The organism is Gemmobacter caeni, assembly GCF_003054195.1.
In the GTDB taxonomy this organism is placed as follows: domain Bacteria; phylum Pseudomonadota; class Alphaproteobacteria; order Rhodobacterales; family Rhodobacteraceae; genus Gemmobacter; species Gemmobacter caeni.
Genome location: NZ_QBKP01000011.1, coordinates 55824 through 113494 on the forward strand (window position 1 = coordinate 55824; position 57671 = coordinate 113494).

Annotated in this window: 49 protein-coding genes, 2 tRNA genes and 1 riboswitch (1 of these 52 only partly in view); of the genes, 32 read left to right on the forward strand and 19 right to left on the reverse strand. The window is 64.9% G+C overall.

Features of this window, described 5'->3' with window-relative positions:
- Positions 1-75: 75 nt before the first annotated feature.
- From C8N34_RS16450 to zapE, 7 genes are all read left to right on the forward strand, one after another.
- Complete coding sequence (locus C8N34_RS16450) at positions 76-1461, forward strand: hypothetical protein (protein WP_108129703.1); 1386 nt, start codon at positions 76-78, stop codon at positions 1459-1461.
- Positions 1461-2450 (forward strand): glycosyltransferase, encoded by a 990-nt coding sequence (locus C8N34_RS16455; protein ID WP_108129704.1) that lies wholly within the window; start codon positions 1461-1463, stop codon positions 2448-2450. Before C8N34_RS16450 ends, C8N34_RS16455 begins: the two co-directional genes overlap by 1 nt.
- 189 nt (positions 2451-2639) lie before the next feature.
- Positions 2640-9035, forward strand: coding sequence for a type I polyketide synthase (locus C8N34_RS16460; protein WP_108129705.1), 6396 nt, complete (start codon positions 2640-2642; stop codon positions 9033-9035).
- Positions 9036-9039: 4 nt separating this feature from the next.
- A complete protein-coding gene (locus C8N34_RS16465) occupies positions 9040-10005 on the forward strand; it encodes a glycosyltransferase (RefSeq protein WP_108129706.1) in 966 nt (321 codons plus the stop codon).
- Positions 10006-10078: 73 nt separating this feature from the next.
- A complete protein-coding gene (locus C8N34_RS16470; protein ID WP_108129707.1) occupies positions 10079-14593 on the forward strand; it encodes a MupA/Atu3671 family FMN-dependent luciferase-like monooxygenase in 4515 nt (1504 codons plus the stop codon).
- Positions 14586-15212, forward strand: a complete 627-nt coding sequence (locus C8N34_RS16475; protein WP_108129708.1) for a 4'-phosphopantetheinyl transferase family protein — start codon at positions 14586-14588, stop codon at positions 15210-15212. Before C8N34_RS16470 ends, C8N34_RS16475 begins: the two co-directional genes overlap by 8 nt.
- 37 nt (positions 15213-15249) lie before the next feature.
- On the forward strand, positions 15250-16344 hold the full coding sequence (gene zapE, locus C8N34_RS16480; protein ID WP_108129709.1) for a cell division protein ZapE: 1095 nt from the start codon (positions 15250-15252) through the stop codon (positions 16342-16344).
- A 16-nt stretch (positions 16345-16360) separates the two neighbouring features.
- Here zapE and C8N34_RS16485 read toward each other — a convergent pair whose 3' ends face one another.
- Positions 16361-17008 carry a carbonic anhydrase gene (locus tag C8N34_RS16485; RefSeq protein WP_108129710.1) on the reverse strand — a complete coding sequence of 216 codons (648 nt, stop codon included), beginning with the start codon at positions 17006-17008 and terminating at the stop codon, positions 16361-16363.
- A 150-nt stretch (positions 17009-17158) separates the two neighbouring features.
- Between C8N34_RS16485 and C8N34_RS16490 the strand changes: the two genes are divergently transcribed.
- From C8N34_RS16490 to C8N34_RS16500, 3 genes are read left to right on the forward strand one after another with little or no spacing between them, the layout of a single operon-like run.
- A complete protein-coding gene (locus C8N34_RS16490) occupies positions 17159-17542 on the forward strand; it encodes a hypothetical protein (protein WP_054302735.1) in 384 nt (127 codons plus the stop codon).
- 58 nt (positions 17543-17600) lie between these two features.
- Positions 17601-18977 carry a leucyl aminopeptidase family protein gene (locus C8N34_RS16495; protein WP_108129711.1) on the forward strand — a complete coding sequence of 459 codons (1377 nt, stop codon included), beginning with the start codon at positions 17601-17603 and terminating at the stop codon, positions 18975-18977.
- Position 18978: 1 nt separating this feature from the next.
- A complete protein-coding gene (locus C8N34_RS16500; RefSeq protein ID WP_054302737.1) occupies positions 18979-19800 on the forward strand; it encodes a C40 family peptidase in 822 nt (273 codons plus the stop codon).
- A gap of 9 nt (positions 19801-19809) precedes the next feature.
- Here the strand turns inward: C8N34_RS16500 and C8N34_RS16505 are convergent, their stop codons facing one another.
- Both C8N34_RS16505 and C8N34_RS16510 read right to left on the reverse strand, forming a co-directional pair.
- A complete protein-coding gene (locus C8N34_RS16505) occupies positions 19810-20166 on the reverse strand; it encodes a DUF2794 domain-containing protein (protein ID WP_108129712.1) in 357 nt (118 codons plus the stop codon).
- Positions 20167-20443: 277 nt separating this feature from the next.
- On the reverse strand, positions 20444-21445 hold the full coding sequence (locus C8N34_RS16510) for an asparaginase (RefSeq protein WP_108129763.1): 1002 nt from the start codon (positions 21443-21445) through the stop codon (positions 20444-20446).
- Positions 21446-21611: 166 nt separating this feature from the next.
- Here C8N34_RS16510 and C8N34_RS16515 point away from each other — a divergent pair, with 166 nt between their 5' ends.
- A complete protein-coding gene (locus tag C8N34_RS16515) occupies positions 21612-22145 on the forward strand; it encodes an invasion associated locus B family protein (RefSeq protein ID WP_054302739.1) in 534 nt (177 codons plus the stop codon).
- A gap of 141 nt (positions 22146-22286) precedes the next feature.
- On the forward strand, positions 22287-23477 hold the full coding sequence (gene rlmN, locus C8N34_RS16520) for a dual-specificity RNA methyltransferase RlmN (protein WP_108129764.1): 1191 nt from the start codon (positions 22287-22289) through the stop codon (positions 23475-23477).
- A 12-nt stretch (positions 23478-23489) separates the two neighbouring features.
- On the opposite strand, the gene C8N34_RS16525 is transcribed toward rlmN, so the two are convergent.
- Positions 23490-24977, reverse strand: a complete 1488-nt coding sequence (locus tag C8N34_RS16525; RefSeq protein ID WP_054302740.1) for a hypothetical protein — start codon at positions 24975-24977, stop codon at positions 23490-23492.
- 299 nt (positions 24978-25276) lie between these two features.
- Here C8N34_RS16525 and C8N34_RS16530 point away from each other — a divergent pair, with 299 nt between their 5' ends.
- Entirely contained in the window at positions 25277-26497 is a 1221-nt protein-coding gene (locus C8N34_RS16530; RefSeq protein ID WP_108129713.1) for a winged helix-turn-helix domain-containing protein, read from the forward strand.
- Between the two features lie 12 nt (positions 26498-26509).
- On the opposite strand, the gene C8N34_RS16535 is transcribed toward C8N34_RS16530, so the two are convergent.
- A complete protein-coding gene (locus tag C8N34_RS16535; protein WP_054302742.1) occupies positions 26510-27391 on the reverse strand; it encodes an N-formylglutamate amidohydrolase in 882 nt (293 codons plus the stop codon).
- Between the two features lie 135 nt (positions 27392-27526).
- Between C8N34_RS16535 and C8N34_RS16540 the strand changes: the two genes are divergently transcribed.
- Together C8N34_RS16540 and ykgO are read left to right on the forward strand one after the other, a co-directional pair.
- Positions 27527-27601 (forward strand) — tRNA-Val (locus tag C8N34_RS16540).
- A gap of 63 nt (positions 27602-27664) precedes the next feature.
- Positions 27665-27790 (forward strand): type B 50S ribosomal protein L36, encoded by a 126-nt coding sequence (gene ykgO / locus C8N34_RS16545; RefSeq protein ID WP_054302743.1) that lies wholly within the window; start codon positions 27665-27667, stop codon positions 27788-27790.
- 60 nt (positions 27791-27850) lie between these two features.
- On the opposite strand, the gene C8N34_RS16550 is transcribed toward ykgO, so the two are convergent.
- Positions 27851-28417 carry a peroxidase-related enzyme gene (locus C8N34_RS16550; protein WP_108129714.1) on the reverse strand — a complete coding sequence of 189 codons (567 nt, stop codon included), beginning with the start codon at positions 28415-28417 and terminating at the stop codon, positions 27851-27853.
- 108 nt (positions 28418-28525) lie between these two features.
- Here C8N34_RS16550 and C8N34_RS16555 point away from each other — a divergent pair, with 108 nt between their 5' ends.
- Entirely contained in the window at positions 28526-29137 is a 612-nt protein-coding gene (locus C8N34_RS16555) for a glutathione S-transferase (RefSeq protein ID WP_054302745.1), read from the forward strand.
- A 13-nt stretch (positions 29138-29150) separates the two neighbouring features.
- Here the strand turns inward: C8N34_RS16555 and C8N34_RS16560 are convergent, their stop codons facing one another.
- Complete coding sequence (locus C8N34_RS16560) at positions 29151-29726, reverse strand: phosphatase PAP2 family protein (RefSeq protein ID WP_108129715.1); 576 nt, start codon at positions 29724-29726, stop codon at positions 29151-29153.
- Between the two features lie 254 nt (positions 29727-29980).
- Between C8N34_RS16560 and petA the strand changes: the two genes are divergently transcribed.
- The 3 genes from petA to C8N34_RS16575 are packed head-to-tail and all read left to right on the forward strand — an operon-like array spanning position 29981 to position 32674.
- Positions 29981-30541: a ubiquinol-cytochrome c reductase iron-sulfur subunit gene (gene petA, locus C8N34_RS16565; RefSeq protein ID WP_108129716.1), complete on the forward strand. Its 561-nt coding sequence runs from the start codon at positions 29981-29983 to the stop codon at positions 30539-30541.
- Positions 30542-30552: 11 nt separating this feature from the next.
- The gene (gene petB / locus C8N34_RS16570; RefSeq protein WP_054302748.1) at positions 30553-31866 is read left to right on the forward strand and encodes a cytochrome b; all 1314 of its coding nucleotides are present in this window, start codon (positions 30553-30555) and stop codon (positions 31864-31866) included.
- A 19-nt stretch (positions 31867-31885) separates the two neighbouring features.
- Positions 31886-32674, forward strand: a complete 789-nt coding sequence (locus C8N34_RS16575) for a cytochrome c1 (protein ID WP_054302749.1) — start codon at positions 31886-31888, stop codon at positions 32672-32674.
- Between the two features lie 48 nt (positions 32675-32722).
- Here C8N34_RS16575 and C8N34_RS16580 read toward each other — a convergent pair whose 3' ends face one another.
- The 4 genes from C8N34_RS16580 to thyX form a co-directional block, all read right to left on the reverse strand.
- The gene (locus C8N34_RS16580; protein WP_054302750.1) at positions 32723-33406 is read right to left on the reverse strand and encodes a thiamine ABC transporter ATP-binding protein; all 684 of its coding nucleotides are present in this window, start codon (positions 33404-33406) and stop codon (positions 32723-32725) included.
- A complete protein-coding gene (locus tag C8N34_RS16585) occupies positions 33393-34919 on the reverse strand; it encodes an ABC transporter permease family protein (RefSeq protein WP_108129717.1) in 1527 nt (508 codons plus the stop codon). Before C8N34_RS16585 ends, C8N34_RS16580 begins: the two co-directional genes overlap by 14 nt.
- Complete coding sequence (thiB, locus tag C8N34_RS16590) at positions 34895-35875, reverse strand: thiamine ABC transporter substrate binding subunit (RefSeq protein ID WP_054302812.1); 981 nt, start codon at positions 35873-35875, stop codon at positions 34895-34897. Before thiB ends, C8N34_RS16585 begins: the two co-directional genes overlap by 25 nt.
- Before the next feature lie 39 nt (positions 35876-35914).
- Positions 35915-36015: riboswitch (TPP riboswitch) on the reverse strand.
- A 91-nt stretch (positions 36016-36106) separates the two neighbouring features.
- Positions 36107-37012: an FAD-dependent thymidylate synthase gene (gene thyX / locus C8N34_RS16595; RefSeq protein WP_054302752.1), complete on the reverse strand. Its 906-nt coding sequence runs from the start codon at positions 37010-37012 to the stop codon at positions 36107-36109.
- 192 nt (positions 37013-37204) lie between these two features.
- Here thyX and C8N34_RS16600 point away from each other — a divergent pair, with 192 nt between their 5' ends.
- From C8N34_RS16600 to C8N34_RS16625, 6 genes are all read left to right on the forward strand, one after another.
- Positions 37205-38263: a hypothetical protein gene (locus C8N34_RS16600; protein ID WP_108129718.1), complete on the forward strand. Its 1059-nt coding sequence runs from the start codon at positions 37205-37207 to the stop codon at positions 38261-38263.
- 2 nt (positions 38264-38265) lie between these two features.
- The gene (locus C8N34_RS16605) at positions 38266-39651 is read left to right on the forward strand and encodes a surface lipoprotein assembly modifier (RefSeq protein ID WP_108129719.1); all 1386 of its coding nucleotides are present in this window, start codon (positions 38266-38268) and stop codon (positions 39649-39651) included.
- 76 nt (positions 39652-39727) lie between these two features.
- Positions 39728-40156, forward strand: coding sequence for a VOC family protein (locus C8N34_RS16610; RefSeq protein WP_108129720.1), 429 nt, complete (start codon positions 39728-39730; stop codon positions 40154-40156).
- A 48-nt stretch (positions 40157-40204) separates the two neighbouring features.
- Entirely contained in the window at positions 40205-41950 is a 1746-nt protein-coding gene (recJ, locus tag C8N34_RS16615; protein WP_108129721.1) for a single-stranded-DNA-specific exonuclease RecJ, read from the forward strand.
- 68 nt (positions 41951-42018) lie between these two features.
- Positions 42019-42093, forward strand: a tRNA-Glu gene (locus C8N34_RS16620).
- A gap of 107 nt (positions 42094-42200) precedes the next feature.
- On the forward strand, positions 42201-42527 hold the full coding sequence (locus C8N34_RS16625) for an arsenate reductase family protein (protein WP_108129765.1): 327 nt from the start codon (positions 42201-42203) through the stop codon (positions 42525-42527).
- Between the two features lie 72 nt (positions 42528-42599).
- On the opposite strand, the gene C8N34_RS16630 is transcribed toward C8N34_RS16625, so the two are convergent.
- Complete coding sequence (locus C8N34_RS16630; protein WP_054302756.1) at positions 42600-42806, reverse strand: cold-shock protein; 207 nt, start codon at positions 42804-42806, stop codon at positions 42600-42602.
- A 217-nt stretch (positions 42807-43023) separates the two neighbouring features.
- Entirely contained in the window at positions 43024-44961 is a 1938-nt protein-coding gene (gene thrS, locus C8N34_RS16635) for a threonine--tRNA ligase (RefSeq protein ID WP_108129722.1), read from the reverse strand.
- Between the two features lie 162 nt (positions 44962-45123).
- Here thrS and C8N34_RS16640 point away from each other — a divergent pair, with 162 nt between their 5' ends.
- The 3 genes from C8N34_RS16640 to C8N34_RS16650 all read left to right on the forward strand — a co-directional run bounded on the left by C8N34_RS16640 (position 45124) and on the right by C8N34_RS16650 (position 47410).
- Complete coding sequence (locus C8N34_RS16640; RefSeq protein ID WP_108129723.1) at positions 45124-45792, forward strand: DNA-3-methyladenine glycosylase I; 669 nt, start codon at positions 45124-45126, stop codon at positions 45790-45792.
- Positions 45793-45837: 45 nt separating this feature from the next.
- Positions 45838-46581, forward strand: coding sequence for an alpha/beta hydrolase (locus C8N34_RS16645; RefSeq protein WP_108129724.1), 744 nt, complete (start codon positions 45838-45840; stop codon positions 46579-46581).
- Between the two features lie 127 nt (positions 46582-46708).
- Positions 46709-47410 (forward strand): alpha/beta fold hydrolase, encoded by a 702-nt coding sequence (locus C8N34_RS16650; RefSeq protein ID WP_108129725.1) that lies wholly within the window; start codon positions 46709-46711, stop codon positions 47408-47410.
- On the opposite strand, the gene phaZ is transcribed toward C8N34_RS16650, so the two are convergent.
- Positions 47411-48682 (reverse strand): polyhydroxyalkanoate depolymerase, encoded by a 1272-nt coding sequence (gene phaZ / locus C8N34_RS16655; protein WP_108129726.1) that lies wholly within the window; start codon positions 48680-48682, stop codon positions 47411-47413.
- Between the two features lie 99 nt (positions 48683-48781).
- On the opposite strand from phaZ, the gene phaC reads away from it, so the two are divergent.
- The 4 genes from phaC (at position 48782) to C8N34_RS16675 (ending at position 52879) form a co-directional block, all read left to right on the forward strand.
- A complete protein-coding gene (gene phaC / locus C8N34_RS16660) occupies positions 48782-50575 on the forward strand; it encodes a class I poly(R)-hydroxyalkanoic acid synthase (RefSeq protein WP_054302762.1) in 1794 nt (597 codons plus the stop codon).
- Between the two features lie 151 nt (positions 50576-50726).
- Positions 50727-51182: a phasin family protein gene (locus tag C8N34_RS16665; protein WP_054302763.1), complete on the forward strand. Its 456-nt coding sequence runs from the start codon at positions 50727-50729 to the stop codon at positions 51180-51182.
- Between the two features lie 143 nt (positions 51183-51325).
- Positions 51326-51889, forward strand: coding sequence for a polyhydroxyalkanoate synthesis repressor PhaR (gene phaR, locus C8N34_RS16670; RefSeq protein WP_108129727.1), 564 nt, complete (start codon positions 51326-51328; stop codon positions 51887-51889).
- Positions 51890-51910: 21 nt separating this feature from the next.
- Positions 51911-52879 (forward strand): LysR family transcriptional regulator, encoded by a 969-nt coding sequence (locus C8N34_RS16675; protein WP_108129728.1) that lies wholly within the window; start codon positions 51911-51913, stop codon positions 52877-52879.
- Here the strand turns inward: C8N34_RS16675 and C8N34_RS16680 are convergent.
- The 5 genes from C8N34_RS16680 to C8N34_RS16700 all read right to left on the reverse strand — a co-directional run.
- Positions 52876-54063, reverse strand: coding sequence for a DegT/DnrJ/EryC1/StrS family aminotransferase (locus tag C8N34_RS16680; protein WP_108129729.1), 1188 nt, complete (start codon positions 54061-54063; stop codon positions 52876-52878). The genes C8N34_RS16675 and C8N34_RS16680 overlap by 4 nt on opposite strands.
- A gap of 113 nt (positions 54064-54176) precedes the next feature.
- Complete coding sequence (locus C8N34_RS16685; RefSeq protein WP_108129730.1) at positions 54177-55478, reverse strand: NAD(P)/FAD-dependent oxidoreductase; 1302 nt, start codon at positions 55476-55478, stop codon at positions 54177-54179.
- A 7-nt stretch (positions 55479-55485) separates the two neighbouring features.
- Entirely contained in the window at positions 55486-56841 is a 1356-nt protein-coding gene (locus tag C8N34_RS16690) for a glutamine synthetase family protein (RefSeq protein ID WP_054302768.1), read from the reverse strand.
- A gap of 30 nt (positions 56842-56871) precedes the next feature.
- Positions 56872-57558 carry a type 1 glutamine amidotransferase gene (locus tag C8N34_RS16695; protein WP_108129731.1) on the reverse strand — a complete coding sequence of 229 codons (687 nt, stop codon included), beginning with the start codon at positions 57556-57558 and terminating at the stop codon, positions 56872-56874.
- Positions 57559-57627: 69 nt separating this feature from the next.
- Positions 57628-57671, reverse strand: partial view of a glutamine synthetase family protein gene (locus C8N34_RS16700; protein WP_054302814.1) — the 3' end only. It continues 1291 nt past the right edge of the window; the window shows 44 of its 1335 coding nt (coding positions 1292-1335); the start codon falls outside the window, past its right edge; it ends in the stop codon at positions 57628-57630.

The following is a 57671-nucleotide window of genomic DNA, read 5'->3' on the forward strand; positions in this document are numbered from 1 at the left end:
CAGGGCGATGCTAGACTCGCACCGCCGCAATCGAGGAGCCCGCCGCTGATCACCCCCAATCCCCTTGCCTGGCTGATGCTGCTGATCTGGCCGCTGGTCGTGGCGGTGCTCTGGCGCCGCCTGCCGCCGGATCGTGCGCTCATCTGGTCGATCCTCGGGGCTTATCTGATCCTGCCGCCGGTCATCGCGCTGGACCTGCCCGTCGTTCCCGATCTGGGGAAAGACAGCATCCCGCCGCTGATGGCGGCGGTCATGGTGCTGTTCGTGCGCAGGGAAACCATTCCGATCCTGCCGGACTCATGGATCGGGCGCGGCTTGCTGGTGATCTTCGTGCTGTCGCCCTTTGCCACGGTGCTGACCAATGGCGAGCCCTTGCCCAAGGGGGCGGGCGAGATGATCCAGGGCATGCGCATCTACGACAGTGCGGCGGCTGTCATCAATCAGGGCATCGCGGTCCTGCCCTATTTCCTTGCGCGCCGCTATCTGGGCACGCCCGAAGCGATGCGGGCGATCCTTGCCGCACTTGTCGCGGCGGGGTTGGCCTATTCGGTGCCAATGCTCATCGAGACACGGCTCTCGCCGCAGATGAATGTCTGGGTCTACGGATATTTCCAGCACGACTTCTTCCAGACCATCCGCTTTGGCGGCTATCGGCCGGTCGTCTTTCTGCCGCACGGGCTTTGGGTCGCGTTTTTTGCGCTGATGGCCGCGCTCAGCGCCGTGACGCTGTTCCGGGTCGGCCCGTCTGACCGTCGGCCCCGGCAGTTTGCCGTCATGCTGTATCTGCTTGCCGTGCTTGTGTTGTGCAAAAGTGCGGGACCGCTGGTCTATGCGCTGGGCCTGAGCCCGCTGATCCTGTTCGCGCCCCGGCACTGGCAGGTTGTGATGGCGGCTTTGCTGGCGGGGATCGTCATTACCTATCCGCTGCTGCGCGGCGCGCATCTGGTGCCGCTGAACCAGATCATCGCCTTCGCCGAACATCTTTCGCCGGACCGGGCCTATTCCTTCGCCTTCCGCGTCCGGAATGAGGAGGCACTGCTGGACCGGGCGGCGCTGAAGGCGTGGTTCGGCTGGGGCGGCTATGGCCGGAACCTGATCTATGATCCGGTAACAGGGGCAGGCACCTCGATTGCCGATGGCGCCTGGATCATCACGCTGGGGATCTATGGCTGGCTGGGCTATCTGGCGCAGTTCGGGCTTCTGGTGCTGCCGCTTCTGCTGATGGGGCGCGAGATGCTGTCGCGGCGCAGCGCGGTTTCGCCCTGGGTCGCGGCGGTTTGTCTGCTGGTGGCGGCCAATCTGGTGGATATGCTGCCCAATGCCACGCTTGTGCCGCTGACATGGATGATGGCGGGGGCGGTGCTGGGCCATGCCGAGGGGCTGGCCCGTGCCCGGCGGGCCGCGCGCGCGGCGGCAGTTCGTGCGCGCTGGCATCCGAAAGCCGGGCGGACGGTGCTGTGATGCAGGTCGACCTGGGGGTCTTTGCGCATAACGAGGCGGCGGGCATCGCGGCGATGGTCGCGCGGCTGAAGGCGCAGGTGGTGCCGCATATCGACCTGCGTATCCTCGTGCTGGCCAATGGCTGCACCGATGATACGGTCGCCCGCGCCCTTGCGGCCGGAGCCGAGGTGGCCGATCTGCCGGAAGGCGGCAAAAGCCGGACGTGGAACCGTTTCGTCCATGACCTGTCCCGCCCCGGGGCCGGTGTGCTGATCTTTGCCGATGCCGATATCCTGCTGCCCGAGCCTGACGCGCTGGCGCGGCTGGTCAATGCTTTGCAGGCGCGGCCGGGCCTGCATGTGATGAACTCGCGTCCGGTGAAGGATATCGTGGCCGATCCGCAGGGGCTTGGCTGGCAGGACCGGCTGATCGCCATGGCAGGTGGCACGCTGGATGACTGGCAGACCGCGATCTGCGGCCAGCTTTACGCCATGCCCGCCGCCTGCGCCCGCCTGCGCTGGCTGCCTGCGGGTCTGCCGGTGGAAGACGGCTTTCTGCGCGCCATGGTGCTGACCGACGACCTGACCGCGCCCGAAGATCTGTCGCGCATTGGCGGTGCCGATGTCTGGCACATCTACGAAAGCGAACGCAGCCTTGCCGGGCTGATCCGGCATCAGGTGCGGATCGTCATTGGCTCAGCGCTCAACATGGCGGCCTTCGGGGCGCTGCGCGGAATGGCCCCTGTTGCCCGCAGGGCCGCCTTGCAGCAGGCGGCGCGCGATCAGGGCTGGCTGCGCCGCATCGCGCGAAGCCGACTGCCGCGCTGGCCCGACGGATTCGTCCCGCTGCACTTTCTGGTGAAACGCAGCCGGAATCTGCTGGGCCAGCCGCGCCGTTTGCTGCGCCCCAAAGGGGTGTTGCTGTTGATTGCGGGCTTCGGTTTTGACCTGATTGTCTGGCTGATTGCCCAGTTTCGCATGTTCCGGGGCACCGGCGCGGGCCATTGGTAAGGCACTTTCGCCTCAGACCAGCGGAGAATGCGGCGAGAATGTGGCGAAAGCGTGGCATTGTCACCAACTACGGGATGGACCGTTGATCCATCCCCCGTGTCTATCGTCAGGCGGCGGTTTACGTTAAGGTTCACAGGGTTGAGTGGTGTGGCCGCAGCTTTTGGGCGGTTGCCGGATTGGTGAAAGTGGATGTCGGACAAGGGGTTTGAACCGTCGGGGATTTCGGAAACCGACATTGCAATTGTCGGGATGGCGGCGCATCTGCCCGGTGCGCCCTCGGTCGAGGCGTATTGGCAGAACCTGCGCGACGGGATCGAAAGCATCCGCCATCTGACCGAGGCCGAATTGCTGGCCAATGGTGAAAACCCGGCGAAGCTGCGCAACCCGAATTATGTGCCCGCCGCCGCGCCGCTGGACGGCTTTGCCGATTTCGATGCCGATTTCTTCGGCTTCTCTCCGAAAGAGGCTGCGATCCTTGATCCGCAGCACCGGCAGTTCCTGGAGGTGGCGTGGGAGGCGATGGAGAACGCGGGCCATGTGCCCGAGGCGTTCCGCGGCGCCATTGGTGTTTATGCCGGTTGCGGCATGGGCAGCTATTTCTACTTCAACCTCTGCTCCAACCGCGATCTGGTCGACGGCACCGGCATGTTCCTGCTGCGCCATACCGGAAACGACAAGGATTTCCTGTCGACCCGCGTCAGCCATATCTTCGACCTGAAGGGGCCGAGCATCAACCTTCAGACCGCCTGTTCCACCTCGCTGGTGGCGGCGCACTATGCCTCGCAGGCGCTGCTGAATGGCGAATGCGACATGGCGCTGGCGGGCGGCGTGACCATCGAACTGCCGCAGGGCCGGGGCTATGTGTTCCACGAGGGCGAGATCCTGTCGCCCGACGGCCACTGCCACGCCTTCGACCATCGCGCGCAGGGCACGGTTTTCGGCTCGGGCGCGGGTTGTGTGGTGCTGCGCCGCGCGGTCGATGCGATCCGTGACGGCGATCATATCTGGGCCATCGTGAAGGGCAGCGCAGTCAATAATGACGGCGCGGCGAAGGCGGGCTATCTGGCGCCCTCGGTCGAGGGGCAGGCGCGGTGCGTGGCCGAGGCGCAGGCGATTGCAGGCGTGACCTCGGATACCGTCGACTATGTCGAATGCCACGGCACCGGCACCTATCTGGGTGACCCGATCGAGGTGGCGGCGCTGACGCAAGGCTTTGCCGAAAGCGCGCAAAGCGTGGGCACCTGTCGCATTGGCAGCGTCAAGACCAACATCGGCCATCTGGATACTGCCGCCGGGGTGGCGAGCCTGATCAAGGTCGCGCTGAGCCTGCATCACCGCGAGATGCCGCCCAGCCTTGGCTACGAGGCGCCGAACCCGGCGATTGATTTCGAAACCTCGCCCTTCCGGGTGAATGACCGGCTGACCCCGTGGGAGGGCAAGGGCCGCCCGCGTCGCGCCGGGGTCAACAGCCTTGGCGTCGGTGGCACCAATGCCCATGCCGTGCTGGAAGAGGCGCCGGGCCGAGAGGCGTCGGACGCCTCCGACTGGCCGTTCCAGCCCATCGTGATTTCTGCAAAATCGAAGACCGCGCTGGATGCGCAGGCAGCGCGCCTGGCGGCACATCTGCGGGCACACCCGGAACAGCCGCTGGCTGATGTGGCCTTCACGCTGAAGGAGGGCCGCCGCGCCTTTGAAAAACGCCGGGTTCTGGTGGCTGAAAGCCATGCTGGGGCTGCCGATCTGCTGGAGGGCAAAGACCCGCGCCGGGTGTTCAGCCATGACTGGCTGGGGGATGACCCGGAGGTCGTGTTCATGTTCCCCGGTGGCGGGGCGCAATTCGCCGGAATGGCCCGGGATCTTTACGATACCGAACCTGAATTCCGCGACTGGATGGATCGCGGCCTTGCGGTGCTGCAACCGAAGCTCGACTACGACATCCGCGCCCTCTGGCTGCCCGAACCGGGGCAGGAGGCAGCGGCCAATGCGCGCCTGAAACGGCCCTCGGTGCAGTTGCCACTGATCATGATCGTCGAATATGCGCTGGCGAAGCTCTACCAAAGCTGGGGCGTGCAGCCTGCCGCGCTGATCGGGCATTCCATGGGCGAAAATACCGCCGCCTGTCTGGCCGGTGTGATGTCTTTCGAGGATTGCATCGGCCTCGTGCATCTGCGCGGGCAGTTGTTCGATACCGTGCCGCCGGGTGGAATGCTGTCGGTCCCGATGGATGAGGCCACACTGCGCCCGCGTCTGACCGGCGATCTGGATATGGCCAGCGTGAATGCGCCGGGGCTCTGTGTCGTCTCCGGCCCCGATGCGGCGCTGGCAGACCTGGCCGCCGCCCTGGCGGCGGATGAGGTGGAAACCCAGCGCATCCTTATCGACATCGCCGCGCACAGCCGGATGCTGGAGCCGATCCTGGCCCGCTTCGGCGCCTATCTTCGGTCGATCCCGCTGCATGCGCCGGGGGTGCCGGTGATCTCCAACCGGACCGGGCTACCCCTGACGGCGGCAGAGGCGACGGACCCCGATTACTGGGTCCGCCATCTGCGCAACACGGTGCTGTTCCGGCAGGGGATGGAGCATCTGACGGCGACGCCGGGTCGGGTGTATCTGGAGATGGGGCCGGGCCGCGCGCTGTCATCGCTGGCGCAGGCCAATGGCGTGGCACCGGTGCAGGTGGTCGCGGCGCTGCGCCACCCCGAACAGCAGATGGCGGATGATGCCTGGCACATGGCCAGCATCGCCCGGCTTTGGGCCTGCGGCGTGCCGGTGGACTGGGAGCCGGTCTGGGGCGGGGCGCGGCGCCGGCGCGTGCCGCTGCCGGGCTATGCCTTCCAGCGCAAAACCTATTTCGTCGAACCGGCGCAGCCGCAGGCCGCCGGGGTTGAGGAAACACCCGCGCGGATCGCGGATGTCGCGGGCTGGGGCTGGCGCCCGGTCTGGCGTGCCCGTGCCGCCGAGGAAGAGGACGAGCCCGCAGCGCACAGCTGGCTGGTCTTCGCCGACGAGGCGGGGCTTGCCCTGCCGGTCGTGACGCGGTTGCGTGCCGAGGGGCATCGCGTGACCGTGGTGCGCAGCGGCGATGCTTTCGCCCGTGATGGTGAAGGGAACTATACCCTCAATCCTGAACGCGGGCGCGAAGGCTATGATGCGCTGATCCGCGATCTGGTCGCGCATGGCCATGCCCCCGACCGCATTGCGCATTTCTGGCTGGTGACGGAGCGCGAAAGCTTCCGACCCGGATCAAGCTTCTTCCATCGCAATATCGAACAGGGCTTCTATGCGCTGATGTTCCTCGGGCAGGCGATTGCCGGGGAAAACCTGCCTCAGCCGATCCACATGACCGTGGTGACCAACGGCGCGGTGCAGGTCGCGGACGAAGGGCTGCCTTACCCCGAGAAGGCCGCGATTGCGGGGCCGGTGCGGGTGATCCCGCGCGAACTGCCGGGAATGACCTGCGCGACGCTGGACCTGCGGCTGCCCGTCCCGGTGCGCGGCCGGCGGGCCAAGCCCGATCCGGCGGCGATGGAGCGTTTGGCGGCCGAGGTCTGCGAGGATTTGCTTGCCCCGCCGGGTAACCGCATGGCGGCGCTGCGCGATGGCAAGCGGCTGGAGCGCGGGCTGAGGAAACTGCCGCTGCCAGAGGCGCGGCTGGACCTGCCGGAAGGTGCGCCGGTGCTGATCACCGGCGGTTTCGGCGGTATCGGGCTGACGCTGGCCGAAAAGCTGGCGGTTGCGGCAAAGGCAAAGATCCTGCTGATCGCCCGGCGTGACCTGCCGCCGCGTGACGACTGGACAGCGCATCTGGCCCGGCACGGTGCTGTCGATCCGCTGTCGCGGCGCATCCTCGCGGTGCAGCGGCTGGAAAGCCTTGGCGCCGAGGTGCGGGTCGCCCGCGCCGATGTCTGCAACACCGAGGAGATGCGCGCGGCGATCACGGAGGCGGAGGCCGAATTCGGCCGCATCCGCGCGGTGATCCATGCGGCGGGTGTGGTGGACGACGGCCCGCTGCTGACCAAGAGTCCGGCGGCGGTGGAGGAGGTCTTTGCGCCGAAGCTGCACGGCACGCAGGTGCTGGATACGCTGTTCCCCGATGGGACGCTGGATCTGCTGGTGCTGTTTTCCTCGACCTCCACCATCACCGGCCCGGCGGGGCAGGTGGATTATGTGGCGGCGAACGAATACCTGAACGCCTTTGCGCAGGCACGGGCTGGGGGCAAGACGCGGGTTCTGGCGCTGAACTGGGGTATCTGGTCCGATGTCGGCATGGCGGCAGAGGCGTTGGCAGACCGCACCGGCAACCGCCCACCCGCGCCGAAACTGCCGGTCAGCGGGCGCCCCCTGCTGGCCGAGAGCACCTTTGACCGCGAGGGCGCGCGGCTTTACGAGACCGATCTGAATACCGGAAGCTGGCTGCTGGATGGCCACCGCACGACGGCCGGTCAGGCCCTGGTGCCCGGTACCGGCTATCTGGAAATCGCGGCCGAGGCGGCGGCGGAAGAAGGCTGGGCGGCCTTTGAACTGCGCGATCTGATGTTCTTCCGCGCGCTTGAAGTGGCGGATGACGCGCAGCGCGCGATGCGGTTGCGACTGTCCGCCACGGACGAGGGCTTTGCGTTCGAGGTCCGTTCTGCGCAGGACTGGCGCGGGCGGCAGGGGTTTGCACTGAACGCGCAGGGGCGGCTGATGCCGCTGCGGGGAACGGCGGCCACGGTCGATCTGGCGGCGATTGCCGCGCGGATGGGACCGGCAGCCGAGGATGCGAGGGGCATCCGCTCGCCACAGGAGGACCACCTTGCCTTCGGTCCGCGCTGGCGCGTGCTGCACCGCATGGCGCTGGGGCAGGGCGAGGGGCTGGCGGTGCTGACCCTGCCGCTGGCAGCGCAGGTCGATCTGACACAGGGCTGGCTGATGCATCCGGCGCTGATGGATCTGGCGACCGGCTGGGCCATGGGCCTGATCGAGGGCTACCGCCCCGACCACCTCTGGGTGCCGGTCTCCTATGGCCGGGTGCGGGTCTGGGGGCCGATCCCGGCGCGGGTCCACAGCTGGGTGCGCAATGCTGCCGCCAACCGGGGCGAGGGACCGGTGGCGGTATTCGACGTCACGCTGGCGGACGACACCGGCCGCGTGCTGGCCGAGATCGAGGGCTTCACCATCCGGCGGCTGGAAACCGGCTTTGCCGCACCGCCACTGGCCGAACGCGATCTGACCTTCGACACCGATCCCGCAGGCGCCCGCCCGGCCTCGCCGCAAGAGGAGCGGCTGCTGCACAACCTGTCGCAGGGCATCCGCGCCGAAGAGGGCGCCGATGCCTTCCTGCGTGCCGTGGCAACCGGGCAGTCGCAGGTCATCGTCTCGTCGCTGGACCTGCCCGCGCTGGTGCGGCAGGCTGACCGGGCCGAGGCCGCCGCACGACCGGAGGGGCAGAGCTTCGCCCGCCCGGATCTGGACAGCGACTATATCGAGCCACGCAATGACATCGAACGCACGCTTGTCGGCTTCTGGCAGGATCTGCTGGGCGTCGGGCAGGTGGGGGTCGAGGATGATTTCTTCGCGCTGGGCGGGCACAGCCTCATTGCGGTGCGCCTGTTTGCCATGGTGAAAAAGGCGTTCCGGGTGGATTTCCCGATCTCTGTGCTGTTCGAGGCGCCGACCATCGCCGCCTGTGCCCGTCTGATCGAGGAACGCATCGGTCCGCAGGACAGCGTGGCCGAAAAGGCGCCGCAGCCGACCCGTCGCTTCACGCATCTGGTTGCCATGCACGAAGGTGCGGGCGGGCCGAAGCAGCCGTTTTTCCTTGTCGCGGGTATGTTCGGCAATGTGCTGAACCTGCGGCATCTGGCGCAGCTTCTGGGCGGGGACCGGCCGTTCTATGGCCTTCAGGCGCGCGGGCTGTTCGGCGAGGACGAGCCGCACCGCACCTTGCCTGAGGCCGCCCGTGACTACATCGCCGAACTTCGGCAGGTGCAGCCTCAGGGGCCTTACCTTCTGGGCGGGTTCTCGGGTGGCGGCCTGACCGCATGGGAAATGGCGCGGCAACTGGAGGCGGAGGGTGAGGCGGTTTCGCTTCTGGTTCTGCTCGATACGCCGCTGCCGTTGCGCCCGCCGCTGTCCGGTCGCGACAAGGCGCTGATCAAGCTGGCAGAGCTGAAGATGCGGGGGCCGGGTTATCTGCTGGACTGGGCGAAAGCGCGCTGGGCCTGGGAGGTGCAGAAGCGTCGCCCCAAAGCAGTGACGGAAACTTCAAATCAGTTCCACAACGCGGAAATCGAAGCCGCCTTCCGGGCCGCCCTGCCGCAATATGCACTGCCGCTTCGCAAAGGGCCGACCGCCCTGTTCCGTCCGCCGCTGGACCGCAAGTGGAAGGTGTCTAACGGTCAGTGGGTCAGCGCCGCGAAGGAATATGTGTTCGCAGACAATGACCTGACCCGTTTCGCCCCGGCGCTGGTGGTGCAGGAGGTTCCGGGCGATCACGACAGCATGGTGCTGGAGCCGAATGTCCGCGTTCTGGCGGCGCGTCTGCGCGAGGCGATTGCGGCGGCCGAAGCCCCGGCCGCGCATCTGCGCGAGGCGGCGGAGTGACGCGATGCCCCGGCTGCTGACGGTCATTCTCAACTGGCGGACGCCTGACATGACGCTGCGTGCCTGCGAGGCGGCGCTGCGCGAAATGGCCGGGCTTGAGGGCGCCATCACCATCGTTGACAATGCGTCGGGCGATGGCTCGTTCGAGGCGATGCAGGCAGGCGTCACCGCGCGCGGCTGGGACCGTGGCGCGGTGCCTGTGCAGGTGCTGCAATCCGGACGCAACGGCGGCTTCGGCGCGGGCAACAACTTTGGCATTCGTGCGGGCCTGCCGGGCGATGTGCGGCCCGATTACGTCTATATCCTGAACTCGGATGCTTTCCCCGATCCCGGTGCCATCCGTGCGCTGCTGGATCATCTTGAGACCCATCCCGCCACCGGCTTCGCGGGCAGCTATATCCATGGGGATGATGGCGCGCCGCATCGCACAGCCTTCCGCTTTCCGACCCTCTGGTCGGAACTTGAAGGCGCCGCGCGCTTCGGCCCGATCTCGCGCCTGTTGCGACGCCATATCGTTGCACAGCCGATCCCGCAGGCGACCACGCGGGTCGACTGGCTGGCAGGCGCCAGCCTGATGATGCGGCGGGAGGTGCTGGACCGGATCGGGCTGTTCGATGAAACTTTCTTCCTTTACTTTGAGGAAACCGACCTGTGCCTGCGCGCGGCCCGTGCGGGGTGGCCCACCGATTATGTGCGCGGCTCCGAGGTCACGCATATCGGCTCGGTTTCGACGGGCATGAAGACCTGGAGCCGCATTCCGCAATTCTGGCTGGACAGCCGGCGCCATTATTTCACCAAGAACCATGGGCATATCTATGCCGCTGTCGCGACGCTTGCCCATGTGGCGGGCGGGGTCTTGTGGCGCCTGCGCCTGCTGGTGCAACGCAAGGACCGGGGCGATCCGCCGCATTTCCTGCGCGATCTGATCGTGCATTCCTTGCGGCGGGTCGGGCAGCGCGATCCGGGGTAAACCCGGAGGAAGAATGGTGTGCGCCCCTTGCAACAGGGGCATCGCCGCCCGCAAGGGGCGGAAGGAGTGTATGATGAACCCGGTGTCCTGTTACCTGATCGGCAATGAAAGCCTGACGCGCGAATGCGGTGCGATGTGGCTGGCGCGTGGCCATGCCATTGCGGCGCTGATCACCCGCAATGCGGATGTCGCCGCCTGGGGCGTGGGGCAGGGGCTGACGGTCATCGCGCAGGAACCGGGGTGGGAGACGGGGCTGCCTGGCGCGGTGGACTGGCTCTTGTCGGTGGCCAACCTCTCGCTGGTGCCCGAGACCGCCTTGCAATGCGCGGCGAAGGGCGGCGTGAACTTCCACGACGGGCCGCTGCCGCGTCATGCCGGTCTGAACGCGCCGGTCTGGGCCATTCTGGGCGGCGAGTCGGAACATGGCATCACCTGGCATCGCATCACCGATGGCGTGGACGAAGGCGCTATTCTGGTGCAGCGCCGCTTTCCCATTGCCGCGACCGATACTGCGCTGACGCTGAACACCCGCTGTTTCGAGGCAGCTTTGGACAGCTTCGCCGAGGTGATGGCGGCGCTGGAGGCCGATGCGCCGGGCGTGGCACAGGATTTCACACAGCGCAGCCTGCATCTGCGGACGGATCGTCCAGCTGCGGCAGGACGGATCGATTTCACCCAAAGCGCGGATCAGGTGGCCGGGCTGGTGCGGGCGCTGGATCATGGCAGCTATTGGAATCCGCTGACCACGGCAAAGCTGTGGGACGGGCGGCGTTATGTCGTGGCAGGCGGGGCTGAGGTGGTGCCCGGTGTCGGTGTGCCGGGGCAGGTGCTGGCGGCGCGCGAGGATGCCGTGACGGTGGCCTGCGGCACAGGCGCAGTGCGGCTGTCGCGGCTGACCTGCCAGAAGGGCTTCCCGGTTTCAGGTCTCAGCCTGCCGAACGCGCTGACATCGGCCAGCCCGGCGGAGGCAGAGGCCCTGACCCGCGCGCTGGCCGGGGTGGTGCCGAAGGAACTGGCGCATCGCAGGGCGCTGCTGACGCTCGACCCCGCCGAGGTGCCGGGGGCCACCGCCGCGACGGCACCGGAAGTCTGGAAATCGGTTCCGCTGTCCCTGCCGTCACTGGCACTGGGCGCCCTTGGAGCGGTGCGGCTGTCGGGCAAGCCGGTGGCCGATCTGGCCTGTGGCGCGGCCCATGCGACGGAGGGCATCCTGTCGGACTGGGTGCCGCTGCGGGTGGCGGCCGAGGGCCCGCTGCCCGAGGCGCTGGACCGGGTGGAGGCAGCCTTGCAGGCGGCCGGGCTGCATCCGGCCTTCGCGCTGGACTTGCTGGCGCGTGAGCGGCGGCTGTTCGGGCTGGCCCCGCCCGCCTTTGGCATTGGCCTTGCGCCGGTACCGGGCACGGTGGTCACGCTTTCCCCTGACGCGCTGCATTATGACGCGAGCCGCCTGAGCGTGAAACAGGCGGAGGCGCTGGCTGCACGCCTGTCAACCTTTGCCGCTGCCGCGCAGGGCGAGGCGCGGGTGGAAAGTCTGCCGGTTCTGACTGACGCGGAGCGCGAGGCGGCGCTGGTCGCCCCGAACCGCACGGCGACATCCTATGACGCCACGCAATGCGTGCATCAGGCGTTCGAGGCGCAGGTGGTGCGCAGCCCCGAGGCGGTGGCCGTGGTTTTCGAGGGCGAAAGCCTGACCTATGCGCAACTGAACGCCCGGGCCAATCGTGCCGCGCATGTGCTGGCGGGTATGGGAGTTCTCCCCGGCACGCTGGTCGGCCTGCATTGCCGCCGCTCGCTCGATCTGCTGGTGGGCGCGCTGGCCATCCTCAAGGCGGGGGGCGCCTATGTGCCGATGGACCCTGCCTATCCGGCCGAGCGCACGGCCCTGTTCATCGAAGACAGCGTCTGCCCGGTGATCGTGACGCAAGGCGCACTGTCCGCGGCCTTGCCCGCTGGTCCGGCGCAGCTGTGCCTTGATACCGATGCCCGGCTGGCCACGGCGCCCGAGGCCAATCCGCACAGCGGCGTCACCTCCGCCGATCTGGCCTATATGATCTATACCTCCGGTTCCACCGGACGCCCCAAGGGGGTGATGGTTGAACATCGCAATGTGGCGAATTTCTTTGCCGGGATGGATGACCGCATCGACCACACGACAGGGGCGGTCTGGCTGGCCGTCACCTCGTTGTCCTTCGACATCTCGGTGCTGGAACTGTTCTGGACGCTGGCGCGCGGGTTCAAGCTGGTGCTGACCAGCGACGATAACCGGGCACTGGTATCGAACGGGCGCATCGGCTCGGCGAAGGGGATGGAGTTTTCGCTTTATTACTGGGGCAATGATGACGGCGCCGGGCCGAAGAAATACGAATTGCTGCTGGAGGGCGCGAAATTCGCCGACAGCCACGGCTTCTGCGCCGTCTGGACGCCAGAGCGGCATTTTCACGCCTTCGGCGGTCCCTATCCGAACCCTGCGGTCACGGGCGCGGCGGTCGCGGCGGTCACGAAGAACATCGGTGTGCGGTCGGGTTCGGTCGTTTTGCCCTTGCATCACCCCGCACGGGTGGCCGAAGATTGGGCCGTGATCGACAATCTGACAAACGGGCGGGCCGCTTTGGCCGTCGCCTCGGGCTGGCAGCCGGACGATTTTGTCCTGCGCCCCGAAAACACTCCGCCGAATAACCGCGCCGCGATGTTCGAGGGGATTGAGCAGGTCCGCCGCCTGTGGCGGGGCGAGACTGTGGATTTCCCGACGAAAACCGGAACCTTTGGTGTGGTGACACAACCGCGCCCGGTGTCGAAGGAACTGCCGGTCTGGATCACCACCGCCGGTAACCCCGCGACCTGGCGCGAGGCAGGCGAGATCGGTGCCAATGTGCTGACGCACCTGTTGGGCCAGAGTATCGAGGAAGTCGCCGACAAGATCCGCATCTATCACGACGCGCTGCGCAAGGCGGGCCATGATCCGGCGGATTTTAAGGTGACGCTGATGCTGCACACCTATGTTTGCCGCGACCGCGATCAGGCGCGGCGGGTGGCGGAAAAGCCGATGAAGGATTACCTCGCCTCGGCCGTGGGCCTTGTTAAGCAATATGCCTGGGCCTTCCCGGCCTTCAAGAAGCCGCAGGGCATCGAAAATCCGCAGGACATCGACCTGCGCAGCCTGTCGGACGAGGAGAACGAGGCGATCCTCGATTTTGCCTTCCACCGCTATTTCGAGGATTCGGGCCTGTTCGGCACGGTCGAGGATGCGCTGGACCGGGTCGAAAGCCTGAAACGCATCGGCGTGACCGAGGTGGCCTGTCTGATCGACTATGGCATCGCGCCCGAGGCGGTGATGGAGGGGCTCTATCCGCTGGCCGAGGTGCTGCGCCGCGCCAATGCGGGCGGGGAACCTGCGGCAGACGATTTCTCGATTGCCGCGCAGATCCTGCGCCACAAGGTGACGCATCTGCAATGCACGCCCTCAATGGCGCGGATGATCCTGATGAATGCCGAGGCTGGTATGGCGCTGGGGCAGGTGAAAACCCTGATGCTGGGCGGCGAGGCGCTGCCGGGCGCTTTCGTCCGCGATCTGCGCAAGGTGACCGGGGCGCGTATCCTCAACATGTATGGGCCGACCGAAACGACGATCTGGTCCACGGTCGAGGAAGCGGGCGATGGCGAAGGCGTGGTGAACATCGGCACCCCCATTGCCAATACACAGGTCTATGTGCTGGACGACCGGCAGCAGCCGGTGCCACCCGGCGTGGCGGGCGAGCTGTGGATTGGCGGCGATGGCGTGACGCGCGGCTACTGGCAGCGCGAAGATCTGACGGCGGAACGTTTCCTGCCCGATCCGTTCACACCGGGTGGCCGGATGTATCGCACCGGCGATCTGGTGCGGCTGCGGAGGGATGGCAAGCTCGACTATCTCGGTCGGGCCGATTTCCAGGTCAAGCTGCGCGGCTACCGGATCGAACTGGGCGAGATCGAAAGCCGGCTGGAGGCGCTTCCGGGCGTCACGCAGGCGGTGGTTCTGGCACGCGAGGATCAGCCGGGCGATTTGCGGCTGGTGGCCTATTACACTGGCACGGCACAGGAAACTGCGCTGCGGACGGCGCTGGCTGACAGCCTGCCCGAACATATGGTGCCCGCGCATTTCCTGCTGCTGGAGGTCTTTCCGCTGACCCCCAACCTCAAGGTGGACCGCAAGGCGCTGCCCGCGCCGCAGGTTCAGGTGGCGGCGGTGGTGCACGAGGCGCCGCAGTCTGGCCTTCAGACACAGATTGCGGAGGTCTGGCAGCGCGTGCTGGGTGTGCCCAAGGTCGGCGCGAAGGACAATTTCTTTGCACTTGGCGGGCATTCGCTGCTGGCGGTGCAGGCCCACCGGGAACTGCGCGACGGTCTGGGGCTGTCGAAGCTGTCGATCACCGACATCTTCCGCTTCCCCGTTCTGTCCGCACTGGCCGCGCATCTGGGGGATGCCGCGAAGCCCTTCGCTGCCCCTGCTGCGAATACAACCGCGCCGCCGCCGGTGACGGAAGACCGGGCGGCCACGCGGGCGGACATGATGGCGCGGCGGCGTGCGCTGCGGACGGGGCGTGATGGCTGATCTGAAGGCGTTGTCTGTTGCGGCACGGGATCTTCTGCCCGCAGCCGTCGGGGTTGGTGTCAGCGATCCGCAGGGTGATCACCCTCCCTTTCCGGGCGAAGAGGCGAGCGGCCTGCCCCAGCGGCTGGCCGAGTTCCGCGCCGGTCGAGTGGCGGTGCGCGAGGCGATGGCGATGATTGGCCTGCCGCCCCTGCCGGTGCCGATGGGTGAGGACCGCGCGCCGGTCTGGCCCAGGGGGCTGATCGGCTCGATCAGCCATTCGGCGCAGCTTTGCCTTGCCGCCGTCGCCGTGCCCTCGCCCCTTCGGGGGCTTGGTGTCGATCTGGAACCGGCGCTGCCGCTGGAGGACGATCTGCGCGCGGCGGTCCTGCGTCCCGAGGAAGAGCATTACGACCCGCACAGGGCCAAGCTGGTCTTTGCAGCCAAGGAAGCTGCCTACAAGGCGCAATATGGCCTCAGCCGCACGCTGTTCGATTTCCATGTCCTGTCGGTCGATCTGCAACCCGGCAGCTTCACGGCGACATTTCAGGAGGAAATCACCCCCTTCCGTGGCGGCCATATCCTGCATGGCAGATGGGCCGAGGTGGCGGGCCATTTCCTGTGCACGGTAACGCTCTGATCTTTTCGCGGCGCTGCGGCGCCGCTATGACAGGATCATGCGCGAGACCCTGACCCAGATCTACGAAGCCCGTGTCGCTGCCGGACGGCTGCGGCCCGATCCGGCCCAACATGCAGTATTGCCGATCCTTGAGGATCTGCGCCGCTGGCTGGAGGAAAACGCCACCCGCAAGGTGGGGCTGTTCGCGGGCCTGTTCGCCCGCCCGGTGACGCCACCCAGGGGGCTGTATCTTTGGGGCGGGGTGGGGCGCGGCAAGTCCATGGTGATGGATCTGTTTGTCGAAAGCCTGGACATTACGCAGAAGCGGCGGGTGCATTTCCATGCTTTCATGCAGGAAATCCACAAGGGTATGCATGAGGCGCGACAGCGCGGAGTGGAAGATGCGCTGAAGCCTGTGGCTGACCGCGTGGCCAAAGATGTGCGGCTGCTGGCCTTCGACGAAATGCAGATCACCGACATTACCGATGCGATGATCGTCGGGCGGCTGTTCCAGCTGCTTGCCGATCAGGGCGTGGTGATCGTGACCACCTCGAACCGGGTGCCCGAGGATCTCTACAAGAACGGGCTCAATCGCGGGCTGTTCCTGCCCTTCATCGACTGGCTGCGCGAGAGGTTCATCGTGCACGAGCTGGAGAGCCCGAACGATTACCGCCAACACCGGCTGCAAGGGGCGCAGGTCTATTTTCATCCGGCAGGGCAAAGCGGCCCGGCGATCGAGGCGATCTGGCGCGATCTGGTGGGCGGGGTCTCTGGTCAGCCGCTGCTGCTGGAGGTGAATGGCCGACAGGTGGAAATTCCGCGCTTTGCCAATGGCGTGGGGCGCGCGACCTTCTGGGATCTCTGTGCCCGTCCTCTGGGACCGGCGGATTATCTGGCCATCGCGCAGGCGCTGCGCGTGCTGGTGCTGGAGGATGTGCCACAACTTTCCGCCTCGAACTACAACGAGGCGAAGCGCTTCGTCACGCTGATCGACGCCTTGTATGAGGCAAAGGTGCGGCTGATCTGTTCGGCGGCGGATGTGCCCGAACGGCTTTATGCCGAGGGCACGGGGGCGTTTGAATTTGAACGCACCGCCAGCCGTCTGCGCGAAATGCAGGATGCCGCCTGGGGCAGCGAGGCGGCGGCGGAGTAACCGCCGCCGCGAAGGCTCAGAACGGCACGAAGGCCTTGGCTGCAGGGTCGTATTGTTCCAGCCCGCCTTCGCCGATGTCGTTCCACAACCCGTGCAGGGTCAGGATTTCCGATTCGACGGCTTCGCGCACGAAGGGGAAGGTCATCAGGTTTTCCAGGCTGACCAGCACCGCTTCCTTTTCCAGTGCGCGGGCGCGGTCGGCATCGGGCAGATGGGCAACCCGTTCATAGCCGGGGCGCAGAATATCCATCCAGCGGCCGACGAAGCTGGTTTTTTCCAGCAGTTGCGGCGCGTGGCCGGAACACATGTCGTCGCAGCCCTTCACGCCCCCGCAATTGGAATGGCCGATGACGATGACATGCGCCACTTTCAGCGCCGTCACCGCATATTCGACCGTGGCCGAAGTGCCGTGATTGCCGCCATCGGGGCTGTAAGGCGGCACGAGACCGGCGATATTGCGGTGGATGAAGAACTCGCCTTCATCCGCACCGAAGATCGAGGTCACATGCTGACGCGAATCGCAGCAGGAAATGATCATGGCGCGGGGATGCTGGCCGTGGGCGGCGAGGCGGCGATACCAGGCCTTGTTGTCCTGATAGGTCGTGGCCTTCCAGCCTGAGTAGCGGCTGACAAGGTAGTGCGGCAGCGGTCTGGCGTATTCCATCGGGGCCTCCGTCAGATCTGGCAGAATGTGGCCCGGCAATACGATGCAATCGCAGAAAATTCGAGAGGTTTCTTTTACACGCCGCAACCTTTTGTTCAGCCTGCCCGCGCAGGATGGACGCGGGTGTGAAACAACGGGTTGGGTGACGCCATGAGCGTTCAGGTAACGGTCCTTCGACCGAAAGAGCAGTTGCGGCAGGATGTGGAGCCTGTTGCGGCCATGTATCGTGATATGGGCACCGCGCAGGCGGAACAGGTGGTGACGCGCGCGCTGGGGGAGCTTGCGCTGACCATGGCGGGGCTGGCGCAGCAGGTGCGCGGCCATGACATGACGAACCTGTCACGCCAGTTGCGCAGGCTGCAACGTATGTCTGAACATATGGGCATGATCAGCCTTGGCCTTGTGGCCGCCGATGCCCGCGATTGTCTGGAACAGGGCGATTCGACGGCTTTCTCGGCGGTCTGGGCGCGGCTGTTGCGGGTGGCCGAGCGGTCTTTGGTGGTGGATAAGGACGTGCTGGACCAGAGCCTTTAGCGGGGCTTGCGGGCGGCGATGGAACGGCTAGGCTTCGGCCGATCTGGAAGGAGTTGCCATGACCCCCGCATTCGCCGATCCGCAAAGCCTCTCGCGCCCGCTGCATGTGGTGGCTGCCGACGATCTGGAACGCTGGCTGGAGGCCGCGCCGCCCGGTCTTGCCGTCTGGGCGCGGGACAATGCCTTCAGGGCCGGTCTGGGCGATGTGCTGCCTCTGCCGGGCGAGGGTGGGGTCATGGCCGGGGCGCTGATCGGGTTCGGCACCGCGAAGACCCGTGCGCGCAGCCGGTTCGGCCTGTCGCGTGCGGTCACCACCCTGCCTGCGGGCGACTGGCATTTCGAGGGATTGCCGCCGGATCACGCCGCCGAGGCGGCTCTGGGCTGGCTGCTGGCACAGTATCGGTTCGACCGTTACAAACCTTCGACCCGCATTCTGCCGCGCCTGAAATGCCCGGCGGGTGTGGATGAGGCGCAGATTCTGGCGATGGCGGCGGGGGAATATCTGACCCGCGACCTGATCAACACCCCCGCACAGGATATGGGACCGGCCGAGCTTGAGGCGGCCTTCCTGGCGCTGGCCGGGCGTTTCGGTGCCGCGACCCAGATTGTCGCGGGCGATGCGCTGGAGCGGGACTTCCCGATGGTTCATGCGGTCGGCAAGGGATCGGACCGGGCGCCACGTCTGATGTCGCTGCGCTGGGGGCAAACGGGGCCGAGCCTGACGCTGGTCGGCAAGGGGGTGTGCTTCGATACCGGCGGGCTGAACCTGAAACCGTCCTCTGGCATGCAGCTTATGAAGAAGGACATGGGCGGCGCGGCCACGGTCATGGGGCTGGCGCTGATGATCATGCAACTGGACTTGCCCATCCGGCTGCGCGTCATCGTTCCGGCTGTGGAAAACAGCGTGTCGGGCCGTTCGATGCGGCCGAAGGACATCCTGCGCTCGCGGAAGGGACTGACGGTCGAGGTAAATGACACCGATGCCGAAGGACGGCTGGTGCTGGGTGACGCGCTGACATGGGCGGCAGAGGAAAACCCGGAGCTTCTGGTCTCGATGGCGACGCTGACCGGCGCGGCGCGGGTGGCGGTGGGGCCGGATCTCGCCCCCTATTACACCGATGACGCAAGGCTGGCAGCGGCGCTGGAGGCGGGGGCTGCCACAGGTGCCGATCCGGTGTGGCGGCTGCCGTTCCATGATGCCTATGAAAGCGTGATCGAGCCGGGGATTGCCGATCTCGACAATGCGCCGGGCTTCGGCTTTGCCGGGTCGATTACTGCCGCGCTGTTCCTGCGCCGCTTTGCCGATCATCCTCGCTATATGCATTTCGACATTTACGGCCATACGCCCAGCGATGCCCCGGCCCGGCCCAAGGGCGGCGTGGGGCAAGGCGCGCGGGCGCTGCTGTGCGCGCTTCCTGATATGCTGGGACTCTGATTTGGACCGGCGCCTGACCCCCGCAAATGCCCGTGCCGCGCTGGACAGCCTGCGCGGGATTGTCGATGCGCCGGTCTATGTGCCGGGTGAACCCGCGCGGGTTCTGCCGGCTGTTTCGGATCTGCTGAAAACGCCCGAAGGCGCGCGGGACCGTCAGGTGCTGCACGGCGAGGTGATGACGGTCATTGACAGGCATGAAGGCTGGGCCTTCGTGCAGGCGGCGAAGGATGGCTATTGCGGCTATCTGCCGGACAGGGCGTTGGGCGCGCCAGAGGCGGCAACTCACTGGGTCTGTACCCCGTCAACGCATCTCTACGAAGGGCCTAAAGTGCAGCACCGCGCATTGATGCAGCTGCCGATGGGGGCCCGGCTGAGGGTCATCGGGCAAACCGGCCCCTGGGCGGAAACGGCGGCAGGCTTTGTGCCCGCAATGCATCTTATGGCGCTGGGGCAGCACCATCCGGACCCGGCGCGTGTGGCGCAGAGGTTTCTGGATGCGCCCTACCTTTGGGGCGGCAATTCCGTGGCCGGGCTTGATTGTTCGGGGCTGGCCCAGCTTGCCTTCGCCGCCTGCGGGGTTTCACTGCCCGGTGACAGCGATCTGCAATCCGCCTGCGGGCGGGCCATCGCGGCCGAAGAGCCGCTGCGCCGCAATGACCTTCTGTTCTGGAAGGGTCATGTTGCCATCGCCCTGTCCGCGGACCACATGATCCACGCCACTGCTTCGGTCATGGCGGTGACGGAAGAACATATCGGTGAGGGTATCGCCCGTATCCTTGCGGCAGGGGAGGGGCCTGTGACGCACCGGCAGCGGATCGTCTAGCCTGACGGCCTATTCGATGGGACGGATCAGCTTGCGGTCAAAGACACGCAGCACGGCCACCAGATCATGCCCGCGTCGCAGCACCTGCCCGCCTTCCCCGATCACGGCATAGGCCCCCTGTTTCTGCCGCAGCTTCGGGCGCTTCTCGATCCGGTACAGCGGCACTTCGGCAGTGCGGCGGAAAACCGAGAAGATCGCAACATCGCGCAGGGCAGAGATCGCATAATCGCGCCACTCGCCTGCGGCGACCATGCGGCCATAGACCGAAAGGATCTGGCCCAGTTCCATCCGGTCGAAACGCACAACCTCTGCCGAAGTCGAGGGCAGCGGGATCGGGGCAGGCGGCACGGGAGGCAGGATCGACATGTCATGATGCTGTCACCAACCCTGCCGCAAATCAAGCGGTCTGGCGGCGCGGCCCTTTGGCCTCAAGCTTGCCGCGATCTTCGTCAAAAGGCCCGGATGGCACCATGATTGCGCCGCGAATCCGGGGGATGGTGAGAGCAGGGTGAAAGCCGGGGTCGATGGACGAAAGCCCCCACCCAGCCTGTCGGCCCCGGTTTTTGCCTGTGAGTGGCCCCCCGGACAGCCCTTTCGGCTTTTCGGGGGGTCTTGTCATTTGGCCAGCGCGTGCGCCAGGCGGTCAGGCGCCGGGGAAGCCTTCGGCAAGCCGGATCTCGCCCGTCTCGATCCCGCGCCAGTTGCGCTGGACCGCAGCGAGCCGCCGCCGGGCAGCGGGATGCGCCGGGTCCAGCACGCCAAGGCGCACCAGAAGTGCGGCGATGGCGGCCTCCGACGCGCGGCTGTTGCCATCGATGATCTTCAGCGCAATGCCCATCCTGCGTTCGGGCACGATAGCGACGAATACCGCTTCGGCTCCGGTCTTGATCGTCACGCGGCCGCCCATGGCACGCATCAGCTCGGTACAGGCACGACCTTCACCACCCACAAGTTCGGGAAATTCTGCCATGGCGCGCGTCAGGCGGTGCGCCGCGCGGTCGCGGGCATCTCCCGTGCCGGTGGCGGTGGCGAAAGAGGCCATGGCGCGGGCAAGGCCATGGACCGTGGTGGCGAAGTTAGGGGCCGAACAGCCATCGACACCCCAGCCGGGGCTGGCCTCGCCCGTCACCTCTTCAAAGGCGGCGCGGATGGCGCGTTGCAGCGGATGGTCGATTTCCACATATTCAGGGCCAGCCTTCACATGACGGCTGTAGGTCAGGAAGCCCGCATGCTTGCCGGAACAGTTGTTGTGATACTGGCAGGGCTCGTCCCCGGCGCGGATCAGCCGGTCGCGTTCCGTCCGGTCTGACGGCTCGTGGCTGCCGCAGCGCAGATCGGCCTCGGCCAAACCCAGACCCTCCATCCAGGCGCGTACCGTATCGACATGCAGCGCTGCGCCCTGATGGCTGGCGCAGGACAGCGCGAGTTGTGCCGGGCGCAGACCCGCCGCATCGGCGGCCCCGCTTTCGACCAGTGGCAGCGCCTGCAACATCTTGCAGGAGGAGCGCGGAAAGATCACCGCGCCGGGATCGCCCCAGCTTTCGACGATCGCGCCGGTTTCATCGCAAATCACTGCATGGCCGCTGTGGCTGCTTTCCGGCAGCCCCCCACGCCAGAGTTCGACCATCCGCACCGCTGCTGTCATTTTCATCCTCACAGATGCGCGATTCCTTGCCCAGCAGACTTTCGCGCCTTGCCATTTTCTTGTTATGCAGGGATATCGGGTGAAATGCCCGCCCGCCACAGGAAAAGCCGGAAGAACGGTACTGGCGGGGCGGCAGAGGCAAAGACACGGCTGGAGGCTGTATCAGATGACATCCCTTCTCGCACGCACGCTTGGCGGGGCAGCGCTGGCATTCGTTGCGGTGACCGGAGCGCAGGCGCAGGAATCGACCAACCAGGTTGCGGTTCAGACCGACTGGTCTGTGTTCGTGGAACCCAAGGATGGCAAGCCCAAGGAATGCTGGGGCGTTTCGGTTCCCAAGGAAACGGTGAACAGCCGGGACGGCAAGCCTGTCTCGGCCCGCCGTGGCGACATCCTGCTGTTCGTCACCTATCGCGCAGGCGGTGGTGGTCGGGGCGAGGTGAGCTTCACCGGCGGCTATCCTTTCGCCAGCGGATCGACCGTAACGGTGGATATTGGCGGCACGACCTTCGATCTGTTCACCGATGGCGAATTCGCCTGGGCCGCGCCGGAACAGGATGCGTCCATCCTTGCGGCGATGAAAAAGGGCAACAGTGCCATTCTTTCGGCCCGGTCCGGGCGCGGGACGCAGACCAAGGATACGTTCTCGCTGCGCGGCTTCACCGCAGCGATGGACGATGCGGCCAAACGCTGCCAGTAAATCGGTGATCTGGTCCCCCGCAGGCCGCCTTCGGGCGGCCTTTTGCGTTTCGTCGCCCAAGCCCCTTTGGCAAAGGCGGCGATTTCCTGTATGAACCCCCTTCATCCGAAGGAATCCGTTGCCATGAACGCCCCGAATCCCATGCCCGAGGCTCCCGCTGCCGTCGCCCCGATCACGCAGGACGTGCTGACCATCCCGCGCAAACTGCCTGAGGGCGGGTTGCGCAATCTCGTCGGCCTCACGCGCGATCAGTTGCGCGACGCGCTCATTGCGGCGGGCACGCCGGAAAAGCAGGCCAAGATGCGGGTCGGGCAGATCTGGCAATGGATCTACCATTGGGGCGTGCGCGACTTCGCCGCCATGACCAATCTGGCGAAGGATTATCGCGCGCTGCTGGCCGAGCATTTCGAGATTTCGGTGCCCGAAGTGGTGACGCGGCAGGTCTCCGCCGATGGCACGCGGAAATATCTGCTGCGCATCGCGGGCGGGCACGAGGTCGAGGCGGTCTATATTCCCGAGGAAACCCGTGGGACGCTGTGCATCTCCAGCCAGGTTGGCTGCACGCTGACCTGTTCGTTCTGCCACACCGGCACGCAAAAGCTGGTGCGCAATCTGACAGCGGCGGAAATCGTCGGTCAGGTTATGGTGGCGCGCGACGATCTGGGCGAATGGCCGGTGCCGGGTGCGCCGAAGGATGAGACGCGGCTGGTATCGAACGTTGTGCTGATGGGCATGGGCGAGCCGCTTTACAACTTCGACAATGTGCGCGACGCGATGAAGGTGGTGATGGATGGCGAGGGCATCAGCCTGTCGCGTCGCCGCATCACCCTTTCCACCAGCGGCATCGTGCCGGAAATCGCCCGCACGGCCGAGGAAATCGGCTGTCTGCTGGCGATCAGCTTCCATGCCACCACCGACGAGGTGCGTGATCGCCTGGTGCCGGTGAACAAGAAATGGAACATCGCCACCTTGCTGGACGCGCTGCGCGACTACCCGCGCCTGTCGAACAGCGAGCGCATTACCTTTGAATATGTGATGCTGAAAGGCGTGAACGACAGCGATGCCGATGCAAAACGCCTGGTGAAGCTGATCGCGGGCATTCCGGCCAAGATCAACCTGATCCCCTTCAACGAATGGCCCGGTGCGCCTTATGAGCGTTCCGACTGGGAGCGGATCGAGGCCTTTGCCGACATCGTCTACAAGGCCGGTTACGCCAGCCCCATCCGTACCCCGCGCGGCGAGGATATCATGGCGGCCTGTGGCCAGTTGAAATCGGCGACCGAACGCGCGCGCAAGTCGCGCGCCGAAATCGCGTCGGAAGCCGGGCTGTAAGCCCGGCGCCGGTCAGACGAAGACGATCTGATCGCGGTCAGCCCAGACCAGATCGGTGAAGCGCAGATGCGCCTCGCCGATGGTGATTTCCAGCTTGCGACCACTATAGCGGCTGAATACCGGCTCAGCCTCGCCGTCGATACGGATCGAGTCGGTCCCTGTGTCGAAGCCCATGATCCGGTCGATGCCCTTGTCCCGCGCCGGATCGATGATCACCACATGGTCCCAGCCGCTCAGGCGCAGCACGTCATCCCCCCGACCGCCACTCACCTCAGCGTAAATGCTGTTCCTGCGGACGACCAGCACATCGGCGCCCGATCCCCCGAGCAGGGTGGAATTGCCTCCGATCATCTCCAGCCGGTCATCGCCCGCGCCGCCCGACAGGATGTCATTCCCCGAGGTCGAGATGAGCGTGTCATTTCCGCCGTCACCATGAAGCAGATCATCCCCGTAATCATAGCGACCGCTGTCCGAGGTAATGTGGTCGTCGCCCGTTCCGCCGCGGAGCAGATCCGAACCCGAGCCGCCTTGCAGCGTGTCACTGCCCGCGCCGCCGAACAGTAACTCGTCCGCCCAGCCGCCGGTCAGGCTGTCGTTCCCACCTTCACCGTAGAGCCTGCCCTGCGTATCTGTCAGGACGTCAGCGCCACGACCACCCCGGAGAACATCATCCTCCCCGCCGCCGATGATCGTATCATTCCCGCCCATGCCCGAGAGGGTGCTCTGGCCAATGGGGCCAAGCAAGAACTCCGAGCGGCTGCTCATTTTCAGACTTACGCCGAAGCCGTCCGCCTCAACCTGCCAGCCTTTCGTGTTCAGTGGCTGGCCATAAAGCTTCTGAAGCGCCTCAGTATCCAGGGAGCGGTAGCTTGAGAAAAAACTGTTCCCGCTTTGCGTGTAGGACATCAGGGTATTGCTGCTGTTGTCATGCTGACCCGGCAGGGTGACCGAGCCTTCGAACGGGTGCTTCAGACCAAGAGCGTGGCCCAGTTCATGCAGCATCACCTCGAAAGCGAAGGTTCCGGGCGCGTAACTGGTGTTCTGCGGAAAATCCAGCACGAGATCCCCGCCGCTTGGCAACGAGCCGTCTACCCAAGGATAATTAGCCCAGCCCGCATAGCGATTGGTGCTGATGGAGTTGTAAATGTCGATCATCGCCCCGCCGGACTCGCTTTCAACCAGCAGGATCCCGGCGGTTTTCATGGCGATGTCGGCGGCCTTACGGAATTCTTCGCGCTGTGCCGCGTTGAACGGAATATAGCGGTCACTGTCGTAGGGGTTGACGTCGGACAGTGAGGGCAATTCCTTTTTAGACAGAAAGGAATAGGTCACGACAACGGGCGTTTTGAGATCCGTGAGGGCGTTCCAGCGCGCGCTGGGGTGCTCAAGATAGGCCAGCAGGGCGCGCGAGCTGCCTGCGGGGGGCGCGGGAATCTCTGCGCCGGGGCCATCATCCCCTTCACCCGGACTTTTGGCACCAAGCACACACAACAGACACATGCACGGCCTCCTACTGGCAAGATACAACCTTGGGGCGTGAACTTAGTCTGTGGGCAGGAGTGGCACAAGAGGCGGTGACCGCCGCTGAGGGCCGTGCTGCCCTGCCGGGTCAGGCCGGGCTCAGGATGCGGCTACCGTCGAAATCGAACCATTGCGGCAAGTCTGCGCTTGGGCGCCTGGGTGGCGCTTCGCCTGCTGCAATCCATAATTGCTGTGGCAAGCCGGAATGCAGCGCGGAACAGACACGGGCGCGGGGTTCTCTGGCTTGTCTGTAGCGCGCCTGCTGCTAACCTGCGGCCATGTCTCAGCTCCCGCTTGTTCCCAACGCCCGCGCCCGGCGCATTTTTCTAGACCGTCATGCGCTGGCCGAGGCGCCGTCAGGTGTGGCCAGTGGTGCGGCGCTGCATGAACTGATCACCCGGATCGGGTTCGTGCAGGTGGACAGCATCAACACCGTATCGCGGGCGCATCACATGATCCTGTGGGCGCGGCGTCAAAGCTATCGCCCCGAGGCGCTGGCCCGGTTGATGGAGCGTGACCGGCTGCTCTGGGAGCACTGGACCCACGATGCCTCGATCCTGCCGGTGGCGTGGTTTCCGTTCTGGCGGCGCCGGTTTGAACAGGATCGCGCCCGTCTGGTGCAGCGCTGGACCGGCTGGCAGCGCGCGGGATTCCACGAGAAGTTTGACGAGGTGCTGGCACGGGTTGCCGATCATGGTCCCGTCACCTCGGCCGATGTGGGGGAGGGGGAGGCGCGCGGGTCTGGTGGCTGGTGGGACTGGCATCCGTCAAAGGCGGCGCTGGAATATCTGTGGCGCGTGGGCGAGCTGTCGGTGACGCGGCGCGACGGGTTTCGCAAGGTTTATGACCTGACCGAGCGGGTGATCCCGGCGGAATGGCGTGCCCACCTGCATGATGATGCAGCGGTTATCGACTGGGCCTGCAATACCGCGCTGGACCGGCTGGGCTTTGCAACACCGGGCGAGCTGGCGGCCTATTGGGCTGCTGTCACGCCGGATGAGGCAAAGGTCTGGTCCGAAGCCGCGCTGGCCTCGGGCGCTGCGATTCGTGTCGCGGTGGAAGGGGCCGATGGCAGCCTGCGCACCCATCTGGCCCGTCCCGATCTGCCGCAGTTCGACCCGCCCGAACCGCCAGGGCGCCTCCGCATCCTTTCGCCCTTCGATCCGGCCCTGCGCGACCGCAAGCGGGCCGAGCGACTGTTCGGGTTTCATTACCGGATCGAGGTTTTCGTGCCCGAGCCGCAGCGGCGGTTCGGCTATTACGTCTTTCCGGTGCTGGAGGGCGCACGGCTGGTGGGGCGTGTGGATGCCAGGGCGCAGCGCGACCGGGGCGTGCTGGCGGTCCGTGCCTTCTGGCCCGAGGCCGGAGTGTCGATGGGAACGGGACGCCGCGCGCGGCTGGAGGCGGAACTGGATCGCCTCGCCCGGTTTTGTGGCTGTGATAACGGCGTCGAATTCGCCGCCGACTGGCTGCGCGACCATCTGCCGCCTGAACGTTGAGGCCGGGCGGCGCTATTCCGCTGCCAGTGGCATCGCGCCGCCGGGGCGGCGGAATGCCCCCGCGAGTTCGGTGATGATGCCGCCGATCACCTGCCGGAAGGCGGTGAAATCCGTACTGCGGCGGATCGCTGTTTCGTCCATATAAAGCGCGCGGTCGATTTCGATCTGCACCACATGCTGCTGCTGCGACGGGCGGCCATAGGTCTGGGCAATATAGGCCCCGGCGAAGGGTGCATTGCGGACCACCCGCAGGCCCGCGCGGCGGAAGGCGGCCTCGATCCGATCCGTTACCTCGCGCGCCGCAGAAGCGCCGAAACGGTCGCCCAGCACGACCTCGGGATGGGCAATGCCGGGGCGTGAATGCACCTCGATCGCCTCATGTGGCATGGAATGCCAGTCGAGCAGGATGGCCTGCCCCGCGCCCAGATGCGCCTCGCGCAGCAGTGTCTTCAACTGGTCGTGCCACGGATGCCAGTGCCGCGCGATGCGTGCTTCCGCCTCGGCCAGGGAAATCTTTCCGCGATAGATATTGCGACCCTGCGCCACCACACGGGGAATCACCCCTAACCCGGAACTGACGCGCGGATTATGCGCCGCCCGGCCGATTCCCTCGATCACTGCCGGGTCAAGTTCGTCGCTGCCCCGGTTCAGATCCAGAAACGCCCGTGGTACCCGCGCCGCCAGAAGCGGGATGCCCGCTGCCGGCGCCGTGCCGATAAGCTCGTCGACAAAGGCGTCTTCCGAGCTGCGGATCTGGGATGAATCGAGCAGAATGTTATCGAGAAACGCCGGATCATAGGCCCGGCCGCTATGCGGCGATGAAAATACCAGCGGCCCCCGCCCGATCTGCGGGGTGTTCAGGACATAGGCTTCGGTTTCGGTCCGGTGGATCATGTCAAAAGGTATAGCGCGGATTTTTCTGTTGTCGAAACCCCTTGAACACCGCTGCGACTCTCTTTATAGACCCCTCCACGACGCGGTTCTGCCCGCGTCCTTTGTTTTTACAAAGGCTGCGGCAGGGGCAAGTCAGGGCGGTTAGCTCAGCGGTAGAGCACTACGTTGACATCGTAGTGGCCACTGGTTCGATCCCAGTACCGCCCACCATTTTCGTCCCGCAAGGGGCACAAGGCAAGAAGGCGCACGCGCGCCGCGATAAGGAGACGACCCATGAAGGTCAAGAACTCGCTGCGCTCGCTGAAGACGCGTCACCGCGACTGTCAGGTTGTGCGCCGTAAAGGCCGGGTCTATGTGATCAACAAGACCCAGAAGCGCTACAAGGCCCGTCAGGGCTGATTGGCGCCAAGCCATCGCTTTGGAAAGACCGCCGCGGGAAACCCGGCGGTCTTTTTCATTTCAGCGCGCCATGGCGTGATATTCGGGGTTCGGCCGCATCTCAACCGCCGCCGCCAGCCGGTTCGACATGTTGTAGAAAGCGGCGACGGCGGCGATATCCCAGATATCCGCATCGCTGAATCCTTCCGCCCGCAGGGTGGCCCGGTCGGCCTCGCCCATTTCGGCGGGATGGTTGGTCAGCTTCACCGCGAAGGCCAGCATGGCCCGCTGCCGGGGGGAGATATCGGCCACGCGCCAGTTCTGCGCCACGGTTTCCGCCAGCGCCGGATCGCCGGAAAGCTGGCGCAGCGCCGCGCCATGGGCAGTCAGGCAATAGACGCAGGCATTCTGCGCCGAAACGGCGACCGCGATCATCTCGCGTTCCGCTTTGGTCAGCCCCGAGGGTGCCAGCATCAGGTCGTTATACATCGCACTGAAGGCGCGCAGTTTTTCCGCGTCGAAAGCATAGGCCAGCAGCACATTCGGGATCATGCCCAGCTTTTCCTGACACTTGCCGAAATAGGCGGCGATGTCGTCGGGCAGCGGGTTTTCGGGCTCCAGATCCAGCGCGGTTACGGTTTCGGTCATTGCATCCTCCCTTATAAGTGACAGCCTGCACCGAAGCGGGAAAGGTTCCAACGCGAAATCGCGGGGCTATGCTGCCTGAAGTCGAATCGCCGACCGGAGGACAGGATCATGCGGCTGTTTCATTCCCCGACCTCGCCCTATGTGCGTAAGGTCATGGTTTTGCTGCACGAAACCGGGCTGCTGCCAAGGGTCGAACTGGTGGCGGCGCAGGGCACGCCGGTTGATCCTGGGTCCATGCCGGTGGACCGCAATCCACTGGGCAAGATTCCAGCGCTGGAAACCGACGAGGGGGTGGCGCTTTATGACAGCCGGGTGATCTGTCGCTATCTGGATGATCTGGGCACCGCAGGGCTTTACCCGCCTGCGCCCGCCCTGTGGGAGGTGCTGACACTGGAAGCGACAGCGGACGGTATCCTCGATGCCGCGATCCTGATGGTCTACGAATCGCGGGTGCGGCCCGAGGAGCGGCGGCATCCCGACTGGGTGGAAGGGCAGTGGGCCAAGATCGCCCGTGCGCTGGATGCGGCCGAACGGCGGTGGTCCGGTCATCTGGCCGGGCCGCTGGACATGGGCCAGATCGCCCTGGGTTGTGCGCTGGCCTACCTGGACTTCCGGCATTCTGACCGACCGTGGCGCGCAGCGCATCCGCATCTCGCCGCCTGGGAGGCCGAGTTTTCCGGCCGAGCCTCGATGCTGGCGACGCGCCCGTCAACGGTTTGATTTCGAAGGGCTTCTAGGTTCTGGAAGGCAGGTGCGACCAGAGACTGCGGCGGCAGGCGGCGCGCAGGCTGCCAAGCCATCGGATCACGGTGCGGCGTGCGCGGCTGTCGCGGCGCAGCACGCGTTCTCCCAGCCAGCCCAGAACGGCCCCGGCCAGAACCTGCCAGATGTCATGGGCCTGCGCCTGAATGCGTGAGGCCCCCACAAAACCCGCCCCGATCACCACCACCGCACGGGCGACCGGATGCGGCGGCAGGCAGTCATGCAGCAGCGCGCTGGCGCCGAAACCGGCAGCGGCGGTGTGCGCCGAGGGGAAGCCATCGCTGCCACCGCCGGGCCGCCGGTTCAGCGCCGTGTTGCCCAGCAGTTGCTTGGTGCCATGCGCAACGGCAATCACCCCGGTAAACCGCAAAAGCAGCTCGCCCGCCCGGCCATCCGCTGCGGCACAGGCCAGGGCCACGACCGGCAGCGCGATCTGAAGCCGGTCGCCATAGCGCCGCGCCGCCGGTTCGCAGAGAATCAGGCTCAGCGACAGAGCTGCCAGCACCAGCTGGACACGGCCGAGCATTTTCCAAAAGGGCCTGATCATCGGTGCCTCCGCCACTTGCGGGCCTGCCTAACGTGCCGATGTAACAGGCAGTTCACGCGCCCGTGTCGCAGGCATTGTGGCATTGCGAGGGGCGAATGATGCGAAAATGCCGCATCAAACCGGGGCCTGCGCGCCTATGACCGCTGGACGTGACGGGGGCGCTTGGCTAAAACCCGCCCATCACGGCTGCGGGCGACCGCCGCCCCTGATTTGCATGGGTCGCATGAGGCGGCCCTTGAGAGGGAGAAGATCTCGTGTCCCACGCAGAAGATCACGCAGGCACCCGCAGGGATTTCCTGTACTATGCAACGGCTGGTGCCGGCGCCGTCGCTACCGGCGCGGCGGTCTGGCCGCTGATCAACCAGATGAACGCTTCGGCTGACGTGCGCGCCCTTGCCTCGATCCATGTCGATGTCTCCAATGTGGCTGTGGGCTCGCAGCTCACCGTGAAATGGCTTGGCAAGCCGGTCTTCATCCGCCGCCGCACCCCCGAAGAGATCGACGCCGGACGCGCCGTTGCGCTGACCGATCTCGTCGATCCCCATGCCGACAATGCCAATAAGCCGGATGCCGATGCCGCCGACCAGAACCGCACGCTGGACGAAGCGGGCGAGTGGCTGGTGATGATGGGCGTCTGCACCCACCTCGGCTGCGTGCCGCTGGGCAATGGCGCCGGTGACTTCGGCGGCTGGTTCTGCCCCTGCCACGGCTCGCACTACGATACGGCTGGCCGCATCCGCAAAGGGCCCGCGCCGCGTAACCTGCCTGTGCCGGTGGCGCAGTTCACCGATCCGAACACCATCAAGCTGGGCTGAGGGAGACACCGATGGCCGGAATTCCGCACGACCATTACGAGCCCAAGACGGGCATCGAAAAGTGGCTGCATTCGCGCCTCCCGATTGTCGGGCTGGCCTATGACACGCTGATGATCCCTACCCCGAAGAACCTCAACTGGATGTGGATCTGGGGCATCATCCTGACCTTCTGCCTTGCATTGCAGATCGTGACCGGCATCGTGCTGGTGATGCACTACACGCCGCATGTCGATCTGGCCTTCGCCAGCGTCGAGCACATCATGCGTGACGTGAACGGCGGCTTCGCCCTGCGTTATCTGCATGCCAACGGCGCCTCGCTGTTCTTCGTGGCCGTTTACCTGCACATCTTCCGGGGGCTCTACTACGGCAGCTACAAGGCACCGCGCGAAGTGACCTGGATCGTCGGCATGCTGATCTACCTCTGCATGATGGGCACCGCCTTCATGGGCTATGTTCTGCCCTGGGGTCAGATGTCCTTCTGGGGCGCGACCGTGATCACCGGCCTGTTCGGCGCCATTCCGGGCATCGGGCCGGATATCCAGGCCTGGCTGCTGGGCGGACCGGCTGTCGATAACGCCACGCTGAACCGCTTCTTCTCGCTGCACTACCTGCTGCCCTTCGTGATCGCGGCCCTCGTCGCCGTACACATCTGGGCCTTCCACACCACCGGCAACAACAACCCCACCGGGGTCGATGTGCGCCGCGGGTCGAAGGAAGAGGCGAAGAAAGACACCGTTCCGTTCTGGCCCTACTACGTCATCAAGGATCTGTTTGCGCTGGCCGTGATTCTGGTGGTGTTCTTCGCCATCGTCGGTTTCATGCCGAACTACCTTGGCCACCCGGACAACTATATCGAGGCGAACCCGCTGGCGACGCCTGCGCATATCGTGCCGGAATGGTACTTCCTGCCGTTCTACGCCATCCTGCGTGCCTTCACTTCGGACGTCTGGGCGGTGCAGTTCGTTCAGTTCATCACCTTCGGCATCGTGGACGCCAAGTTCTTCGGCGTGCTGGCGATGTTCGGCGCGATCGCGGTTATGGCGCTGGCGCCCTGGCTCGATACCTCGTCGGTGCGTTCGGGCAAGTATCGTCCGATGTTCAAATGGTGGTTCTGGCTGCTCTGCGTCGACTTCATGGTCCTGATGTGGGTTGGCGCCCAGTCGACCGAGTTCCCCTATGACTGGATCTCGCTCATCGCTGCGACCTACTGGTTCGCCTACTTCCTCGTGATACTGCCGCTTCTTGGCGTGATCGAAAAGCCGCTGGCCATCCCGGCGACCATCGAGGAAGACTTCAAGGCCCATTATCCGCACGCGGCCGAGTGAGAGAAAGGAAGTAACTGAGATGCTTCGCAAAATCGCAATCAGCGCGATCTCGGCTCTGGCCATCACCTCCGGCGCCGCCATGGCTGCCGGTGGCGGCGGCCACATCGAGGATGTCGCCTTCTCCTTCGAAGGTCCGTTCGGCAAGTTCGAAAAGAACCAGCTCCAGCGCGGTCTTCAGGTCTTCACCGAAGTCTGTGCGGCCTGCCACGGTCTGAAATATGTGTCGATCCGCACGCTTTCGGACGAGGGCGGCCCGCAGCTTCCCGATGATCAGGTCCGTGCCTATGCCAAGAACTTCTCGGTGGTCGACAAGGACACCGGCGAAGAGCGTGAGGCGGTCCCGTCGGATCACTTCCCGCCGAACACCGGCGCGGGTGCCCCTGACCTCAGCCTGATGGCCAAGGCGCGTGCGGGTTTCCACGGCCCTTACGGCACGGGTCTGAGCCAGCTGTTCAACGGCATCGGCGGTCCGGAATACATCCATGCGATTCTCACCGGCTATACCGGCGAGACCAAGGAAGAAGCGGGCGAGACCTATTACGAGAACCACGCCTTCTCGACCGGCTGGATCAAGATGCCCCCGCCGCTGGCGGATGATCAGGTGACCTATATCGACGGTCATCCCGCGACGGTGGACGCCATGTCGGAAGACGTGTCGGCCTTCCTGATGTGGACCGCCGAGCCGAAACTGATGGCGCGCAAACAGATGGGTTTTGTCGCCGTTCTGTTCCTGATCGGCCTTTCGACGCTGCTTTACCTGACCAACAAGCGGCTCTGGGCCAAGGTTAAGGGCAAGAAGCTGGTCTGATCTGGCGCCTGTGAAACGAAAAGCCCCGCAGGAAACTGCGGGGCTTTTTCATGTGCCGAGATAGCGGGCCAGCGCAGGTGGCGGATTGGCGAATAGCGCTTCCGTTGACGCAGGGGGGGCGGCGACACCATCAGCCACCAGAATGGTGTGCGAAGAAAAGCGCTGCGCATCCTCGGGGTCATGCGTGACCATGAGGACCAGCGCCGGACCCGCGAGTTCTTCGACCAGCGCCAGCATTTCGGCCTTAAGGGCCGGGCCAAGCGCGGCGAAGGGTTCATCCAGCAGCAGCATCGGCCGGGCGCGCAGCAAGGCGCGGGCCAGCGCAGCGCGGCTTTGCTGGCCGCCCGACAGCGCGGCGGGGCGCCTGTTGCCCAACCCCCCCAGCCCGACCCGCTCCAGCGCCCGGTCAACCGCCGCCGAGTCGACGCGCCGCAGCGAGGGGTCAAGCCCGAGGCCAAGGTTCTGCGCCACAGTCAGATGCGGGAACAGGTTCTGATCCTGAAACAGGATCGACAGCGGGCGCCTGCCCGGCGTCAGCTCGTCCAGCGGCTGACCTTCCCAGCGAATATGACCTGACGCCAGCGGTATGAAGCCTGCAAGAGCATTCAGCAGGGTCGACTTTCCGGCCCCAGAGGGGCCGATGACCGCGATACGCTGGCCCGGCCCGGCCTGCCAGTTGGCGACCAGGCTGAAATCGTCCTGCTGAATCGTGACATTCTCAAAGCTCAGCACCGGCGCGCCCCCATCTGTCACATATCCAGAACACGCCGAAGGCCGCGATCACCAGCAAAAGCGACGCCGCCGCCGCCGCCTCCATCCGATAGGCGGCCATCAGGCGGGAAATCACAAGGGGCAGGGTCGCCCCGTGCTCTGCCGCGAACAGCGCGACGACGCCCAGGTCACCCACCGCCAGCGCGGCAGTCAATCCCAGTGCAAAGCCCAGCGGGCGGCGGAGGCGGGGCAGGATCAGCAGGCGGAGCGCGGCCCAGCCACACAGGCCCAGTGATTCCGCCAGCGTGCCATAATCGGCCACCAGCACGCGCGCCTCTGGCAAAAGGATGCGATAGGCGAAGGGCAGCGCCATGACGGCGGTCACCAGAATGGTGACCGGCACCGCCATGTCGGGTGGTGCCACGAACGGAAAGACCAGCAGAAACAGCCCGGTGCCCAGAACAAGCTGTGATCCGGCCATGGGCAGCATCGCCACCGGCTCCAGCCAGCGGGCCCCATGGGCGCGGGCCAGCGCCAGCACCAGCGCGGCAGAAACGGCCAGAGGTGCGGTGCAGAGGGCGACCAGCAGCGAGGTCAGCAGGCCGGGCCAGACCCCTGCGGGCAGGCTGGCAAGGCCGGGAACGCCACGCAGCACCACTGCGCCGATGGGCAGGGCGAGGAAGGTCGCCGCCAGCCCGATGGCGCCAAAGTCGATCAGCTGCCGCCAGCCGCCGGGCGCGGGCAGATCGGCCTGACGGTCGAGGCCGGCGCCGAATCCGCCCGGCGTGGTGAAGAAGGACGCCAGCGCCACCGCCAGCCCGCAGGTCCCCACCTGCATCAGGGCCAGCGTGGCGGCACGGGGCAGGTCGAACTCGAACCGGATCGCCTGATAGATTGCCAGTTCCACGGTCGTGGCCGCCGGACCGCCGCCCACAATCAGCACCACGGCAAAGCTGGTCAGGCAGATCGCAAAGACCGCGAGCAGCACGCCGGGCAGCACATCGCGCAGCATCGGTGCCTCGATATGGCGCCAGAAATCGGTGGGCCTGAAATCGAGACTGGCGGCAAGCCTCAGGCGTTCCGCCGGAATGGCCTGCCAGCCTTGCAGCAGCATTCGCGTCGCCAGCGGCATGTTCAGAAAGATATGGGCCAGCACCACGCCGCCCAGCCCGAAGATCGAGACGGGGGCCAGACCCAACAGACGCAGCCCGCCATTCACAAGACCGGCGCGGCCGAAAACCGCCAGCAGGCCCAGCACCGCCACGATGACCGGCAACAGGAAGGGTGCCCCCAGCGCAGTGATCATCAGCCTGCGCCCGGCAAAGCGGCGGCGGGCCAAAGCACGGGCAAGCGGCACCGCACAGGCGGTGGAGGCCAGCGCGGAAAGCGCGGCCTGCGTTACCGTAAAGCGCAATGCGGCCAGATCGGCTGTGCCGACCCCGCCGCGCCCGGCTTGCGCCAGAACGACTGCCACGGGGCCCAGCGTCAGCGCCGCCAGCCCCGCCGCAATCAGCGCGCCAGCGCGGCGCGCCATTCTTCCAGTGCCGGGGCGCGCAGCGCCTCGGCCTCATCCGCGCCCAGCAGCAGCGATTTGGTCGGCTGCACCAGCGTCTCGAACCCCTTCGGCAGCCCCTCGGCGGGTACATGGGCGGGATACATCCAGTTCGTCGTCGGCAGCACCGCCTGCGCCGCATCCGACAGCATATAGGCCATAAAGCGGTCAGCCAGTTCAGGCTGGTCGGAAGCGGCCAGTTTGCCCATCACTTCGACCTGCATATAATTGCCCTCGTCGAAGACGGCGGCGGTCTTGCTGTCATCCTGTTCCGAGATCAGGTGATAGGCGGGCGAGGTGGTGTAGCTGAGCACCATATCCGCCTCGCCTTCAAGGAACATGCCATAGGCTTCGGACCAGCCGGGGGTGACGGTGACGATATTGTCGGCCAGATCCTTCCAGACCTGCGCCGCCTCGTCGCCATAGGCCGCCTTCACCCACATCAAAAGGCCCAGACCGGGGGTGGAGGAACGCGGGTCCTGAATGACGATCTTCAGGTCCGATCCCGCCAGATCACGGAAGTTCTTCGGTGCATCCAATGTGCGGTTGTGGACAAAGGCGAACCAGCCCCAGTCGTAGGGCACGAAGTTCGCATCTTCGAAGGCGACCGGCAGGTCGAGTTCGGGGGCCTGACCATGTGGCGCGAACAGGCCGGTTTCGCGGGCCGCGGCGGTCAGGTTGGTGTCCAGACCCAGAACCACGTCGGCATCGGTCCTTGCGCCTTCCAGTTGCACGCGTGCCAGCAGCGCGGCACCGTCCCCTGCCGGTATGAAGCGCAGATCGCAGCTGCATTCGGCCTCGAAGCCCGTTTCGATGGCCGGGCCGGGGCCCCATTCGGATACGAAGCTGTCATAGGTCAGCACGTTCAGTACCGGGGTCTCTGCCGCCACGGATGTGGCGACAAAAGCGAGACCCGCAGCAAATTTGAGAGATTTCATCGTCATTCTCCTATCTGCGACGGGCGGAGACGGGAGTATGGCCGGGCCACGCACCTTCCCTCCGCCGGTCCTAACCGGTTCAGGTTCAACGGGTCCGCGTTGCCGCATCTCAGCCCAGTAGGGCCCCCCGAGGTGCGGGAGACAATAGGGCAGGGTGAGCCATGTGCAAGGGGAATCGACAGGAAACTGGACGGCGCCACCGGCCCGGGGGAGGTGGCGCCCGGTCGGGGGTCAGCCCCAGACCTCGGTGAACTCGCGCCATTCGCCCTTGCTCATGCCGCTGTCTTCCTGCGCGACTGTTTCGCCCGCGAGACGACGCTTCAGGACGGCGATGGCCCTGGCCGACAGGGTGACTCCGCCCATGCGGTAATCCTCGAAAGCGCCAAACGCGACCGGCACCCAGTCCGCCACCACTTTCGCAATCGCCTCGGCATAGACGCGAATTTCATATTGTGCATGGGCGTCGGCGCGCAGCCGCAGGAAGTGGAACAGGTTGTGCAGATCGACCTTCCAGTACCATTGCGTATAGATATTGGCGGGCAGGTTCATCCGCGCCAATTCGCGCGCAAGGCCCTGCTGGCCGTCCTGGCTGAGCATTTCCTCGTAATGGTCATAGCTGCGGGCGGCATCGGATTTCAGGATTTCCAGCACCCGCGCCGCTTCATCGCCTTGCAGCACGGCGCCACGGCCCTGATTGTTGACCGTCGATTGCGCGGCCAGATGTTCAGGGGTCGGGATGTAGAACTCACGGTCCATGATCGAATAGCGGGCGCTGTATTCGTTCACATTGGCGGTGCGGTGGCGAATCCACTGGCGCGCGACAAAGATCGGCAGCTTCACATGCAGCTTCACCTCGCACATCTCGAACGGGGTGGAATGCCAGTGCCGCATCAGATAGCGGATCAGGCCGCTGTCGTCGTTCACTTTCCTCGTGCCCGCGCCATAGCTGACCCGCGCGGCCTGCACGATGGCGGCATCGTCGCCCATATAGTCGATCACCCGGACAAAGCCGTGGTCCAGCACCTGATGCGCCCGGTAAAGATGGGCCTCCATCCCTTCGGAGACAGCGCGAAGGGTAGGGCGCGGGGTCGCACGCAGGGCGTCGATCTCGGCTTGCTGTTCAGGGGTCAGGGGCATGGTGTGGTCCTTCGTATGAGTCGGAAACCACTATATCTGGGCGAAGCCCCGCATATAACCCACCGGATGATGCGTGGTGCAGAGATGCCGCAGCCTTCATCCAAAGTGATGAACGGTGCGAAACTCGTTGACTTTACAGGGATTTTGGAAAATCTGGAAAGAAAAACGCAGCAGTGTCACAGGACCGTTATCATGTCTCAGCTTCGTACGGCGCTTGCCGCGCTTCTGCTTTTGTCTGCCTGTAGCGGCAGCCCGTTCGAGGACCCGACCGACGGGGGCACCGATGGTGGCACAGACGGCGGGACCGATGGCGGAATTGACAGCGACCGCGAGCTGCCTCCCGGCACCGCCAGCCCCAAACCGGATAAGCGGATCGTCCGGTACGAGGCGCGGGGTACGGCCTCCACCGATGGCGACAGCGGCAACGGCTATGTGACGAAGGTCAGCTACAACCGCGACAGTGACACGTTCAGCGTGGATGGCCTGCCCTTTGATGGCGACAATGCCTATACCCGTGGCACCAAGGTCGGCTCGCTGGGCAAGGTGGCGGTTTACGAAGGAAAGCCCACCCTGGACGGGATCGAGCAGATCCAGCACCGTGCGCTTTATGGTGTCAGCAGCGACGGGCAGGTCGAATTCGCCATCGTCCGCACCGGCGGCTATGTCGATTACGGCTTCGGCGGGTTCATCTATCAGCGGAACGGATCGGTCACTCTGCCCGCCGAGGGCACCAATACCGCCGACTATCGCGGCCAGGCGCGTTACAAGGGCAAGTTCGATTCGCTGCGGGATTTCAAGGCCAAGAGCGGGCTTGAATATGGCCGCGCTGACATGACCATGGATATCGACTACGACGATTTCAACGATGGCAATGGCGTCAAGGGCCGCATCTACAACCGCAAGATCTATGATATCAACGGCAAGGAAATCACCGACGAGGTGGTGGCCGCGCTGTCCGCGGAGTCGGATCGCAAGCAGGACGGTCTGCCGGAAATCCGCTTCCGCGTGCAGCAGGGCGTGATGGACGACAATGGCGAGATCGTCGGAACCGTCTCTTCCAGCTATTATAATGGCAGCGGGGCGATCGAAGGCTTCGAACAAGGCAACTACTATGCCATCGTCTCGGGCAAGAATGCCGAGCGGGTGGTTGGTGTGGTTGTGGTCGAAGGCGACGACCCGCGCTGGTCGGGCGTGACCACGCGCGAGACCGGCGGCTTCATCCTGAAGCGCAAGAAGGCGAGCACGAACTGACGATGCTTCGGCCGCTGCGGTTCCGGCTGGCGGCGGGGCTGATCGCCGCCGCCCTGCTGGGGCCAACCCAGATCCGGGCCGAGGATGCCATGACGGCGCAGGAATTGCGCCGCATCGGCTATGCGATGATGGCCGAGGGCGATGCCCGGGGCGCCGAGGCGCTCGCCGAGGCTTTGCTGGCACGGGATGCAGGCGATACCGCCGCGCTGATGCTGCGGGCACAGGCCCGGCTGAAGCTGGGCCGCGCGGGCAGCGCGCGGGCTGATGCGCGCGAGGTCTACCGGATCAGCGACAAGCAACAGGCCCGGTTCGGGGCGGCGATGTTCGTCGCAAGCTCGCTGGTGGAAGATGGCTATGTCACGCGCGGCCAGCTCTGGTTGCGTCTGGCGGCGCAGGCTGCGCCGGACGACGCCAGCCGGGCAGCGGTGGCCAAGGATTACGATTTCGTCCGTTCGCGCAATCCGTGGCTCTGGAACTTCAACCTGCGCGCCAATCCTTCGTCCAACGTGAACGACGGATCGACCGAGGCGAGTTACACCAATCCGGGCATCCCCTGGCTGGGCCCCGAGATCGAGATTACCGGCGCGCAGAAGGCGCTGTCGGGGGTGGAGGCGACTGCCGGGTTCGGCGTGACCTACCGCTTGCCCCCTACCGCCACCACGATGACCGCGCTGCATTTCCGCGCGGAACAGACCAAGGTACAGCTTTCATCCGAAGCGAAGCGCATCGCGCCCGGTGCTCTTGGCCGCGACTATGACAGCGCCAGCGTCGAGGCGGGCATCAGCCGCCGCTGGCGCCCCGAAACCGGCCAGACAACCTATGGATTCGGGGCCTATGCCTCGCATGACTGGGCGGGTGGCTATGACCTGTCCAACGCGCTGCGGCTGGAGGCACAGGCAGACCGGCCGCTTGGGAACGGTGTGGCGGGCATGGTGGCGCTGAGCGCGGAACGGCAATGGCGGCTCGATTCCGCGGTGCGTTCGGCGGATGTCGTGTCGCTGACCTTCGGAGTGCAGCGCCAGCTCGCCAATCAGGACCGGCTTCAATTGACGTTGGGAGGGCGTGTTACCGCGACCGACAGCCCTGGCCTGCGCAACAATGCCGTCACGGCCCGTCTGGCCTGGGACAAGGCCCGGCCTCTGGCCGGGTTTTCGGTTGGCGGTGCGCTGACCTTCGAGGCGCGCGACTACCCGGATTCGCCCTTTGATCTGCGTGACGGGCGGCAAGACCGGCGCATGTCGCTGGATATCTCGATCCAGCATGAGGATGTGCAGTTTTACGGCTTTTCACCGACACTGGATATCCGCGCGGCCCGCAACCATTCCGATGTCGGGCTGTACAGCTCGCGCGGGCTGGGCGTGACGCTGGGCATCCAGTCCAGCTTCTGACTGGCATCCGCCGGATTTGACCCTATGTTTCCGCTACCGGCGGCACAGCCGCCACGGCCAAAGGCGAGGGAATCCGATGAAGCTGAAATATCTGCACACCATGGTCCGCGTGCTGGACCTTGAAAAATCCATGGCCTTCTATCGCCTGCTGGGGCTGGAGGAAACGCGGCGCTATGAAAACGAACAGGGCCGGTTCACGCTGGTCTTCATGGCGCCGCCCGGTCAGCCGGAATGCCCGGTGGAACTGACCTACAACTGGGATGGCGATGATGGCCTGCCCTCGGACAGCCGCCATTTCGGCCATCTGGCCTATGAGGTGGCGGACATCTATGCCACCTGCCAGCATCTGATGGACAATGGCGTGACCATCAACCGGCCGCCGCGCGACGGTCGTATGGCCTTCGTCCGCAGCCCGGATAATGTATCGGTGGAGCTGTTGCAGGCGGGCACGGCGCAGGCGCCGGCCGAACCCTGGACCTCGATGCCGAATACAGGGCACTGGTAAGGCAGCAAACCCCTTGCGGGCACGGGGCGAAGCGGTCAGGACGGGCGCATGACGGATCGAGCTTTTCTGAATGTCGAAGCCTCGCTGACCGGACGGCGCTGGCTTGGCCCCGACCCATCGGTCACCCGGCAGGCCGAGGCGCTGGCCCAGGCAACGCGGCTTCCCGCCGCGTTGTGTCAGGTTCTGGCCGAACGCGGCGTGGCCCCGCAGGAGGCGCAGGCTTTCCTCGCCCCCGCGCTGCGCGACCTGCTGCCCGATCCGCTGAGCCTGCGTGACATGACCCCGGCGGCAGAACGCTTCCTGAAGGCGCTGCGCAACCGCGAACGCATTGCCATCTTCGCCGATTACGATGTGGATGGCGGCTCGTCCGCCGCGCTGCTGCTGACGTGGTTGCGCGCCATGGGGCGGCCTGCGACGCTTTATATCCCCGACCGTATCGACGAGGGCTATGGTCCCAACGTGCCTGCCATGCAGGCGCTGGCCGCTGCGCATGACCTGATCATCTGCGTCGATTGCGGCACGCTGAGCCATGAGCCCATCGCCGCCGCGAAGGGCGCAGATGTGGTGGTGCTGGATCACCACCTTGGCGGCGAGACGCTTCCCGATGCCGTCGCGGTGGTGAACCCCAACCGGCAGGACGAGGATGGCAGTCTTGCACATCTTTGCGCGGCTTCGGTCGTGTTTCTGTTGCTGGTCGAGGCGAACCGCCGTCTGCGGGCCGAAGGCGTGCAGGGACCGGATCTGATGGCGCTGCTCGATCTGGTGGCGCTGGCCACCGTGGCCGACGTGGCGCCGCTCATCGGGGTGAACCGTGCCTTCGTGCGGCAGGGGCTGCGGGTGCTGGCGCGGCGCGAACGCGCCGGGCTGCGTGCGCTGGCCGATGTGGCGCGGATGGATCAGGCACCCACGCCCTACTCGCTGGGCTTCCTGCTGGGGCCAAGGGTGAATGCGGGCGGGCGGATCGGTCAGGCCGATCTGGGCGCCCGTCTTCTCGCCACCGATGACCCGGCCGAAGCGGCGGCGCTGGCCGAACGTCTGGACCAGCTCAACACCGAGCGGCGCGAGATCGAGGCGGCGGTGCGTGCCGCGGCCCTCGCGCAGGCCGAAGCCCGCGGGCTGGATGGTCCGCTGGTCTGGGCCGCCGGGGCAGGGTGGCATCCGGGCGTTGTCGGCATCGTGGCCGCGCGTCTGAAAGAGGCGACGAACCGTCCCGCCGTGGTTATCGGGCTTGAGGGCGGCATCGGAAAGGGATCGGCCCGGTCCGTGACTGGCGTGGACCTTGGCGCAGCGGTGCAGCGGGTCGCGGCCGAAGGGCTGCTGCTGAAGGGCGGCGGGCACAAGATGGCGGCGGGTCTGACGGTGGCCGAGGATCAGATCGAACCCGCCATGGCGCGGCTGGCCGAACTGCTGAAGCGGCAGGGGGCGGGGGCCACTGGCCCCGCTGACCTGCGGCTGGACGGTCTGCTCAGCCCAATGGCGGTCAGCCCCGCGCTGATCGAACAGCTTGAGGACGCCGGTCCCTTTGGCGCTGCCGCCCCGGCCCCGCGCTTTGCCTTTGCCGATCAGGCGGTCAGCGCGCGTCGCGTGGGCGAAAGCCATCTGCGGCTCAGCTTCGGGGATGGCAGTGGCCCGAAGATTGACGCCATCGCCTTTGGCGCCTTCGACGGCCCGCTTGGCCCCGCGCTGGAGAACGCGGGACACCAGCGTTTCCATCTTGCCGGGCGGCTGGAGCTGAACAGCTATGGTGGCCGCACGCGGGTGCAATTGCGTCTGGAGGATGCGGCGCGCGCTTGATGCGAAACTGTCGCATTTTCCTCTTGCGCCGCAGCCAACGCGCCGCTAGATAGCCCCTCACCGGCCACGGCCCGTTCGTCTATCGGTTAGGACGTCAGGTTTTCAACCTGAAAAGAGGGGTTCGACTCCCCTACGGGCTGCCACTTCCTTGTCAGGAAATGGCGGGTTTTCCCCAAGAAGTGGAATACATGCTTGCCCACCCGCCAGGTGCGGGCTACTGCGGGAAACTGGTAAATTCATGGAGCGTCAGATGATCCTTTACGGCATCTCCACCTGCGACACATGCAAGAAAGCTCTGAAGGCCATCGAGGCGGCGGGTCATGCGGTGACGTTCCGCGATATCCGTAAAGAGCCGCTCAGCGAGGCGGAAATTGCGGTGCTGGTGGTGGAGTTCGGGGATCGGATCATCAACAAATCCTCGACCACCTATCGTAGTTTTAACGATTTTCTGAAGGCATCCGAACCGGAGGCGCAGCTTGCCGCGCAGCCGACCGTTATGAAACGGCCGGTCATCGAATCGGAGGGTAAGTGGTTTCTGGGCTGGGATGCCGCAGTGCAGGGCGCGATTCTGGGTTAAGCCGTTCAACGCGGCTGCAAAATGCAAACGGCCCCTCGCGGGGCCGCAGCGTACCGCTTCGATCCGGGCGGATCAGAGCAGTTTCAGATCGCCAGCCGACGAACGGCCGTCACGGCCCGATTGAAGCTCGTAACCGATTTTCTGGTTGTCGCTCAGACCCTTGAGCCCGGCGCGTTCCACCGCCGAGATATGGACGAACACGTCCTTGCCGCCATCGTCGGGTGCAATGAAGCCATAGCCCTTGGTGGCATTGAACCATTTCACGGTGCCGGTCGGCATGCCGTCTCTCCTTCATCAGACATCCCGCGGCGGAATTACCGTGGGCCGTGCAGCCAGGTCTTCCAATTCTCCGGCTGCCTGTCCGGCAGAAGGCGGTCGAAAGTCTGTCGTCACTTGATCCATGATGACACGGGCTTGGTAAAAATCAAGAAAATAGCTTGGGCGGCCAATGGACCGCCCAATTCTTCAGGTCTTCAGCAGCACGTCCGGGCGAACGTCAGGGCATCTGCCCTTCCTTGGCCAGTTGCGGGATGATCTGGTCCAGCGCAACGGTTTCCGTGCGCGTCTCGCCCAGACGCCGCACCGATACTGAACGATCTTCCACCTCTTTCATGCCGATGGCAAGGATCACGGGCACCTTGCCGACGGAATGTTCACGGACCTTGTAGTTGATCTTCTCGTTCCGGGTATCCGCCTCGGCCCGGATGCCCGCCGCTTTCAGCGCGGCGACCACCTCATGCACATAGGCATCGGCGTCCGAAACGATGGAGGCGACAACGACCTGCCGCGGGGCCAGCCAGAACGGCAGCTTTCCAGAATAGTTCTCGATCAGGATGCCGATGAAGCGCTCGAACGAGCCCAGAACGGCGCGGTGCAGCATGACGGGGCGATGCTTGGCGCCATCCTCGCCAACATATTCCGCATCCAGCCGCACAGGCAGGTTGAAATCGGCCTGGAACGTGCCGCACTGCCATTCGCGCCCGATCGCATCGGTCAGCTTGAAGTCGAGTTTCGGCCCGTAGAACGCCCCGTCGCCGGGGTTGATCTCATAGGGCAGGCCAAGGCTTTCAATGGCCTTTTGCAGCGCATTCTCGGCCTTGTCCCAGATTTCGTCGCTGCCCACACGCACATCGGGACGGGTGGACAGTTTGATGTCGAACTTCTCGAACCCCAGGTCGCGGTAAACCGACGACAGCAAGCCGATGAAGCCCGCGCATTCGGCCTCGATCTGATCCTCGGTGCAGAAGATATGCGCATCGTCCTGCGTGAAGCCACGCACCCGCATCAGCCCGTGCATGGAGCCGGAGCTTTCATAGCGGTGGCACGACCCGAATTCGGCCAGCCGCAGTGGCAGGTCACGGTAGGATTTCAGGCCCTGATTATAGACCTGCACATGGCAGGGGCAGTTCATGGGCTTCAGCGCATTGATGCGCTTTTCCTTGGCGCCTTCCTCGTCCACCTCGACGATGAACATGTTCTCGCGATAGGCTTCCCAGTGGCCGGATTTCTCCCACAGCACGCGGTCAACCACTTGCGGCGTCTTGATTTCCTTGTAATCCGCCTGCCGCAGCCGCTTGCGCATATAGTCTTCCAGCGTGCGATAGACGGTCCAGCCATTCGGATGCCAGAACACCATGCCCGGCGCCTCTTCCTGAAGGTGGAACAGGTCCATCTCGCGGCCCAGCTTGCGGTGGTCGCGTTTTGCGGCCTCCTCCAGCATCGTCAGATGCGCCTTGAGGTCGTCGCGGTTGCGGAATGCCACACCATAGATGCGTTGCAGCATCGGGCGCGTGGCATCGCCCAGCCAATAGGCGCCAGCGACATGCGTGAGCTTGAAGGCATCGGCCGGAACCTGGCCCGTGTGTTGCAGGTGCGGGCCACGGCACAGATCCTGCCAGTCGCCATGCCAATACATGCGGATGTCCTGATCTTCGGGAATCCGGTCCAGCAGCTCCAGTTTGAACGGTTCGCCCTTGCCGCGATAATATTCGACGGCGCGCGCGCGGTCCCACACTTCGGTTTTCACCGGCTCGCGGGCGTTGATGATCTGCTTCATCCGCGCCTCGATCTGGCCGAGGTCTTCGGGCGTGAAGGGTTCTGCGCGGTCGAAATCGTAGAACCAGCCATAGTCGCGGACCGGGCCGATGGTGACTTTCACATCGGGCCAGATCTCCTGCACGGCACGCGCCATGATATGCGCGAGGTCGTGGCGGATCAGTTCCAGCGCCTGTGCCTCGTCCTGCATCGTGTGGATGGCGATGGTCGCATCCGCCGGGATCGGCCATTGCAGATCCCAGTGCGCGCCGTTCACCGTCGCGCTGATCGCCTTTTTCGCAAGGCTGGTGGAAATGGCGGCAGCCACTTCAGCAGGCGTGACGCCCGTCGTGAAGTCGCGCTTGTTGCCATCGGGGAATGTCAGGGAAATCTGGCTCATGGCCATCCTCCTCGTCGGTTTGGCGCCCACGGAACGCCCGGTTGCGGGTATGTCGGCGCGGTTTTGCGCCCTGTGCGGGGCGGCGTCAAGCCACTGTCGCGCCTTCTTGCCGGGCGCGGGCGGTTCTGCCACGCTGGACCGACCAGGTGGGGGAGGGTGGCGATGCGCAGCTTTGATGAAATTCTGACCATCGCGGCGGCCCGTAAGGGTAGCGCCGAGGCGGTTCTTGCTGGCGCCACGCCGGTGAAACCGGCTGCCGAACTTGCCGCCATCCCGGGGGACCGCTGGCTTGCCTCCATGGCGCGCGGCATCTTTCAGGCGGGCATAAGCTGGACGGTGGTCGATGCCAAATGGCCTGGCATCGAAGCGGCTTTTAGCGGCTTCGATGTGGGCCGCGTGTCGATGATGGACGATGCGTGGTTTGATGCGCTGCTGGCGGATACCCGTGTCATCCGCAGCGGACCGAAGATTGCGGCGATCCGTGACAATGCCGCGTTCATCCGTCGGGCCAACGAAGCCGAAGGCGGTTTCGCCCGCCGTATCGCCGACTGGCCGGTGGAGGATTATGTCGGCCTGTTGGACTGGCTGACGAAGAATGGCAGCCGTCTGGGCGGCAATACCGGCGCCTACCTGCTGCGGTGGATGGGCAAGGAAAGCTTCATCCTCTCGCAGGATGTGGTGGCGCGGCTGGTGGCGGAAGGCGTGGTGGACACGGCGCCCAAGTCGAAGAAGTCCATGCTGCCGGTGCAGGCGGCGTTCAACCAGTGGCGGGCCGAAAGCGGGCGAAGTTTCAACGAAATCGGCCGCGTTCTGGCGCAGAGCATCGGTTGAGCCGTTCCGCGCGCCTCTGCTAAGACTCGGGCAAAGGAGAATGCCATGCCCGAATTTCTGACCACGCCGCAAGGCCGCCGCATCGCCTATCACCGCACAGCGGGAAAGGGGCCGGGGGTGGTGTTCCTTGGCGGGTTCAAATCTGACATGACGGGCACCAAGGCAGTACATCTGCAAGCCTGGGCCGAGGCGCAGGGCCGTGCCTTCCTGCGGTTCGATTATTCCGGCCATGGCCAATCCTCTGGCGATTTTCTGGATGGCTGCATCGGCGACTGGGCCGAAGATGCGATTGCGGCAGTGGCCAGCCTGACCGAGGATGCGCAGATCCTGGTCGGCTCGTCCATGGGGGGCTGGATGGCACTTCTGGTAGCGCGCGCCATGCCGGAACGGATCGCCGGGCTGATCGGTATCGCCGCCGCGCCGGATTTCACCGAAGATCTGATGTGGGCGGGCTTTACCGAAGCCGAACGCGCCGCAGTGATGGCCGGGCGGCTGGAGCAGCCCTCGGAGTATTCGGACGAGCCCTACGTCATCACACGCAAGCTGATTGAGGACGGCCGTAACCGGCTGGTCCTGCGCACCCCCCTGCCGCTGCCTTTCCCGGTGCGGCTGTTGCAGGGCACGGCGGATGTGGATGTGCCTCCTGCGGTGGCGCTGCGCCTTCTAAATCATGCCGAAAGCCCTGACCTGCGGCTCTGTCTGGTGAAGGGGGCGGATCACCGCTTCTCGACGCCCGAATGTCTTGATCTGATCACGGCCAGCCTTGGCGAGATTGACGCGGTCCTTTGACCGCTGTGGCGCAAATGCCCGCCGTCGCCGCCGCGCGAAGGGGCACTCTGGTCCGCGCGGGGGCCTTGCAGTAACCTTGTCGGCAACACCGCCCTCAGACGCGGTGATCCACAAGGTCTTGAGGCCCATGAACGAGCCGGTCATCCTGATTCCAGGGCTGCTTTGCGACGCCCGTGCCTTTGAACATCAGATCCTGCATCTGTCGCGGCACCGACCTGTGATGATCGCCCAGCCGCAGGGCCATACGGTCGAGGAAATGTCAGCCGCGCTCGTCCCGCAACTGCCGCCCCGGGCGGTTGTGGTAGGGCAGGGGCTGGGCGGCGATGTGGCGCTGGATGTTCTGCGGCGCGCGGGCGACCGGATCAGCCGGATAGCGCTGATCTCTACCGATCCGCTGGCCGAACCCGCAAATATCGCTGCCGCGCGCGAGGCGCGCATGGTGGCCGCGCGCGCGGGGCGGCTGTTTCAGGCGGTGGCAGAGGAATACCCGCTGGACGAAGCCGGGCCACGCACGGGGGCCATGACCGCACTGTTGCGCGAGATGGCGGATCATCTGGGCGAAGGCGTCTACCTTGCGCAGTCGCGCGCCATGCAGCGGCGGCCAGACCAGCAAAAGACCCTGCGCCGCGCGACGGTGCCTGCCCTGATCCTGGGCGGTGCACGCGATACGCTGGTCCCGCCGCGGCGGCACGAGTTGGTGGCCGGGCTGATGCCCTTTGCCAAATTGCGGATGATTGAGGGGGCTGGGCACCTTCTGACGCTGGAAGCGCCCGAGGTGGTGACGGCCGCGCTGGAGGAATTCCTGCGCGGCCCGATGCTTCTGCGCTGATTACTTGGAAACGGCGAGCTTCACTGGCGCTTTCGCCGGTTTGCCGGAATTGGCGTCGATGAAGCTCAGCACGAGCGGACGAATATTCAGGCGCCAGGACTTGCCCGCGAAGATGCCGTAATGGCCTGCGCCGGGTTCAAGGTGCTGCGCCTTTTTCGACTCGGGCAGGTTGGTCAGCAGCTTCAGCGCAGCAAGGCATTGACCGGGGGCCGAGATATCATCCTTCTCGCCCTCGACGATCTTCACGGCGACATTGGTGATCGCGCCCATGTCGACCTTCTTGCCCGCCACGGTAAAGACGTTGCGCGCGATTTCGCGGTTCTTGAAGACGCGCTCCACCGTCGAGAGATAGAATTCTGCGGTCATATCCATCACCGCCAGATATTCATCGTAGAAGCGGTTGTGGGCATCGTGGTCCGACGACTCGCCACGCGCGGCGCGCATGATCTGGTCGGTAAATGCCTTGGAATGCCTTTCGGCATTCATCGACATGAACCCCGCGAGTTGCAGCAGCCCCGGATAGACCAACCGCCCGGCGCCCTTGTATTTGAAGCCCACACGCTGAATCGCCCATTGCTCCAGCTGGCCCATTGTGACCCGACGACCGAAATCGGTCACTTCTGTCGCGGCGGCATCCGGGTCCACCGGCCCGCCCATCAGTGTCAGCGAGCGCGGCTGGGCAGCGGGGTCTTCTGCGGCGAGATACGCGGTGGCGGCCAGCGTCAGCGGCACCGGCTGACACACGGCGATGACATGGGTGTCAGGCCCGAGGTGGCGCATGAAGTCGACCAGATAAAGCGTGTAATCCTCGACATCGAATTTCCCGGCCGAAACCGGGATGTCGCGGGCATTGTGCCAGTCGGTGACATAGACATCGGCATCGGGCAGCAGGCTGGCGACGGTCGGGCGCAGCAGCGTGGCGTAGTGGCCCGACATCGGCGTGACGACGAGGATCTTGCGGGCCATCGGCGGGCGGCGGCGCACGAAGAACTGGATCAGGTCGCCAAAGGGCTTTTCTACCACCTGCTTGATGTCGACGAGGTGATCCTGCCCGTCCGGCCCGACGATCGAACGGATGCCCCAGTCGGGCTTGGCGACCATGCGACCGAAGGTCCGCTCGGTCACCTCGCCCCATGCGGCGGTGAGGTTGACAAGCGGATTGGTGGAAAGTGCGAAAGCCGGGTAAGAGGCCATGGCCCGTGCGGTTGCCCCAAGCCATTCATTTGTGTTGCGGGCAGTTTCCATAAGGTCGTAAGTCGCCATATACTTCATCGCGTCTCCTTGCCCGTTGGGGCCGTGGCTCTGCCGCGCAACCCCGGAAGGCAGGCGGAAATGCTGCATGCGCAAAAACTTTAGGGGGGAATTGTTGATATGACAACCGAGACCAAGGACGATGACGCACGGCTGGAACGGCTCAATGCGAATCTTGTCAGGGTCGACGAGTTGTCGAGGCGCCTTGCAGCGGCGCTAACACATCGCAAACAGGTTGATATGTCGCTTCATGGCCCCTCTCAGGAGGTCTATTTGAAGGCGGCGGCGGCCTATGTTGCTGAAATGATGCAGGACCCCTCGAAAATCATCGAACAGCAGGTCGGCTACTGGGGGAAGACCCTGAAACACTATGTGCAGGCGCAGCATGCGCTGGCGCAGGGAGAATTGAAGGCTCCGGCAGACCCCGGCCCGAAGGATCGCCGATTCGGCAACCCGCTCTGGGACAGCCACCCGTTCTTCAATTACCTCAAGCAGCAATATCTGATGAATGCCGAGGCGATCAGCGGCGCTGTTTCCGGTATCGAAACGCTGGATGCCACTGACAAGAAGCGGATCGAGTATTTCTCGCGCCAGCTGGTCGATATGTTCTCGCCCACCAATTTTCTTGGCACCAACCCTGACGCGCTGGAGCGCGCGGTGGCAACCGATGGCGAAAGCCTGGTGCGGGGGCTGGAAAACCTGGTGCGCGATATCGAAAGCAACCATGGCGATCTTCTGGTCACGCTGGCGGATCGTGATGCGTTCCACGTTGGCGAGAATATCGCCACCGCGCCGGGATCGGTGGTTTTCCGCAATCACATGCTGGAACTGATCCAGTATACCCCGACGACCGAGAAGGTGCATCAGACCCCGCTGCTGATCTTCCCGCCGTGGATCAACAAGTTCTACATCCTCGATCTGAAGCCTGCCAACAGCCTGATCCGCTGGATCGTCGATCAGGGCTTTACCCTGTTCGTGGTCAGCTGGGTCAACCCGGATGCGAGCTATGCCGATGTCGGCATGGATGATTACATCCGTGACGGCTATATGGCGGCGATCAACGAGGTGAAGCAGATCACCGGCGAAAAGCAGATCAACGCGGTGGGCTATTGTATTGCGGGTACGACGCTGAGCCTGACGCTGGCCCATATGCAGAAAACCGGCGACAAGTCGGTGAAATCGGCGACGCTGTTCACCACACTGACTGATTTCAGCGATCAGGGCGAGGTCGGGGTTTTTCTCAACGACGACTTCATCGACGGAATCGAGCGGCAGGTTGCTGTCGACGGGGTGCTGGACAAGTTCTTCATGAGCAAGACCTTCAGCTTCCTGCGCTCGAACGACCTGATTTATCAGCCTGCCATCAAAAGCTACATGATGGGCGAGGCGCCGCCTGCTTTCGACCTGCTGTTCTGGAACGGCGACGGGACAAATCTTCCGGCGAAGATGGCGGTCGAATACCTGCGCGGCCTGTGCCAGCACGACGAATTTGCCCGCCAGGGCTTTCCGGTCTTTGGCGAGCGGGTTCGGCTGGCGGACGTCAAGGTGCCTCTGTGCGCGATTGCCTGCGAGACCGACCATATCGCCGCCTGGAAAAGCAGCTTCAACGGCGTGCGGCAGATGGGGTCGAAGGACAAGACCTTTATCGTCTCGGAAAGCGGCCATATCGCGGGCATCGTCAATCCGCCGTCGAAAGGGAAGTACGGGCATTACACCAATGATGCCCAGATGACCTCGGCGGACGAGTGGATGCAGGGCGCAACCTTCACGCCCGGAAGCTGGTGGCCGCGCTGGGGAGAGTGGCTTGCAGCGCGGTCGGGCAAGATGATTGCTGCCCGCGTGCCGGGCGATTCGACCAATCCGGTACTGGCACCTTCGCCTGGCACCTATGTCGCCGCAGTCCCAAGTCTCTGAATCGGATATCTATTGTCGTTCCGCCCGGCTCTGCAACCTCTGATTTTGCTGCGTCGCAGAAATTTCACTTGATTTTCTGCGGTGCAGCATTTATGTAGGTGGTCAGGAAACGGCACTGCTTCAGTGCAGACCCGATAGATGGAGCACTAGTATGACCAAGACCCCCGACATGACCAAGATGGTTCAGGACATGATGGCTGCGTTCCCGGTGGACGGCACCGCGTTCCAGAACGCCTTCAAGACCCAGGCCGCCATGGGTGAAAAGCTGACCAAAGTGGCTCTGGAAGCCGCTGAAAAGTCGACCGAGATCACCTCGAAATGGGCCAAGGACACCATCGCCAAGATGGCCGACGCCTCGAAAGCCAAGGCTGACGTCGCCGAATACGGCAAAGCCGCTTCGGACTTCGCTTCGTCCGCTGCCGAGATGGCTGCCGAGAACATGGCCGCTTTCGCCGAGATCGCCAAGAAAGTTCAGATGGAAACCGTCGAACTGATGCTGGCTGCTGGCAAGGACGCTTCGGAAGAAGCTCAGGCTGCCGTGAAGAAAGCCACCACCGAAGCGACCGCTGCGGTGAAGAAAGCTGCTTCGGCTGCTGCCGCGAAGTAATTCTTCGCGCGCATTCCCGGCCTCTCCTCCCTGCCGGGAGAATGCGCAGGGGCGGGCTTCGGCCCGCCCTTTCTTTTTGCTTTCCTTTTCCGCTGCGCCTGCCCTAATCTTCTCTGCAAGCGCATAAAAGGGGAGGCGCCGCCATGGCCAACACCGAGAAGCCGCTGCTGATCAAACGCTATGCCAGCCGCCGTCTCTATAATACCGAAACCAGCGATTATGTGACGCTGGAAGATATTGCCGGATTCATCCGCGCCGGGCGCGAGGTGCAGATCGTCGATCTGAAATCGGGCGATGACCTGACCCGTCAGTACCTGCTTCAGATCGTGGCCGAACATGAAAGCAAGGGCGAAAGCGTCCTGCCGATCAACGTGCTGACCGATCTTGTCCGCAGCTACACCACCGAAATGCAAAGCGTGGTGCCGCATTTCCTCGCGGCCTCGTTCGAGATGCTGCGCGACGGCCAGTCCAAGATGCTGGAGAATTTCAGCAGTTTCCCCAACCCGATGAGCGCGATGCCGGGGTTCGAGGCGATGCGCAAGCAGCAGGAAGCCTTCATGAAATCCATGATGGGCGGGTTGCCTGCCTGGGGCACGACGGCGCCGGGCCGCGAGGCGGATGACGACAAGCAGGGATCTTCTGCCGAAGAACTGGCACAGATCCGCAAGCAACTGGCCGATCTGCAATCCAAGCTGTCCAAGCTTTGATGCCCTGATCCCGGTGCGGCGATGAACGACACCCAGAGCCGCATTTCCCTGTGGGGGGTCGAAATCTTTCTGGCAACCGCCGAAGCCGGGTCGATTTCTGCAGCGGCGCGGCGGCTTGGGGCGAGCACATCGACCCTGAGCCAGCAACTTGCCGGGCTAGAGGGCGTTCTGGGGGTGACGTTGCTGGATCGCGGCGCGCGCCCGATGAGGCTGACCTCAGCGGGGCGCGTCTTTCTGCGGCACGCCCGCAGCATGCTGGACAGCGCGACGGCCGCCCGTGCCGAACTGGCGCTGGCGGATCTGTCGGGGCTGCCCCGCCTGCGTCTGGGCGTGATCGAGGATCTGGACGCCGATGTCACGCCGCGCCTGCTGACCGCGCTTTCGGCGCAGTTTCGCAACAGCCGCTTCCTGCTGGAAACCGGCGCGAGCCATCGCCTTCTGGAGCAGCTTTCCGCCCGTGCGCTGGATATGGTGATCACCGCCGACCCGGGGCTTGCCCGCAACGCCGAGCCGGGGGAGGAAAGCTATCCTCTGCTGGCAGAGCCGTTTGTGGTCGCCATTCCTCGGGGAACGCCGACCGATGCGCTGGCCGACACGCTGCGCGGGCTGCCGCTGATCCACTATTCCGCGCGGCATCTGATGGGGCGGCAGATCGCGGCGCATCTGGCCGGCCAGAGCCTGACACTGGCGCATCGGTTTGAACTGGACAGCTATCACGCCATTCTGGCGATGGTCGCGGCAGGGCAGGGCTGGACGATCCTGACCCCGCTGGCTTTGCACCATGCCGCGCGCTTCCTGCCCGAGGTGGAGGTCTGCCCGCTTCCTTTCGGGGGGCTGGAACGGCGGATCGTGCTGTCAGCCCGCAGCGGCGCCTTGCAGACCATGCCGGGGCAGGTGCGCGAGCATGTGCAGGCCCTGCTGGCCGAGGCGGTGATCGCCCCGGCGCTGCTGCGCTGGCCCTGGCTCGACGGGCAGTTGCGGCTGCTTTAGCCCTTCAAATCCGCTGCCGCGGCGACCAGTGCCTCGGCAATGAAATCCAGTTCCGCCCGGTTCAGCCGGGTCGGCAGCCGCACATCACAGGCGCGCATCAGCATGGCCCGGGTCTGCGGCAGCTCTGGCAGGTCACCAAGGAATTGCCAGTTCCAGAAGGCGCGGGCGTTATCATCGCTGAGACCGAAGACCTGCACCGACACGCCGCGTGTCTTCGCGGCGGTCTGGAATGCGCGCGCTTCGGCATCAGTCTCAAAGCCCACGAGGTTGAACTGAATCGAATCCGGCGCGCGCTCCTCCGGGGCCAGCGGCGCGGGCACTGACAGCCAGGGCGAGCGGTTCAGCGCCTCCGCCACATGGTCATGGTTCTCGCGCCCCTTTTCGACACGCCGTGCCAGTTCCGGCAGTTGCGGGCGGATGACGGCGGCAGACAGGTTCTGCATCCGCATATTGTAAAGCGGTAGCTTGTTCTGCCACAGCATATAGCTGTTTTGCAGGCCCGGATGCTTCTTCCAGTTGTGCTCGTAGGCGCCCGACATGATGACCGCACGAGCTGCCAGTTCGGGATCGTCGGTGATCAGGATGCCACCTTCGCCGGCGTTGATCATCTTGTAAGACTGAAAGCTGAAACAGCCGATCTTGCCGAAGGTGCCGATATTGCGGCCATGCCAGGTGGTGCCGAGGCTATGCGCCGCATCCTCGACCACCGGCACGCCCGCAGCATCGCAAAGCTGCATGATCGCGTCCATGTCCGCGGTATGTCCGCGCATGTGGCTGATGATGACCGCCGCCGCGTCGGGCAGCTTGGCGGCGAAGTCGTCCATGTCGACGCGATAGTTCTCGCCCACCTCGACCAGAACGGGGGTGCAATCGGCATGCACCACGGCCGAGGGCACAGCGGCGAAGGTGAACGCCGGGATCAGCACCCTGGCGCTGCGCGGCAGGTCCAGCGCCTTCAGCGACAAAAAGAGCGCAGCGGAACAGGACGATACCGCCAGCGCATAGCGCGCGCCCAGAAGCTCGGCGAATTCCGCCTCCAGCAGCGCGACCGGGGCACCTTCCGGCGCTGTGTATCGGAACAGATCGCCCGAAGCGAGCAGCGCCTCGATTGCCGCGCGCGCGGCCTCGGGGATCGGTTCGGCGTCATAAACATTGGGCGGGGCGATCTGTCCGTCAGCGGCCATATTCGGCTTTCCTGAAACTTTTCTTCGGAAAACCTGTAAGCGCTATGCCCCGCCAACGCCAGCAACAACTGCATGACAAGGCGTCGGGCCGGGGCTTTCCGCCGACCGGCGCGTCAGATTCCCAGCCGGTCGCGCAGAGAAAACCACGTCATCGCGGCCACCAGCATTGGCCAGCGCAGCGCGACGCCGCCGGGGAAGCGCGGCTGCGGCAATGCGGCCATCAGGTCGAACCGCTCCGCCTGCCCGCGCAGCGCCTCGGCCATCAGCTTGCCCGCCAGTGTCGCCATCGCGACGCCGTGGCCGGAAAATCCGGAGGCCGACAGGATGTTGCCGGTGACGCGGGTAAAGCAGGGCAGGCGGTTCATTGTGATCGCCAGTGTCCCGCCCCATGCGTAGTCAATCTTCGCATCGCGCAGTTGCGGGTAGACCTCCAGCATCGGTTTCGACACCGTTTTCACGATGTCGGGGAACTTCCAGCCATAGCTTTCGCCACCGCCGAACAGCAGGCGGTTGTCTTCGGACAGGCGCCAGTAATTCACCACGAATTTGGTATCTGCCACCGCAACGGGTTGTGACAGGATTTCTGCCGCGCGGTCGCCCAAAGGCTCGGTCGCGACGATGAAATTGTTGATCGGCATGACCTTGGCCGCCACCTGCGGCTCCAGCCCGCCGAGATAGCCGTTGCAGGCCAGAACCACATGATCCGCGACGACGCGGCCATGATTGGTGGCGACGGTCGCCGGGGCACCCTTGTCGATCCGGTGCACGGGGCTGGTCTCATGGATCACCGCCCCTGCAGCCATCGCCGCCTGCGCGAGGCCCAATGCATAGTTCAGGGGATGCACATGCCCGGCGCCCCAGTCGATTTCGCCGCCCTTGTAGGCGTCCGACCCGATCAGCGCGCGGATGCCCGCATGGTCCAGCACCTCCAACTGATCATAGCCGTAATCGCGGCGCAGCTTTTCGGCATAGGCATGGGTATGGCGGACCTCGCGGTCATGCCAGCAGGCATGGGCAACGCCGGGATGGAAGGTGCAGGGCATCGCGTGATCGGCGATCAGGCTCTTGACCAGCGCCTTGGCCTCCTCCGCCAGAACCCAGTAGCGGCGGGCGTTTTCACGCCCGGCGATCCGCTCCATTTCTTCCTGGTCAAGCCGCTGGCCGCTGCCGACCTGCCCGCCATTGCGGCCCGAGGCGCCAAAGCCCACGCGATGCGCCTCCAGCACCACGACGCGCAACCCGGCTTGCGCCAGATGCAGCGCGGCGGAAAGGCCGGTATAGCCCGCGCCGATCACGCAAATATCGGCGCGCACCTCGCCCCGCAGCTCGGGGAAGGGGGCAAGCTCGGCCTTTGTCGCAGCATAGAAGCTGGCCGGGTAGTGCCCCGGCCGGTCATTTGCGTAGAGAAGGTTCATGCGGGCCTCAGACGTTCAGCAGAAGATGCTCACGCTCCCACGGACTGATGACTTGCAGGAACTCTTTGTATTCATTGCGCTTCACGCTGTCGTAGACACCGCAGAACGTGACGCCCAGCACCTCGCGCAGCGGGCCGTCCTCTTCCAGAAGGTCCAGTGCATCGCCAAGGTTATAGGGGATGTCGTCGCTGTCGATATAGGCGTTGGTCGTGCATTCGGCACGGGGCATCTTCTTTTCCTTCAGCCCCAGATAGCCGCAGGCGAGGCTGGCGGCGATCCCCAGATAGGGGTTGCAGTCCATGCCTGGCAGCCGGTTTTCCACCCGCCGCGCAGCGGGGCCGGAGATTGGTACACGCAGGCCGGTGGTGCGGTTATCGCGGCCCCATTCCAGATTGATCGGCGCCGCGAAGTCGGGAACATAGCGGCGATAGCTGTTCACATAGGGCGCGAGCAGCGCGATGGCCGCCGGAAGGTGGTTCTGCATCCCGGCGATGAAGTGCAGGAACTCCAGCGTCTCGCCGCCCTCGGCATCGGAAAAGATATTGGCGCCGGTTGCCGTATCCACCACAGAGTGATGGATATGCATGGCCGATCCCGGCTCGCCCGCGATGGGCTTGGCCATGAAGGTGGCGAAACAGTCATGGCGCAGCGCCGCCTCGCGGATAAGCCGCTTGAAGAAGAAGACGTCATCGGCCAGGCGCACCGGATCGCCATGGGCAAGGTTCAGTTCGATCTGCCCTGCGCCGCCTTCCTGAAGAATACCGTCAATCTCCAGCCCCTGCGCCTCGGCGAAATCATAGATGTCGTCGATGACCTTGCCATATTCATCCACCGCCGACAGGCTGTAGGCCTGTTTCTGCGCGGCGCGGCGGCCGGTGCGGCCCATGGGCGGTTGGATCGGCTGGTTCGGGTCGGTGTTGCGGGCGGTCAGGAAGAATTCCATCTCGGGCGCGACAACCGGGGTCCAGCCCTCGGCCTTGAACAGATCGACCACACGTTTCAGCACGTTGCGCGGGCTGAAGGCAACCGGATTGCCCTGCTGGTCCTGCGCGTCATGGATCACCTGAAGCGTGACATCGGCGGTCCAGGGCGCGGCGGTCGCGGTGCTGAAATCCGGCACGAGGATCATGTCGGGCTCGGTGAACGCATCGAAAGGATTGTCGGCCCATTCGCCGGTGATGGTTTGCAGGAAGATCGAGTTCGGCAGGAAATAGCTGGTCTGCTTGCCGAATTTCGCGGCCGGCATCGCCTTGCCGCGCGCCACACCGGCGACGTCGCCGATCACGCATTCCACCTCGTCCACGCGGCGGTTGGCAATATAGTTCCGGGCTGCCTCGGGCAGCTTGCTCGTCCAATCGGACATGGGTCACACTCTGGTTTTGGCCCTGTGGCCTCAGTTTTCCCCGCGAGGGGCTTTGAAAAATGCGGCAATCCGACGCGCAATGGTCTGGTCATGGATCGGCGTTCCAAGACGCGCGCCCGCCCTGGCCATCACCTCGTCCGGCACAACGCCCTTGCCGCGCGTCTTCATCAGCCCGTCCACAAATTCGTCGCGGAATTCGGGATGGGCCTGCACTGTCAGCGCCCGGTCATCATAGACCAGAGCGGCATTTTCGCAGAAGGCATTGCTGCCGATGACCTCGGCGCCTTCGGGCCGTTCAACCACCTGATCGCGGTGCCAGGCGTTCAGGGTCAGCGTCTCGTCGCCAAAGGCATAATCGGTCGGGCCGACTGCCCAGCCTCCGCCAAACCGTTCCACCTTGCCGCCAAGCGCCTGTGCGATGATCTGATGGCCGAAACAGATACCGACCATGGGCACATGTTCGGCATAGGCGCGGCGGATGAAGTCTTCCAGCGGCTTGATGAAGGGATGATCCTCGTAGGCGCCATGGCGCGAGCCGGTGATCAGCCAGCCGTCACAGTCATGCACATTGGCGGGAAACTCCATGTCGACCACGCGATAGGTGCGGAAGTCGAAGCCGTTGCCATCCAGCAGGCGGGCAAACATGTCGGGGTAATCCCCCATCTGCGGCGCAAGCGCGTCAGGGGCGAAGCCGGTTTGCAGAATGCCGATGCGCATGGATAACCTGTGTCAGTGATACGGAAAATGTAGCAACCTGCCCCCCCTGACGGCAAGGGGGGCAAGGCATCACACGGTGTCGAGATAAAGCTCGACCTGCTCCTCGGGGCTGA

Coding starts and splice junctions, on each gene's coding strand:
- thiB (WP_054302812.1), bottom strand. CDS start 35,875: ATGAAATCTCTCAAATTTGCTGCGGGTCTCGCTTTTGTCGCCACATCC.
- C8N34_RS16625 (WP_108129765.1), top strand. CDS start 42,201: ATGATCCTTTACGGCATCTCCACCTGCGACACATGCAAGAAAGCTCTG.
- C8N34_RS16650 (WP_108129725.1), top strand. CDS start 46,709: ATGAACGAGCCGGTCATCCTGATTCCAGGGCTGCTTTGCGACGCCCGT.
- C8N34_RS16610 (WP_108129720.1), top strand. CDS start 39,728: ATGAAGCTGAAATATCTGCACACCATGGTCCGCGTGCTGGACCTTGAA.
- phaC (WP_054302762.1), top strand. CDS start 48,782: ATGACAACCGAGACCAAGGACGATGACGCACGGCTGGAACGGCTCAAT.
- ykgO (WP_054302743.1), top strand. CDS start 27,665: ATGAAGGTCAAGAACTCGCTGCGCTCGCTGAAGACGCGTCACCGCGAC.
- C8N34_RS16455 (WP_108129704.1), top strand. CDS start 1,461: ATGCAGGTCGACCTGGGGGTCTTTGCGCATAACGAGGCGGCGGGCATC.
- C8N34_RS16645 (WP_108129724.1), top strand. CDS start 45,838: ATGCCCGAATTTCTGACCACGCCGCAAGGCCGCCGCATCGCCTATCAC.
- C8N34_RS16630 (WP_054302756.1), bottom strand. CDS start 42,806: ATGCCGACCGGCACCGTGAAATGGTTCAATGCCACCAAGGGCTATGGC.
- C8N34_RS16490 (WP_054302735.1), top strand. CDS start 17,159: ATGAGCGTTCAGGTAACGGTCCTTCGACCGAAAGAGCAGTTGCGGCAG.
- C8N34_RS16555 (WP_054302745.1), top strand. CDS start 28,526: ATGCGGCTGTTTCATTCCCCGACCTCGCCCTATGTGCGTAAGGTCATG.
- C8N34_RS16695 (WP_108129731.1), bottom strand. CDS start 57,558: ATGCGCATCGGCATTCTGCAAACCGGCTTCGCCCCTGACGCGCTTGCG.
- C8N34_RS16470 (WP_108129707.1), top strand. CDS start 10,079: ATGAACCCGGTGTCCTGTTACCTGATCGGCAATGAAAGCCTGACGCGC.
- C8N34_RS16600 (WP_108129718.1), top strand. CDS start 37,205: ATGTCTCAGCTTCGTACGGCGCTTGCCGCGCTTCTGCTTTTGTCTGCC.
- C8N34_RS16495 (WP_108129711.1), top strand. CDS start 17,601: ATGACCCCCGCATTCGCCGATCCGCAAAGCCTCTCGCGCCCGCTGCAT.
- petB (WP_054302748.1), top strand. CDS start 30,553: ATGGCCGGAATTCCGCACGACCATTACGAGCCCAAGACGGGCATCGAA.
- C8N34_RS16465 (WP_108129706.1), top strand. CDS start 9,040: ATGCCCCGGCTGCTGACGGTCATTCTCAACTGGCGGACGCCTGACATG.
- C8N34_RS16485 (WP_108129710.1), bottom strand. CDS start 17,008: ATGGAATACGCCAGACCGCTGCCGCACTACCTTGTCAGCCGCTACTCA.
- C8N34_RS16530 (WP_108129713.1), top strand. CDS start 25,277: ATGTCTCAGCTCCCGCTTGTTCCCAACGCCCGCGCCCGGCGCATTTTT.
- C8N34_RS16535 (WP_054302742.1), bottom strand. CDS start 27,391: ATGATCCACCGGACCGAAACCGAAGCCTATGTCCTGAACACCCCGCAG.
- C8N34_RS16680 (WP_108129729.1), bottom strand. CDS start 54,063: ATGGCCGCTGACGGACAGATCGCCCCGCCCAATGTTTATGACGCCGAA.
- C8N34_RS16510 (WP_108129763.1), bottom strand. CDS start 21,445: ATGACAGCAGCGGTGCGGATGGTCGAACTCTGGCGTGGGGGGCTGCCG.
- C8N34_RS16685 (WP_108129730.1), bottom strand. CDS start 55,478: ATGAACCTTCTCTACGCAAATGACCGGCCGGGGCACTACCCGGCCAGC.
- C8N34_RS16665 (WP_054302763.1), top strand. CDS start 50,727: ATGACCAAGACCCCCGACATGACCAAGATGGTTCAGGACATGATGGCT.
- phaZ (WP_108129726.1), bottom strand. CDS start 48,682: ATGAAGTATATGGCGACTTACGACCTTATGGAAACTGCCCGCAACACA.
- C8N34_RS16605 (WP_108129719.1), top strand. CDS start 38,266: ATGCTTCGGCCGCTGCGGTTCCGGCTGGCGGCGGGGCTGATCGCCGCC.
- C8N34_RS16505 (WP_108129712.1), bottom strand. CDS start 20,166: ATGTCGATCCTGCCTCCCGTGCCGCCTGCCCCGATCCCGCTGCCCTCG.
- recJ (WP_108129721.1), top strand. CDS start 40,205: ATGACGGATCGAGCTTTTCTGAATGTCGAAGCCTCGCTGACCGGACGG.
- C8N34_RS16525 (WP_054302740.1), bottom strand. CDS start 24,977: ATGTGTCTGTTGTGTGTGCTTGGTGCCAAAAGTCCGGGTGAAGGGGAT.
- rlmN (WP_108129764.1), top strand. CDS start 22,287: ATGCCCGAGGCTCCCGCTGCCGTCGCCCCGATCACGCAGGACGTGCTG.
- C8N34_RS16475 (WP_108129708.1), top strand. CDS start 14,586: ATGGCTGATCTGAAGGCGTTGTCTGTTGCGGCACGGGATCTTCTGCCC.
- C8N34_RS16585 (WP_108129717.1), bottom strand. CDS start 34,919: ATGGCGCGCCGCGCTGGCGCGCTGATTGCGGCGGGGCTGGCGGCGCTG.
- C8N34_RS16450 (WP_108129703.1), top strand. CDS start 76: ATGCTGCTGATCTGGCCGCTGGTCGTGGCGGTGCTCTGGCGCCGCCTG.
- thrS (WP_108129722.1), bottom strand. CDS start 44,961: ATGAGCCAGATTTCCCTGACATTCCCCGATGGCAACAAGCGCGACTTC.
- phaR (WP_108129727.1), top strand. CDS start 51,326: ATGGCCAACACCGAGAAGCCGCTGCTGATCAAACGCTATGCCAGCCGC.
- C8N34_RS16515 (WP_054302739.1), top strand. CDS start 21,612: ATGACATCCCTTCTCGCACGCACGCTTGGCGGGGCAGCGCTGGCATTC.
- C8N34_RS16675 (WP_108129728.1), top strand. CDS start 51,911: ATGAACGACACCCAGAGCCGCATTTCCCTGTGGGGGGTCGAAATCTTT.
- zapE (WP_108129709.1), top strand. CDS start 15,250: ATGCGCGAGACCCTGACCCAGATCTACGAAGCCCGTGTCGCTGCCGGA.
- C8N34_RS16560 (WP_108129715.1), bottom strand. CDS start 29,726: ATGATCAGGCCCTTTTGGAAAATGCTCGGCCGTGTCCAGCTGGTGCTG.
- C8N34_RS16460 (WP_108129705.1), top strand. CDS start 2,640: ATGTCGGACAAGGGGTTTGAACCGTCGGGGATTTCGGAAACCGACATT.
- C8N34_RS16550 (WP_108129714.1), bottom strand. CDS start 28,417: ATGACCGAAACCGTAACCGCGCTGGATCTGGAGCCCGAAAACCCGCTG.
- thyX (WP_054302752.1), bottom strand. CDS start 37,012: ATGCCCCTGACCCCTGAACAGCAAGCCGAGATCGACGCCCTGCGTGCG.
- C8N34_RS16640 (WP_108129723.1), top strand. CDS start 45,124: ATGCGCAGCTTTGATGAAATTCTGACCATCGCGGCGGCCCGTAAGGGT.
- C8N34_RS16575 (WP_054302749.1), top strand. CDS start 31,886: ATGCTTCGCAAAATCGCAATCAGCGCGATCTCGGCTCTGGCCATCACC.
- C8N34_RS16690 (WP_054302768.1), bottom strand. CDS start 56,841: ATGTCCGATTGGACGAGCAAGCTGCCCGAGGCAGCCCGGAACTATATT.